Source organism: Candidatus Accumulibacter sp. ACC012 (assembly GCF_907163155.1).
Classification (GTDB): Bacteria; Pseudomonadota; Gammaproteobacteria; order Burkholderiales; family Rhodocyclaceae; genus Accumulibacter; species Accumulibacter delftensis.
The window spans coordinates 57,672-113,530 of record NZ_CAJQUC010000018.1 but is presented as its reverse complement, the minus strand read 5'-3'; the positions used below and the strand labels follow the sequence as shown (position 1 = coordinate 113,530).

57 protein-coding genes and 1 tRNA gene (2 of these 58 cut by a window edge) are annotated in these 55,859 nt (G+C 62.9%); 47 read left to right on the top strand and 11 right to left on the bottom strand.

The window, feature by feature from the left end:
• The 10 genes from urtC to ureG all read left to right on the top strand — a co-directional run.
• Positions 1-1,200: the 3' portion of an urea ABC transporter permease subunit UrtC gene (gene urtC, locus QZ648_RS17700; protein WP_291997829.1), read on the top strand. Its footprint begins 18 nt before the window's first position; only the last 1,200 of its 1,218 coding nucleotides appear in the window; its start codon lies beyond the left edge, outside the window; the stop codon is at positions 1,198-1,200.
• A 110-nt stretch (positions 1,201-1,310) separates the two neighbouring features.
• Entirely contained in the window at positions 1,311-2,078 is a 768-nt protein-coding gene (urtD, locus tag QZ648_RS17695; RefSeq protein ID WP_291997870.1) for an urea ABC transporter ATP-binding protein UrtD, read from the top strand.
• A gap of 6 nt (positions 2,079-2,084) precedes the next feature.
• Entirely contained in the window at positions 2,085-2,795 is a 711-nt protein-coding gene (urtE, locus tag QZ648_RS17690) for an urea ABC transporter ATP-binding subunit UrtE (RefSeq protein WP_291997828.1), read from the top strand.
• Positions 2,792-3,691 carry an urease accessory protein UreD gene (locus QZ648_RS17685; RefSeq protein ID WP_291997827.1) on the top strand — a complete coding sequence of 300 codons (900 nt, stop codon included), beginning with the start codon at positions 2,792-2,794 and terminating at the stop codon, positions 3,689-3,691. Before urtE ends, QZ648_RS17685 begins: the two co-directional genes overlap by 4 nt.
• A gap of 301 nt (positions 3,692-3,992) precedes the next feature.
• Positions 3,993-4,295 (top strand): urease subunit gamma, encoded by a 303-nt coding sequence (locus tag QZ648_RS17680; RefSeq protein WP_291997826.1) that lies wholly within the window; start codon positions 3,993-3,995, stop codon positions 4,293-4,295.
• Positions 4,296-4,304: 9 nt separating this feature from the next.
• Positions 4,305-4,613 carry an urease subunit beta gene (locus QZ648_RS17675; RefSeq protein WP_291997825.1) on the top strand — a complete coding sequence of 103 codons (309 nt, stop codon included), beginning with the start codon at positions 4,305-4,307 and terminating at the stop codon, positions 4,611-4,613.
• Complete coding sequence (gene ureC, locus QZ648_RS17670) at positions 4,610-6,337, top strand: urease subunit alpha (protein WP_291997824.1); 1,728 nt, start codon at positions 4,610-4,612, stop codon at positions 6,335-6,337. The genes QZ648_RS17675 and ureC overlap by 4 nt, the downstream gene beginning before the upstream one ends.
• A gap of 7 nt (positions 6,338-6,344) precedes the next feature.
• A complete protein-coding gene (gene ureE / locus QZ648_RS17665) occupies positions 6,345-6,887 on the top strand; it encodes an urease accessory protein UreE (RefSeq protein ID WP_291997823.1) in 543 nt (180 codons plus the stop codon).
• A 44-nt stretch (positions 6,888-6,931) separates the two neighbouring features.
• On the top strand, positions 6,932-7,603 hold the full coding sequence (locus QZ648_RS17660; protein WP_291997822.1) for an urease accessory protein UreF: 672 nt from the start codon (positions 6,932-6,934) through the stop codon (positions 7,601-7,603).
• Positions 7,604-7,632: 29 nt separating this feature from the next.
• Positions 7,633-8,244, top strand: coding sequence for an urease accessory protein UreG (ureG, locus tag QZ648_RS17655; protein ID WP_291997821.1), 612 nt, complete (start codon positions 7,633-7,635; stop codon positions 8,242-8,244).
• Positions 8,245-8,601: 357 nt separating this feature from the next.
• Here ureG and QZ648_RS17650 read toward each other — a convergent pair whose 3' ends face one another.
• Positions 8,602-9,672 (bottom strand): calcium/sodium antiporter, encoded by a 1,071-nt coding sequence (locus QZ648_RS17650; RefSeq protein ID WP_291997820.1) that lies wholly within the window; start codon positions 9,670-9,672, stop codon positions 8,602-8,604.
• Positions 9,673-9,885: 213 nt separating this feature from the next.
• Here QZ648_RS17650 and QZ648_RS17645 point away from each other — a divergent pair, with 213 nt between their 5' ends.
• The 10 genes from QZ648_RS17645 to QZ648_RS17600 all read left to right on the top strand — a co-directional run bounded on the left by QZ648_RS17645 (position 9,886) and on the right by QZ648_RS17600 (position 18,810).
• Positions 9,886-11,127 carry a DUF1887 family CARF protein gene (locus QZ648_RS17645; RefSeq protein ID WP_291997819.1) on the top strand — a complete coding sequence of 414 codons (1,242 nt, stop codon included), beginning with the start codon at positions 9,886-9,888 and terminating at the stop codon, positions 11,125-11,127.
• Positions 11,128-11,346: 219 nt separating this feature from the next.
• A complete protein-coding gene (thrS, locus tag QZ648_RS17640; protein ID WP_291997818.1) occupies positions 11,347-13,263 on the top strand; it encodes a threonine--tRNA ligase in 1,917 nt (638 codons plus the stop codon).
• A 26-nt stretch (positions 13,264-13,289) separates the two neighbouring features.
• Complete coding sequence (infC, locus tag QZ648_RS17635; RefSeq protein ID WP_169065296.1) at positions 13,290-13,817, top strand: translation initiation factor IF-3; 528 nt, start codon at positions 13,290-13,292, stop codon at positions 13,815-13,817.
• Between the two features lie 116 nt (positions 13,818-13,933).
• Positions 13,934-14,131 (top strand): 50S ribosomal protein L35, encoded by a 198-nt coding sequence (gene rpmI / locus QZ648_RS17630; protein WP_291997817.1) that lies wholly within the window; start codon positions 13,934-13,936, stop codon positions 14,129-14,131.
• 11 nt (positions 14,132-14,142) lie between these two features.
• Positions 14,143-14,502, top strand: a complete 360-nt coding sequence (gene rplT, locus QZ648_RS17625; protein ID WP_042335591.1) for a 50S ribosomal protein L20 — start codon at positions 14,143-14,145, stop codon at positions 14,500-14,502.
• Positions 14,503-14,554: 52 nt separating this feature from the next.
• Positions 14,555-15,601 carry a phenylalanine--tRNA ligase subunit alpha gene (gene pheS, locus QZ648_RS17620; RefSeq protein WP_291997816.1) on the top strand — a complete coding sequence of 349 codons (1,047 nt, stop codon included), beginning with the start codon at positions 14,555-14,557 and terminating at the stop codon, positions 15,599-15,601.
• A gap of 53 nt (positions 15,602-15,654) precedes the next feature.
• On the top strand, positions 15,655-18,030 hold the full coding sequence (gene pheT / locus QZ648_RS17615) for a phenylalanine--tRNA ligase subunit beta (RefSeq protein ID WP_291997815.1): 2,376 nt from the start codon (positions 15,655-15,657) through the stop codon (positions 18,028-18,030).
• A 12-nt stretch (positions 18,031-18,042) separates the two neighbouring features.
• Positions 18,043-18,345 carry an integration host factor subunit alpha gene (locus tag QZ648_RS17610; RefSeq protein WP_291997814.1) on the top strand — a complete coding sequence of 101 codons (303 nt, stop codon included), beginning with the start codon at positions 18,043-18,045 and terminating at the stop codon, positions 18,343-18,345.
• A complete protein-coding gene (locus tag QZ648_RS17605) occupies positions 18,329-18,703 on the top strand; it encodes a MerR family transcriptional regulator (protein ID WP_169065285.1) in 375 nt (124 codons plus the stop codon). The genes QZ648_RS17610 and QZ648_RS17605 overlap by 17 nt, the downstream gene beginning before the upstream one ends.
• Before the next feature lie 30 nt (positions 18,704-18,733).
• Positions 18,734-18,810: transfer RNA gene (locus QZ648_RS17600), tRNA-Pro, on the top strand.
• A gap of 190 nt (positions 18,811-19,000) precedes the next feature.
• Here the strand turns inward: QZ648_RS17600 and QZ648_RS17595 are convergent.
• From QZ648_RS17595 to QZ648_RS17585, 3 genes are read right to left on the bottom strand one after another with little or no spacing between them, the layout of a single operon-like run.
• Positions 19,001-20,320, bottom strand: coding sequence for an ATP-binding protein (locus tag QZ648_RS17595; RefSeq protein WP_169065284.1), 1,320 nt, complete (start codon positions 20,318-20,320; stop codon positions 19,001-19,003).
• Positions 20,321-20,932 carry a chemotaxis protein CheC gene (locus tag QZ648_RS17590; protein WP_169065283.1) on the bottom strand — a complete coding sequence of 204 codons (612 nt, stop codon included), beginning with the start codon at positions 20,930-20,932 and terminating at the stop codon, positions 20,321-20,323.
• Positions 20,929-21,297, bottom strand: coding sequence for a response regulator (locus QZ648_RS17585; RefSeq protein ID WP_169065282.1), 369 nt, complete (start codon positions 21,295-21,297; stop codon positions 20,929-20,931). Before QZ648_RS17585 ends, QZ648_RS17590 begins: the two co-directional genes overlap by 4 nt.
• Positions 21,298-21,397: 100 nt before the next feature.
• Between QZ648_RS17585 and QZ648_RS17580 the strand changes: the two genes are divergently transcribed.
• Positions 21,398-21,538, top strand: a complete 141-nt coding sequence (locus QZ648_RS17580) for a hypothetical protein (protein WP_169065281.1) — start codon at positions 21,398-21,400, stop codon at positions 21,536-21,538.
• On the opposite strand, the gene QZ648_RS17575 is transcribed toward QZ648_RS17580, so the two are convergent.
• Positions 21,523-22,470: a methylated-DNA--[protein]-cysteine S-methyltransferase gene (locus QZ648_RS17575; RefSeq protein WP_291997813.1), complete on the bottom strand. Its 948-nt coding sequence runs from the start codon at positions 22,468-22,470 to the stop codon at positions 21,523-21,525. The genes QZ648_RS17580 and QZ648_RS17575 overlap by 16 nt on opposite strands.
• On the bottom strand, positions 22,467-23,345 hold the full coding sequence (locus QZ648_RS17570; protein WP_211203618.1) for a DMT family transporter: 879 nt from the start codon (positions 23,343-23,345) through the stop codon (positions 22,467-22,469). Before QZ648_RS17570 ends, QZ648_RS17575 begins: the two co-directional genes overlap by 4 nt.
• A 348-nt stretch (positions 23,346-23,693) precedes the next feature.
• Between QZ648_RS17570 and aroC the strand changes: the two genes are divergently transcribed.
• The 21 genes from aroC to QZ648_RS17465 all read left to right on the top strand — a co-directional run bounded on the left by aroC (position 23,694) and on the right by QZ648_RS17465 (position 45,996).
• Positions 23,694-24,809 (top strand): chorismate synthase, encoded by a 1,116-nt coding sequence (gene aroC / locus QZ648_RS17565; protein WP_291997812.1) that lies wholly within the window; start codon positions 23,694-23,696, stop codon positions 24,807-24,809.
• Between the two features lie 79 nt (positions 24,810-24,888).
• Positions 24,889-25,140 (top strand): DUF465 domain-containing protein, encoded by a 252-nt coding sequence (locus QZ648_RS17560; RefSeq protein WP_291997811.1) that lies wholly within the window; start codon positions 24,889-24,891, stop codon positions 25,138-25,140.
• A 102-nt stretch (positions 25,141-25,242) separates the two neighbouring features.
• Positions 25,243-26,451 (top strand): MFS transporter, encoded by a 1,209-nt coding sequence (locus QZ648_RS17555; RefSeq protein WP_291997810.1) that lies wholly within the window; start codon positions 25,243-25,245, stop codon positions 26,449-26,451.
• Entirely contained in the window at positions 26,451-27,290 is an 840-nt protein-coding gene (locus QZ648_RS17550; protein WP_169065276.1) for a M48 family metallopeptidase, read from the top strand. The genes QZ648_RS17555 and QZ648_RS17550 overlap by 1 nt, the downstream gene beginning before the upstream one ends.
• A 132-nt stretch (positions 27,291-27,422) precedes the next feature.
• Positions 27,423-28,829: a 3-isopropylmalate dehydratase large subunit gene (leuC, locus tag QZ648_RS17545; RefSeq protein ID WP_291997809.1), complete on the top strand. Its 1,407-nt coding sequence runs from the start codon at positions 27,423-27,425 to the stop codon at positions 28,827-28,829.
• A 209-nt stretch (positions 28,830-29,038) separates the two neighbouring features.
• Positions 29,039-29,167: an entericidin A/B family lipoprotein gene (locus tag QZ648_RS17540; protein WP_169065274.1), complete on the top strand. Its 129-nt coding sequence runs from the start codon at positions 29,039-29,041 to the stop codon at positions 29,165-29,167.
• Positions 29,168-29,188: 21 nt separating this feature from the next.
• Complete coding sequence (gene leuD, locus QZ648_RS17535; protein ID WP_291997808.1) at positions 29,189-29,827, top strand: 3-isopropylmalate dehydratase small subunit; 639 nt, start codon at positions 29,189-29,191, stop codon at positions 29,825-29,827.
• 10 nt (positions 29,828-29,837) lie between these two features.
• Entirely contained in the window at positions 29,838-30,911 is a 1,074-nt protein-coding gene (gene leuB / locus QZ648_RS17530; protein ID WP_291997807.1) for a 3-isopropylmalate dehydrogenase, read from the top strand.
• Between the two features lie 39 nt (positions 30,912-30,950).
• Entirely contained in the window at positions 30,951-32,081 is a 1,131-nt protein-coding gene (asd, locus tag QZ648_RS17525; RefSeq protein ID WP_169065271.1) for an aspartate-semialdehyde dehydrogenase, read from the top strand.
• 179 nt (positions 32,082-32,260) lie between these two features.
• On the top strand, positions 32,261-35,398 hold the full coding sequence (locus QZ648_RS17520) for a FimV/HubP family polar landmark protein (RefSeq protein ID WP_291997806.1): 3,138 nt from the start codon (positions 32,261-32,263) through the stop codon (positions 35,396-35,398).
• Between the two features lie 281 nt (positions 35,399-35,679).
• Complete coding sequence (locus QZ648_RS17515; RefSeq protein ID WP_169065269.1) at positions 35,680-36,315, top strand: hypothetical protein; 636 nt, start codon at positions 35,680-35,682, stop codon at positions 36,313-36,315.
• A gap of 3 nt (positions 36,316-36,318) precedes the next feature.
• Positions 36,319-37,113, top strand: a complete 795-nt coding sequence (truA, locus tag QZ648_RS17510; RefSeq protein ID WP_291997805.1) for a tRNA pseudouridine(38-40) synthase TruA — start codon at positions 36,319-36,321, stop codon at positions 37,111-37,113.
• 14 nt (positions 37,114-37,127) lie between these two features.
• A complete protein-coding gene (locus tag QZ648_RS17505; RefSeq protein WP_211203617.1) occupies positions 37,128-37,760 on the top strand; it encodes a phosphoribosylanthranilate isomerase in 633 nt (210 codons plus the stop codon).
• Between the two features lie 40 nt (positions 37,761-37,800).
• Positions 37,801-39,006, top strand: coding sequence for a tryptophan synthase subunit beta (gene trpB, locus QZ648_RS17500; RefSeq protein ID WP_291997804.1), 1,206 nt, complete (start codon positions 37,801-37,803; stop codon positions 39,004-39,006).
• A gap of 2 nt (positions 39,007-39,008) precedes the next feature.
• Positions 39,009-39,833: a tryptophan synthase subunit alpha gene (gene trpA, locus QZ648_RS17495; protein ID WP_169065266.1), complete on the top strand. Its 825-nt coding sequence runs from the start codon at positions 39,009-39,011 to the stop codon at positions 39,831-39,833.
• Positions 39,830-40,702, top strand: coding sequence for an acetyl-CoA carboxylase, carboxyltransferase subunit beta (gene accD / locus QZ648_RS17490; RefSeq protein WP_291997803.1), 873 nt, complete (start codon positions 39,830-39,832; stop codon positions 40,700-40,702). The genes trpA and accD overlap by 4 nt, the downstream gene beginning before the upstream one ends.
• 10 nt (positions 40,703-40,712) lie before the next feature.
• Positions 40,713-42,047: a bifunctional tetrahydrofolate synthase/dihydrofolate synthase gene (gene folC / locus QZ648_RS17485; RefSeq protein WP_291997802.1), complete on the top strand. Its 1,335-nt coding sequence runs from the start codon at positions 40,713-40,715 to the stop codon at positions 42,045-42,047.
• Positions 42,048-42,079: 32 nt separating this feature from the next.
• The gene (locus tag QZ648_RS17480) at positions 42,080-42,763 is read left to right on the top strand and encodes an SPOR domain-containing protein (protein ID WP_291997801.1); all 684 of its coding nucleotides are present in this window, start codon (positions 42,080-42,082) and stop codon (positions 42,761-42,763) included.
• Positions 42,760-43,248 carry a CvpA family protein gene (locus QZ648_RS17475; protein ID WP_169065263.1) on the top strand — a complete coding sequence of 163 codons (489 nt, stop codon included), beginning with the start codon at positions 42,760-42,762 and terminating at the stop codon, positions 43,246-43,248. Before QZ648_RS17480 ends, QZ648_RS17475 begins: the two co-directional genes overlap by 4 nt.
• Before the next feature lie 10 nt (positions 43,249-43,258).
• Positions 43,259-44,785 (top strand): amidophosphoribosyltransferase, encoded by a 1,527-nt coding sequence (gene purF / locus QZ648_RS17470; protein ID WP_169065262.1) that lies wholly within the window; start codon positions 43,259-43,261, stop codon positions 44,783-44,785.
• A gap of 20 nt (positions 44,786-44,805) precedes the next feature.
• Positions 44,806-45,996, top strand: a complete 1,191-nt coding sequence (locus tag QZ648_RS17465) for an O-succinylhomoserine sulfhydrylase (protein ID WP_291997800.1) — start codon at positions 44,806-44,808, stop codon at positions 45,994-45,996.
• Here the strand turns inward: QZ648_RS17465 and QZ648_RS17460 are convergent.
• The 4 genes from QZ648_RS17460 to glnK form a co-directional block, all read right to left on the bottom strand.
• Positions 45,993-46,292, bottom strand: coding sequence for a hypothetical protein (locus QZ648_RS17460; RefSeq protein ID WP_248595206.1), 300 nt, complete (start codon positions 46,290-46,292; stop codon positions 45,993-45,995). The two genes, QZ648_RS17465 and QZ648_RS17460, sit on opposite strands and share 4 nt — an antisense overlap.
• Before the next feature lie 243 nt (positions 46,293-46,535).
• A complete protein-coding gene (locus QZ648_RS17455; RefSeq protein WP_291997799.1) occupies positions 46,536-46,976 on the bottom strand; it encodes a bacteriohemerythrin in 441 nt (146 codons plus the stop codon).
• Positions 46,977-47,203: 227 nt separating this feature from the next.
• Positions 47,204-48,697, bottom strand: a complete 1,494-nt coding sequence (gene amt, locus QZ648_RS17450; protein ID WP_291997798.1) for an ammonium transporter — start codon at positions 48,695-48,697, stop codon at positions 47,204-47,206.
• A gap of 10 nt (positions 48,698-48,707) precedes the next feature.
• Positions 48,708-49,046, bottom strand: coding sequence for a P-II family nitrogen regulator (gene glnK, locus QZ648_RS17445; RefSeq protein ID WP_169065260.1), 339 nt, complete (start codon positions 49,044-49,046; stop codon positions 48,708-48,710).
• A gap of 420 nt (positions 49,047-49,466) precedes the next feature.
• Between glnK and QZ648_RS17440 the strand changes: the two genes are divergently transcribed.
• The 3 genes from QZ648_RS17440 (at position 49,467) to QZ648_RS17430 (ending at position 52,727) form a co-directional block, all read left to right on the top strand.
• Positions 49,467-49,712 carry an accessory factor UbiK family protein gene (locus QZ648_RS17440; protein WP_169065259.1) on the top strand — a complete coding sequence of 82 codons (246 nt, stop codon included), beginning with the start codon at positions 49,467-49,469 and terminating at the stop codon, positions 49,710-49,712.
• Positions 49,713-49,804: 92 nt separating this feature from the next.
• On the top strand, positions 49,805-51,304 hold the full coding sequence (locus QZ648_RS17435; protein ID WP_169065258.1) for a YifB family Mg chelatase-like AAA ATPase: 1,500 nt from the start codon (positions 49,805-49,807) through the stop codon (positions 51,302-51,304).
• Between the two features lies 1 nt (position 51,305).
• Positions 51,306-52,727: a multidrug effflux MFS transporter gene (locus QZ648_RS17430; protein ID WP_291997797.1), complete on the top strand. Its 1,422-nt coding sequence runs from the start codon at positions 51,306-51,308 to the stop codon at positions 52,725-52,727.
• Here QZ648_RS17430 and QZ648_RS17425 read toward each other — a convergent pair.
• On the bottom strand, positions 52,669-53,955 hold the full coding sequence (locus QZ648_RS17425; RefSeq protein ID WP_291997796.1) for an MFS transporter: 1,287 nt from the start codon (positions 53,953-53,955) through the stop codon (positions 52,669-52,671). The genes QZ648_RS17430 and QZ648_RS17425 overlap by 59 nt on opposite strands.
• A 228-nt stretch (positions 53,956-54,183) precedes the next feature.
• Here QZ648_RS17425 and bamE point away from each other — a divergent pair, with 228 nt between their 5' ends.
• Positions 54,184-54,672, top strand: a complete 489-nt coding sequence (bamE, locus tag QZ648_RS17420; protein ID WP_169065255.1) for an outer membrane protein assembly factor BamE — start codon at positions 54,184-54,186, stop codon at positions 54,670-54,672.
• A 100-nt stretch (positions 54,673-54,772) separates the two neighbouring features.
• On the top strand, positions 54,773-55,859 hold the 5' portion of the coding sequence (locus QZ648_RS17415; RefSeq protein WP_169065254.1) for a TrpB-like pyridoxal phosphate-dependent enzyme. Its footprint extends 278 nt past the window's final position; 1,087 of the gene's 1,365 nt are visible here — the first part of the coding sequence; the start codon lies at positions 54,773-54,775; its stop codon lies beyond the right edge, outside the window.

The window sequence follows — 55,859 nt, the reverse complement described above, 5'->3', positions numbered from 1 at the left end:
CGCACGCCCTTCATCGTCCGCCTCGGGCGTAGCTTCGACGCGCGCAGCTGGCTGCTGGTCGGGCTGTTCGCCGCCTTCGCGCTGGTCGCGGTGCCGGTCATGCACCTGCTGCTGCCGCCCGAGAATCCGCTGCACCTGTCGACCTACTTCATCACCCTGACCGGGAAGATTCTCTGTTATGCGATTGTCGCCGTGGCCATGGATCTGATCTGGGGTTACGGCGGCATCCTCTCGCTCGGCCATGGCCTCTTCTTCGCGCTCGGCGGCTACACCTTCGGCATGTACCTGATGCGCGAGATCGGTCGCGACGGCAGCTACCAGAGCGACCTGCCCGACTTCATGGTCTTCCTGGACTGGCAAGAGCTGCCCTGGTTCTGGACCGGCAGCGAGCACTTCCTGTGGGCCGTGCTGCTGGTACTGATCGTGCCGGCGCTGATCGCCTTCATCTTCGGCTACTTCGCTTTTCGCTCGCGCATCAAGGGTGTCTATTTCTCGATCATCACGCAGGCCCTGACCTACGCGGCGATGCTCCTCTTCTTCCGCAACGAGACCGGTTTCGGCGGCAACAACGGCTTCACCGACTTCAAGCGCATCCTTGGCTATTCGATCACCGCGCCGGAAACGCGGGTGGTGCTTTTCGGCCTGTCGGCGCTGGCCCTGATCGGCACCCTGTTGCTGGCGCGCTTCCTGGTGACCTCGAAGTTCGGCCGCATCCTGACGGCGATCCGCGATTCCGAATCGCGCGTCATGTTCATCGGCTACAACCCGCTGTGGTACAAGCTTTTCGTGTGGACCCTGTCGGCCATGCTGTGCGCCATCGCCGGGGCGCTCTACGTGCCGCAGGTGGGGATCATCAATCCCTCCGAAATGGCGGTTGCCAACTCCATCGAGATCGCCATCTGGGTCGCCGTCGGCGGACGTGGCACGCTGATCGGCGCGGTCATCGGCGCTTTCATCGTCAACCTCGCCAAGAGCTGGTTCACGGTCAGCTTCCCCGAATACTGGCTGTTCTTCCTGGGTACGCTGTTCATCGTCTCGACGCTGTGGTTGCCGCAGGGTGTCGTTGGCCTCTACCGGCGGCTGCGGGCTGGAACAGGGGGGGCGCAGGATGGTCAGCCGGCCGCGGCGCAGGTGGCATCGCTTGCTGCCGTCGCTCCCGTCGCTGCCGCCGCTGCCGTCAGCAAAGGAGCGGGCGCATGAACGCGACGAATGCGATGAACGCGATGAACGCGACGAACGCGACGAACGCGAGTGAGCTGCCAGTCAGCGACAATCCGGACTGGGACAGCGGTACTGCCGAGCTCGGGCATATGTACAGGCCGGGCGAGCTCGACCTGTCGCACAAGGTCGTTCTCTATCTCGACGAGATCACGGTCAGCTTCGACGGTTTTCGCGCCCTCAACAAATTGTCGCTGACCATCGACGCCGGTGAGCTGCGTTGCATCATTGGGCCGAACGGCGCCGGCAAGACGACGATGATGGACGTCATCACCGGCAAGACGCGGCCTGACGAAGGCCGCGCTTTCTTTGGCCAGACGCTTGATCTGACGCGCCTCTCGGAACCCGAGATCGCGCATCTCGGCATCGGCCGCAAGTTCCAGAAACCGACCATTTTCGAGAACCACACGGTCTTCGAGAACCTCGAGCTGGCGATGAAGACGGACAAGCGCGTCTGGCGCAGCCTGCTGGCGCAGCTCGATTCGGCGGCCGGCGACCGCATTGCCGAAACGCTGCAGACGATCCGCCTCGGTGCTCACGCCGACCGCCTGGCCGGCCTGCTTTCGCACGGCCAGAAGCAATGGCTGGAGATCGGCATGCTGTTGATGCAGGAGCCGAAGCTGCTGCTCCTCGACGAACCGGTGGCCGGCATGACCGACGAGGAAACCGAACGCACCGGCGAACTCTTTCTGACCCTGGCCGGCAAGCATTCGCTGGTCGTCGTCGAGCACGACATGGCTTTCGTCAAGCAGCTCGGCGGCAAGGTCACCGTGCTGCACGAAGGCAGTGTCCTCGCCGAAGGCGCGCTCGAGGAGGTGCAGGCGGATGCGCGGGTCATTGAAGTTTATCTGGGGCGCTGAGAATCCATGAGTGCATTGAACACCACGCTGAACGTCAGGAACCTCAACCAGTACTACGGCGGTAGCCACATCCTGCGCGACCTCAGTTTCACCGCCGAGGCCGGCAAGGTGACCACCATTCTTGGCCGCAACGGGGTCGGCAAGTCGACCCTGCTCAAGTCGCTGATGGGGATGGTGGCGACGAAAGGCGGCAGCATCGAGTTTGCCGGCCGCGATCTGAGTCGCAGCGCTTCGCACCAGCGGGTCAAGGCCGGCATCGGCTACGTGCCGCAGGGGCGCGAGATTTTCCCGCGCCTGACGGTACACGAGAACCTGCTGATGGGGCTCGCCAGTTGTCCGGGCAGTACGCCGATCCCCGAGCGCATCTTCGAGATGTTCCCGGTGCTGCGGCAGATGTTGCGCCGTCGCGGCGGCGATCTTTCCGGTGGCCAGCAGCAACAGCTGGCGATCGGCCGTGCGCTGGCCATGGGCCCCAAGCTGCTGATCCTCGACGAGCCAACCGAAGGCATCCAGCCGTCGATCATCAAGGACATCGAGCGCGCCATCCGGGCCCTGGCGCAAAGCGGCGAAATGGCCATTCTGCTCGTCGAACAGTACTATGATTTCGCGCGTTCCCTTGCCGATCAGTACCTGGTGATGGAACGGGGCGAGATCATCATGCGCGGACGAGGTGAAGACATGGATAAAGACGGGGTTCTCGCAGCCCTTGCCGTTTGATTGCGGCGCCGGCGGCAAGGGACGGTAGCGACGGTAGCGACGGTAGGGACGGGCAGGCCAGCGAGGAAGCGGCGCGCCCCGGCTGGCAGGCGCGGCTGGCGCTGGGTTTCGAGCGCCGCGGCGCGAACAGCGCGCTGGTGCAGCGCGAGCATTTCGGGCCCTTGCGCGTGCAGAAGGCGCTCTACCCGGAAGGTCCGGACGTTTGCCATGCGATTCTGCTGCATCCGCCGGGTGGCATCGCCGGCGGCGACAGCCTGGAGATCGCGGTCAATGTCGGTGCTGGCGCACGCGCGCTGCTGACCACACCGGGCGCCGGCAAGTGGTATCGTGCGGGCGGTCGGCAGGCGAGCCAGTCCTTGAGCGTGCGGGTTGGCGAGGGTGGCGTGGTCGAGTATCTGCCGCAGGAGACGATCGTCTTTGACGGCGCCGAAGCGCAGATGCAGACGCGCATCGAATTGGCTGGCGGTGCGCTGTTCTGCGGCTGGGAAATCCTCTGCCTGGGACGAACGGCGTCTGGCGAGCGCTTCAGTCATGGCCGTCTGGAACTGGCGACGCGGATCGAGAAGCAAGGGCAGCCGCTATGGCTGGAGCGCGGTCGGCTGCTCGGCGGCTCCTCCTGGCTGGCGGCTGCTCCCGGTCTCGCCGGCTTTCCGGTCAGTGCGAGCTTGCTGCTCGCCGGCCGGGCGGTCGAGCGCGACTGGCTGGCAGCCTGCCGCGCCTTGCCAGTGGCCGATGGCCTGCTGACCGGGGTGACCGCCTTGCCCGAGCTGCTCGTTGCGCGCTGTCTGGCGCCCGGTGCCGAGGCGGCGCGGGGATGGCTGCGCGAGGTATGGCAGCAATTGCGCCCGCTGGCGCTCGGCAAAGCGGCCGTCTTGCCGCGTATATGGAATACTTGAACCTTGAACGCCTGTATGCCGGACTGCCGGAATGCGGCAGCTGGATTGCGGCGTCACTCTCGCCCGCAGGTCATTGCGCGGAGGCGCAGCCGACGTGGCAAGCGAGAGGTTTTGCCTTGTGGGTGGTCGATGCGGCAGAAAAAGTGAGAGGATGGCCCTGGATTGCCGCGTCGGCTGCGCCTCCTCGCAATGACGGTGGGGGGCCAAATGTCAGGCACCATAAGCGTTGCGGGCAGTTTGCCGTGTCGCCGAAAGTCTCATCAATGATTCAGTATTACACCAGGAAGCCCGAGGAAGACGAATGGAACTGACGCCGCGAGAGAAAGACAAGCTGCTCCTGTTTACTGCCGCGCTGCTCGCTGAACGGCGCAAGGCGCGTGGGCTGAAGTTGAATTACCCGGAGGCGGTGGCGCTGATCAGCGCGGCGATCGTGGAAGGCGCGCGTGACGGGCGCACGGTCGCCGAACTGATGAGCTTTGGGACGACGATTCTGAACCGCGATGAGGTGATGGACGGCGTGCCCGAGATGATCCACGACATCCAGGTCGAAGCGACGTTTCCGGACGGCACCAAACTGGTCACCGTTCACCACCCGATCATCTGAGGAGGGGCCATGATTCCCGGAGAAATGCAGGTCCAGCCCGGCGAGATCGAACTCAACGCCGGTCGTCAGACGGTGCAACTGACGGTCGCCAACACCGGTGACCGCCCGATTCAGGTCGGTTCGCACTACCACTTCGCCGAAACCAATACCGCGCTGGTTTTCGACCGTGCGGCGGCGCGCGGTTTCCGGCTCGATATCGCCGCCGGAACGGCGGTGCGCTTCGAACCCGGGCAGACGCGCAGCGTGCAGTTGGTGGCGCTGGCCGGCCAGCGACGCATCTATGGTTTCAACGGTCTGGTCATGGGAGGGCTGGAATGAGCGTCAGGATTTCCCGGCAGGCCTACGCCGAGATGTTCGGGCCGACCGTCGGCGACCGCGTGCGCCTGGCCGACACCGAGTTATGGATCGAAGTCGAGGACGACTTCACGGTCTACGGCGACGAGGTCAAGTTCGGTGGCGGCAAGGTCATTCGCGACGGCATGGGGCAGGGCCAGCAAGTGGCGGCTGAAGTTGCCGATACCGTGATCACCAACGCCCTGATCGTCGACCACTGGGGAATCGTCAAGGCCGACATCGGCATCAAGGAGGGCCGCATCAGCGCCATCGGCAAGGCCGGCAATGCGGACATCCAGCCTGGCGTGAGCATCGCCATCGGCGGCAGCACCGAGATCATTGCCGGTGAGGGTATGATCGTCACCGCTGGCGGCATCGACGCGCATATCCATTTCATCTGCCCGCAGCAGATCGACGAAGCGCTGATGTCGGGAATCACGACCATGCTCGGCGGCGGCACCGGCCCGGCCACCGGTACCTACGCGACGACCTGCACGCCGGGGCCGTGGCATATCCAGCGCATGCTCGAGGCCGCCGACGCTTTTCCGATGAATCTCGGTTTCTACGCCAAGGGCAATGTCTCGCTGCCCGAACCGCTGCGCGAGCAGGTGCGTGCCGGCGCCATCGGTCTCAAGCTGCACGAGGACTGGGGAACGACACCGGCGGCGATCGACAACTGCCTGGCGGTGGCCGACGAGATGGACGTGCAGGTGGCGATCCATACCGACACCCTCAACGAATCCGGATTCGTGGAAACGACGCTGGCCGCCTTCAAGGGGCGGACGATCCATACCTTCCACACCGAAGGTGCCGGCGGCGGGCACGCGCCCGACATCCTGCGCGCGATTTCCGAGGCCAACGTCCTGCCGTCGTCGACCAACCCGACGCGGCCGTACACGGTGAATACCGTCGACGAGCATCTCGACATGCTGATGGTCTGTCACCACCTCGATCCGGCGATCGCCGAAGACGTGGCTTTCGCCGAAAGCCGCATCCGCCGCGAAACGATCGCCGCCGAGGACATCCTGCACGACCTCGGCGCGCTGTCGATGATGTCCTCGGACTCGCAGGCGATGGGTCGCGTCGGCGAAGTGATCATCCGCACCTGGCAGACGGCGCACAAGATGAAAGTGCAGCGCGGGCATTTGCCGGCACCGGCGGCCGCGGCCAACACCGGGGACGCGAGCGCCAACGACAACTTCCGCGTCAAGCGCTACCTGGCCAAATACACCATCAACCCGGCCATCACGCACGGCATCGGCCACCTGGTCGGCTCGATCGCGGTCGGCAAGCTTGCCGACCTGATTCTCTGGAAGCCGGCGTTCTTTGGCGTCAAGCCGTCGCTGATCGTCAAGGGCGGCATGATTGCCGCCGCCGCCATGGGTGACGCCAACGCCTCGATCCCGACACCGCAGCCGGTACACTACCGGCCAATGTTCGGCGCCTTCGGGAAGGCGCTGCGCACTTCCGTGACTTTTGTTTCGCAGGCGGCGCTGGATAATCCGGAGCTCGCTGCGCTGCAATTGAGCAAGCCGCTTTTTGCCGTCCGCGACACCCGCCAGGTGCGCAAGGCGGACATGGTGCATAACGGCGCGACGCCGAAGATCGACGTCGATCCTGAAACCTACGCCGTACGCGCCGATGGCGAGCTGCTGGTCTGCGCGCCGGCGAGCGTCCTGCCGATGGCGCAACGCTATTTCCTTTTCTGAGCCGAGCATGCTTTTTGCCGAATCCTTTGCCGATGACCAGACTCCCGCCAGCGATCGCCTGGTGCTGCCTTACGATGTGCGCCGCAAGAGTCGGCAGCGGGTGACGCTGCTCAGCGGCGAGGAACTGGGCTATGTGCTGCCATCCGGCACCGTGCTCAAGCAGGGTGATCGCCTGCTCACCGGCAACGGCCTGGTGATCGAAGTCGAGGCGGCGCCGGAAGTGCTGCTCGAAGTGCGCACCGGCGACAGCCTGCTGCTCGGCCGTGCCGCTTACCACCTCGGCAATCGGCATGTGCCCGTCCAACTCGGCGAGCACTTTCTGCGCTTCCAGCCCGACCACGTACTGGCCGAAATGCTGGTCGGCCTGGGTTGCCCGGTCAGCGAGATCGAAAGTCCATTTGACCCCGAGGGCGGCGCCTACGGCGCACATACGCATGCCCATGCGCGTACGCACGGCTATCGTCCGCTGCCCGGCGCGGATGTCACGGAAGCCCATCATCCCGGCCACGGCCCGCACCGCTCGCCGGCCAAAATTCATGAGTTCAAGTGAGAACGTGTCAACGGGAGTCCTTGAATCCTTGAATCCTTGAGTCCTTGAATCCGTCACTGCCTCGTCTGCTGCAACTCGCCAGCCCGGCGCTGCCGGTCGGCGCCTACACCTATTCGCAAGGTCTCGAGTGGGCGGTCGAAAGCGGCCGGGTGCACGACCAGGGCAGCGCGCTGGCGTGGATTGCCGCTTTGCTGGACGAGGGTATCGGCTGCTTCGAAGCACCGCTCACCGCCCAGTTGCAGCGCGCCTGGGCAGATTCGCAGCATGGCGAAATCGCGCGCCTGAACGCCGACTTTCTGGCCAGTCGCGAGTCCGCCGAATTGCGCGCCGAGACTCTGCAGATGGGTTATTCGCTGCGCCGACTGTTGCATGAACTGGACGACTTTGCCGTGCCACCGGCTTTCGACGCGCTGGCAGAGCTTTCCTTCCCGGTCGGCTGGGCGCTGGCGGCCGAGGTCTGGAAAATACCGGTCGCCGATTCGCTGACCGCGTATCTTTGGTCATGGTGCGAGAATCAGGCCATGGCGGCGCTCAAGGCGGTACCGCTCGGGCAGACTGCCGGGCAGCGCATTCTGTTGGCTCTGGGTAGCCGCCTGCCGGCTGTCGTGGAGCGCGCGCTTGTCCTTCCCGAAGAACGCTGGAGTAACTTTGCTCCTGGCCTGGCGCTGGCCTGCAGCGGCCATGAAACGCAATACACGAGACTCTTCCGCTCATGAAAGAAAGTGTGAAAGAAAGTACCCCCAAGATGAACCCACGTCCCGCGCTGCGCATCGGTATCGGAGGCCCGGTCGGTTCCGGCAAGACGGCACTCACCCTGGCCCTGTGTCTGGCGCTGCGCGACAGGTACAGCCTCGGCGTGGTGACCAACGACATCTATACCGCCGAAGACGCGAAATTCCTCGTCCAGCACGCCGCGCTGCCGCAGGCACGCATTCTCGGTGTCGAAACCGGCGGCTGCCCGCATACCGCCATTCGCGAGGATGCGTCGATCAATCTCGAAGCCGTCGCCCGCCTGACGACTGCCTTTCCGGATATCGAGATCGTCTTCGTCGAGTCCGGCGGCGACAATCTGGCGGCGACCTTCAGCCCCGAACTCTCCGACCTGACGATCTACGTGATCGACGTCGCCGCCGGCGAAAAGATCCCGCGCAAAGGCGGCCCGGGGATCACCAAGTCCGACCTGCTGGTGATCAACAAAACGGACCTGGCGCCGATGGTCGGTGCGTCGCTGGAAGTGATGGACAGCGACAGCCGGCGCATGCGCGGCGCGCGGCCTTTCGTGTTCAGCAACATGAAGACCGGTGAGGGGTTGGCGGAGATCATTGCCTTCATCGAGGCGCGGGGGCTGTTGGGCTAGCGCAGCGTGGCCCTTGCGAGGCCACTTCCGGTGTGCCGGCAAGCAGCACGAAATCCTTGTGGTGCCTGGAATGCACATCTTTCGCACCGCGCCTTTTGTCGCCACCCCCGGCACTTGTTTCCCCGCTCACCGTCATTGCGAGGAGGCGCAGCCGACGCGGCAATCCAGTGCCACCCTCTCGCCAGGCGCTTGCCGGACAAGGACGACCCAGCTTGTCCTTTGAAAGAAATCGCCTTAGTGTGAAAGTCGCGCAAGCGACTCACGAAACTCCCTTCTCCCCTTGCGGGAGAAGGGGCAGGGGAAGAGGGAAAACGGTCATGACTTTCATGATCTGGGGTGTATCGATTGTCATGACCGTTAGCTGCGGACCTTGTGCCAATGACGCCAGGCGAGCAGGATCAAGGTGACGGCGGTGAGCGGCAGGGCGAAGCTGCCTATCACCAGCGAGAAGCCGCTTTGCGCGGCGTGGCCGGCGGCGTTGAGCACCAGGTAGGTGGTGTAGGCCGCATAGTAGACGAGGAACAGCGCCCCTTCCCAGCGCGCGATCAGGTGGCCGGTAAAGAAGATGGGCAGGCAGGCGACGGCAACGACGACCATCACTGGCAGGTCGAAGGCCATCAAGGACGCTGGCACGAGCAGATCGCCCGGGGCGATGCTGGCGGAGATGCCAAGCACGGCGAGGATGTTGAAGATATTGCTGCCAACCACGTTGCCGACGGCGATGTCGCGCTGGCCGCGTACCGCCGCCGTGATCGAGGTCGCGACTTCAGGCAGCGAGGTGCCGATGGCGACGATGGTCAGTCCGACGACCACTTCGCTCATCCCCAGGCGCCGGGCCAGGGTGACCGCGGCTTCGACCAGCCAGTTGGCGCCGAGTACGAGCAGCACAATTCCGGCCGCGACCAACAGGAGCTGCGCCAGCCAGTGAGCGTCCCAGGCGTGGCTGTCGACGGGCGGGAGCTCGGACACGAGCGGCGCGCCGGCACGGCTCTCGCGGCGGCTCTGGCGGATGACCAGGAAAGTGTAGGCGAGCAGCAGGCTGACCAGCAGCAGGCCGTCGCCACGGCTGATACCCCCGTCGCTGGCGAGCAGCCAGAGCAGCAGCGAAAGAGCGACCATCATCGGCACTTCCTGCTGGATCAACTGCCGATGCACCAGCAAGGGCGCGATCAGGGCGGATAGGCCGAGAATGAACAGGACGTTGAAAATATTGCTGCCGACCACGTTGCCGAGCGCGATGTCGACCTGGCCAGACCACGCGGATTGCACCGACACCGCGAGTTCGGGCGCACTGGTCCCGAAGGCGACCACCGTCAGCCCGACCACCAGCGGCGAGATACCGAACGACAAAGCGAGTTTCGAAGCGCCGCGGACCAGCAGTTCGGCGCCGACGATCAGGGCGATGAGACCCGGGATGAACCAGAGCATGTGATGTTTTCCGTGTGTTTGATGGGCGTAGTCGCCGGCCAGCGCGCAGGCCGCCAGCGCTGGCGCCGCCCCTTGACCGCGCGCAAGCCGGCTCCATGGCGGGTGGCGCGGCGATCATCGCACGCCCGTCAGTTCGACTCAAGCGCGCGTCCGCGATGCAAGTGCCGGCAAAAAGTGCACAATGACCGCTTCACTCGCCTTCGGAAACACTACATGTCGTTCCAGCCACGCGTTCTTGTCTGCCTGGCTTCCGAGCAGATCATGCAAAACACTCTGCCGGCACTGCGCTTGCGGCCGGCTCAGGTGGTCATCGCTGCCAGCGATGCCGAGCCGGCATGCCAGGGTGCGTTGCAGGTCAGTCGCGTTCTGCGTGAAGCAGGCTGGGCGGAAGATGCGGTGCGTATCGTTCGCCACACGCCCGACCACGACCTCGGGCGCATCAGCAGCTACGCTCGCGAACTGGCGGCGTCGCTGGGCCGCGAATTCCCTGCTTGGCCGATCGACCTCAATGCCAGTGGCGGGACGAAGGTGATGTCCTTCGGCTTTCTCGGGGCCTTTGCCGGCCTGGGCGATGCCTGGTACTGCGATACTCACCACGATCTGCTCGAGCCTCTGGGTGGCGGCGAGCCGCTGTCCTTGCCGCCGGACATGCTGCGCCTGAGCGACCTCTTGCAGATGCAGGGTTACCGCGTCGTCGCCGATCCCACCTGGGGCGCCGATTTCGCCCTCGCCGCCGCCGCGCGTGCTTTTCTGACCGAGCATCTGGCGTGTTCCGCTGCGCAGCTCGGCGGCTTCTTCGGTTACGTCAACCGGTTGACCCGCGAAGTTCTGCCAAAGACGCGTCCGGATGGCATGGTCATCCGTCCGTTTCAGAGCGAAATCGTCGCCGAACGGCCGCTCTTCGCCAATCACCACCAGCTTGCCTGGGCCTTCGAACAGGCTGGTATCTGGCACTGGGACGGCGACTGTCACTTCGCTTTCGGCAGCGAGACCTTGACCCGCTACGCTGGTGGCGGCTGGCTTGAGGAATGGGTCTGGCTGACGCTCGCTGGCTTGCAGGCCGATGGCTTGATACCCGACGGCCACTGGGGCACCAATGTGCGCATCGACGCCGAGGGCGCACCGGAAGGCACCGGCAACGAACTCGACGCCGCGCTGGTGTGGCGCAACCAGCTCCTGGTACTCGAATGCAAGACCGGCGTGCAGATCACTACCGAGGGCGGTAGTCAGGCCATCCTCAACCGTCTCGACAGCCTGCGTCGGCATGTCGGCGGGGCGATGGGCGAAACCTGGCTGCTCACCGCCAGGCGACTGCATCCCGGCACCGGTTCGGCGGCGCGCGAACGCGCCCGCGCCTACCGTATCCGCCTCATCGAACCCGAGCAACTGGCGGACCTGCGTAGCGATATCGAGCACTGGATGCATCTCGACGAGGCTTCCCCTGCGCGGTCGTGACGCCCGTTGGCGCTCTCTTGTCTAGCGGGCGGCGCCACCCGTGCCTAGCGGCGAGGTGAGGCAGCTGCTGGCGCCGCGCTGGCTTTTCGCAGGCGCTGGGCGCTGTGCTAGAATCCTGCCCTCGCGGATCCGGCTGCTCGGGCCGCGCGATCCCTTCCGCGGCTGTTGCTGCCGCTGGTCGCAGATCCCGCTTTTCCATTTTTGTGCTGGGGTTGCCTTATGCCGGTTGTTACACTGCCTGACGGTTCGCAAAGAGAGTTCGCACAGCCGCTGACGGTTGCCGAAGTCGCGCAGAGTATCGGCGCCGGTCTGGCACGCGCCGCGCTTGCCGGCAAGGTCGACGGGCGTCTGGTTGACACCTCGTTCCTGATTGTCGGCGACGTGCAGCTGGGCATCATCACCGAGAAGGATCCCGAGGGCCTGGAGGTGATTCGCCACTCGGCCGCACATCTGATGGCCTACGCGGTCAAGGAGCTTTTTCCGGAGGCGCAGGTGACCATCGGGCCGGTCATCGAAAACGGTTTCTACTACGACTTTGCCTACCAGCGCCCGTTTACCAACGACGATCTGGCGGCCATCGAAAAGCGCATGGGCGAGCTCGCCAAGCGCGATATCCCGGTCGAGCGGGAGGTCTGGGAGCGCGCAGCGGCGGTGGCTTTCTTCCAGTCCATCGGCGAGCGCTACAAGGCCGAGCTGATCGAGGCCATCCCCGAGGGGCAGGAGGTATCGCTCTATCGCGAAGGCGATTTCGTCGACCTCTGTCGCGGGCCGCACGTGCCGTCCACCGGCAAGCTGAAAGTGTTCAAGCTGATGAAGCTGGCGGGTGCCTACTGGCGCGGTGATCATCGCAACGAACAGCTGCAGCGCATCTACGGTACGGCGTGGGCCAGGAAAGAGGACCAGGAAGCGTATCTGCATATGCTCGAAGAGGCCGAGAAGCGCGACCACCGCAAGCTCGGTCGGCAACTTGACCTGTTTCACCTCCAGGAAGAGTCACCAGGAATGGTTTTCTGGCATCCCAAGGGCTGGACGATCTGGCAGGAAGTTGAGCAGTACATGCGTCGTTTGCTCGGCCGGCACGGCTATTGCGAAGTGAAGACGCCGATGATCATGGATCGCTCCTTATGGGAGCGCTCGGGGCATTGGGACAACTACGCCGAGCACATGTTCACCACCGCTTCCGAAAATCGCGATTACGCGGTCAAGCCGATGAATTGCCCCGGGCATATCCAGATCTTCAATCAGGGCTTGCGCAGCTACCGGGACCTGCCTTTGCGTCTGGCCGAGTTCGGTTCCTGTCACCGCAACGAGCCCTCAGGGGCTTTGCACGGCATCATGCGCGTACGCGCTTTCGTGCAGGATGACGCGCACATTTTTTGTACGGAAGCGCAGGTGCTGCCCGAGACGGAAGCCTTCATCGACCTTTTGGAGAAGGTCTATGCCGATTTCGGGTTCACCGACATCATCGTCAAGCTATCGACGCGTCCAGAAAAGCGGATTGGTTCCGACGCCCAGTGGGACCGCGCCGAGGCCGCCCTTGGCGAAGGGCTGAAGGCCAAGGGTCGGAGCTTCGAGGTGCAGCCGGGCGAGGGCGCTTTCTATGGCCCGAAGATCGAGTTCTCGCTGAAGGATTGCCTTGGTCGTGTCTGGCAGTGCGGCACCCTGCAGCTCGATTTTGCCTTGCCCGAGCGCCTCAATGCGCATTATGTCGGCGAGGACAACGATCGGCATGTCCCGGTGATGCTGCATCGGGCAATCCTCGGTTCGCTGGAACGTTTCATCGGCATTCTCATCGAGAATTATGCTGGTGCAATGCCATTGTGGCTGTCGCCGACGCAGGCGGTGGTGCTCAATATTTCGGAGAAGCAGGGCGCGTACGCTGAACAGGTGGCGGCGACGCTGCGCAATGCCGGCCTGCGCGTCGAGGCGGATTTGCGCAACGAAAAAATTACCTATAAAATACGAGAACATAGCTTGAACAAGCTGCCCTACCAGATCGTCGTTGGCGACAAGGAAATGGCAGCGAACCTGGTGGCCGTGCGCACACGCGGAGGTCGGGATCTCGGACAAATGTCGATCGAGGCTCTGACTGGGCAACTTCTGGATGAAGTGGCCGCGCGAAGTGGTACGGCTTAACTTCTGTAGACACAAGGAGCGGAACCATCGCACTGCAAAAGGCGCAACGCATTAACCAAGAGATCAATGCATTAGAAATCCGGCTCATCGGCGAGGATGGCGAGGCATTGGGGGTCATGAGTTCCAGGGAGGCACTGTCGCTGGCTGAGGAAGCGGGGCTCGATCTGGTCGAGATCGCTCCGATGGCGCGACCGCCGGTTTGCCGGATTGTCGATTTTGGCAAGTTCAAGTACCAGGAGCAGAAGCGCCAGCACGAGCAGCGACAGAAACAGAAGCAGGTGCAGGTCAAAGAGGTCAAGTTTCGCCCCGGTACCGACGAGAACGACTACCAGATCAAGCTGCGTAACATGACGCGCTTCCTGGACGAAGAAGACAAGGTCAAGGTCACTTTGCGCTTCCGCGGTCGAGAAATGGCGCATCAGGATATCGGCATGCGCCAGATCGAGCGTATCAGAGGTGATTTGCAGGAAATGGCGGTGGTCGAGCAGATGCCGAAGATGGAAGGGCGGCAGATGGTCATGGTGCTGACGCCGAGCAAGAAGAAATCGTCGTAGAGGTAGATGTAGAAGCAGGTCCTGATACAAATCCTGGTAGCAAAAACAAGTGCGGTCGGGTCGAAAGTGCTCCCGTCGGGAGACACCTGGCAGCATGTTTATAAACGGAGCATGAAATGCCCAAAATGAAGACCAAGAGTGGAGCAAAAAAACGCTTCACGGTCAGCGCCAGCGGCCGCATCAAGCGCGCGCAGGCGTTCAAGCGTCACATTCTGACCAAGAAAGACACCAAGACCAAGCGCCAGTTGCGCGGGACGACCGAAGTTCATGCAGCTGACAAGGCCATGGTTCGTTCCATGATGCCTTACGCTTGAGGAGATAAGAGATGCCCCGAGTCAAACGCGGTGTAACCGCGCACGCCCGCCACAAGAAAATCCTCGCCCTGGCCAAGGGTTATCGCGGTCGCCGCAAGAACGTCTATCGTGTCGCCAAACAGGCGGTGATGAAGGCCGGTCAGTATGCCTATCGTGACCGTCGCCAGCGCAAGCGTCAGTTTCGCAGCCTCTGGATTGCCCGTATCAACGCCGCGGCCAGAGAACTGGGCATGAAGTACAGTACCTTCATGAATGGCCTCAAAAAGGCGCAGATTGAGGTGGATCGCAAGGTGCTCGCCGATCTGGCTGTTTTCGACAAGCCGGCTTTTGCCGCTCTGGCCGTGCAGGCCAAGGCCCAGCTCGACGCCTGAGCTCGACCCGTGTCAAGAAAGGAGGCGCTAGCCTCCTTTTTTTCGGTGAACCATGCATAACTTCGATCAAATAGTCCAAGCCGCGTCGGCCGCCTTTGCGGCGACCGACGACTCCGACGCCCTCGAGCAAGTCAAAGCCACCTATCTTGGCAAGAGCGGCGAGATTACCGCCTTGCTGAAAGGCTTGGGCAAGCTTCCCGCCGACGAGCGCAAGAGCGTCGGTGCGAGCATCAATCGTGCCAAGGACGCCGTCGAAGCAGCGCTCAACGGGCGCCGCGAAGCGCTGCGCCAGATGGCGCTGGCCGCGCGCCTGTCTGAAGAGGCGCTGGACGTGACCCTGCCGGGTCGAGGACAGTCGCGCGGTGGCCTGCATCCGGTCACGCGGACGCTGGAGCGCATCGAGTCGCTGTTCGCCTCGATCGGTTTCGAGGTTGCCGATGGGCCGGAAATCGAGGCCGACTTTCAGAACTTCACGGCGCTCAATACGCCGGCAGATCACCCCGCCCGTTCGATGCACGATACTTTTTATTTGCAGGACGAGTCCGGGGGCGTTGCCGAGAACGTCTTGTTGCGCACCCATACCAGCCCGATTCAGGTGCGCTACATGCAGGCCCATGTCGCCCGCTTTGCCGGCGCAGAAACGATGCCGGAAATCCGCGTGATCGCGCCAGGGCGTGTCTATCGCGTCGATTCCGATGCCACGCATTCGCCGATGTTCCATCAGGTCGAAGGGCTGTGGGTCGGCGAGCGGGTCAGCTTTGCCGACCTGAAGGGTATTATCGGTGACTTCCTGCGCCGCTTTTTCGAGAGCGACGACCTGCAGGTGCGCTTCCGCCCGTCATTCTTTCCCTTCACCGAGCCGTCGGCAGAAATCGACATGGCCTTCATGAGCGGTCCGCTGAAAGGCCGCTGGCTGGAGATTGCCGGTTGCGGCATGGTCCATCCGAACGTCTTGCGCCACGTCGGCATCGACCCCGAGAAGTACATCGGCTTTGCCTTTGGCATGGGACCGGACCGGCTGACGATGCTGCGTTACGGTGTCAATGACCTGCGCCTGTTCTACGACGGCGATCTGCGCTTTCTGCGCCAGTTCGTCTGACCGTGGCCTGTGATCCTGCCGCCGACCATGCCTTCTCCTGAGTTCTCGCGTTCATGAAATTTTCAGAATCCTGGCTTCGTAGTTTCGTCGACCCGGTTTGTTCGGGTAGCGAATTTTCGCATCTGTTGACCATGGCTGGTCTCGAAGTGGAGGAGGAGGAAGCGGTCGCTCCGGCCTTCGACAAGGTGCTCGTCGCGCAGGTGCTCGCAGTCGAAAAGCATCCTGATGCCGATCGCCTCAATGTCTGCCGTGTCGATATCGGTTCGGGCGAAACGCTGCAGATCGTTTGCGGGGCGCCGAACGCGGCTGCCGGGATCAAGGTGCCGTGCGCGCTTCCCGGTGCCGAACTGCCGGGCGGCTTCACGATCAAGGTCGCCAGGGTGCGTGGCGTGGCCTCGGCAGGCATGCTCTGCTCGGCGAAGGAACTCGGCATCGCCGAAGACGCCGCCGGCTTGCTCTTGCTGAGCAGCGATGCGCCGGTGGGCGAGGATATTCGTCACCATCTCGATCTCGATGACCGCTTGTTGACCCTCAAGCTGACGCCGAATCGGGCCGACTGCCTGTCGCTGGAAGGTGTCGCCCGCGAGGTCGCCGCACTGACCGGAACGCTGGCGCGATTTACGCTGGTCGATGCTGTCGAGGTGTCCATCGCCACTGCACGGGCCATTGTTCTCGATGCCCCGGAAGCTTGCCCACGCTACTGCGGGCGGGTGATCACCGGCGTCGACGCTGCGGCGCCGACCCCGACCTGGATGAGTCGCCGCCTCGAGCGCAGCGGTATTCGGCCGATTTCCGCCGTGGTCGATATCACCAACTACGTGATGCTCGAACTCGGCCAGCCACTGCACGCTTTTGACAACAGCCGCCTGCACGGCGCCATTCACGCGCGCATGGCGCTTGCGGGCGAAAAGATCACCCTGCTCAACGAGCAGACCCTGGAGCTGCAGGACGATGTGCTGCTGATCGCCGATGAGCAGCGGCCGCTGGCGATGGGCGGCGTGATGGGTGGCGAGGAAAGCGGCATCAGCCTGGCCACCAGCGAGTTATTCCTCGAGTCGGCTTTCTTTGCGCCGACGGCGATCGCCGGTCGCGCGCGTCGTTACAGCTTTGTTTCCGACGCCTCACATCGTTTCGAGCGCGGCGTCGATTTCGGCGGCACGCGGCGCGCGCTCGAACGCGCGACGCGTCTGGTCCTCGATATTTGCGGTGGTCAGGCCGGGCCGGTGAGTGAAGCGTTGGCGACCCTGCCCGAGCGCCACGAGGTTCGCCTGCGCCCGGCGCGCGTCGCCAAGGTGCTTGGCGTAGCACTCGACGGCGAACAAATCAGCGCCCTTTTTTCGCGTCTCGCGCTGCCATTTCGCAGGCAAGCCGACGACTTCATCGTCACCCCGCCGAGCTACCGCTTCGACATCGAGATCGAGGAAGACCTGATCGAAGAGCTGGCGCGCCTGCACGGCTATGAGAACATCCCGGCGACATCGCCGACGGGCTTGCTGGCGATGTTGCCACAGACCGAGCAGGCACGACCCCTGGCGCGTGTGCGCCAGATCGTTGCCGATTGTGGCTATCAGGAGGTGGTCAACTTCGCTTTCGTCGAAGAGGCATGGGAGCGTGATTTTGCCGACAACAGCAAACTGATTCGCCTGGCCAACCCGATTGCCAGTCAGCTGAGCGTCATGCGCTCGACCTTGATCGGCGGTCTCGTCGCCAACGTTGCCAGCAACCTCAAGCGGCGACAGGCGCGGGCTCGTTTTTTCGAGACCGGGCGATGTTTTTTCCGCGACGCCCAGGGCGAACCGGTGGCCGGCTTTCGACAGCCGTGGAAACTCACGGCACTGGCTTACGGCAGTGCTTTTCCCGAGCAGTGGGGCTGTGCCGCACGCAAGGTCGATTTCTTCGACATCAAGGGCGATCTTGAGCGCTTGCTCGCACCGCGCATTGCCCACTTCGAGGCGGCGCAGCATCCGGCCCTGCATCCCGGGCGCAGTGCGCGCGTCGTCGTCGATGGCCAGGCCATTGGCTTCGTCGGCGAGTTGCATCCGCAGTGGCAGCAGAAATACGAACTGCCGTTGGCGCCGGTCGTTTTCGAAGTCGATCTGGATGCTATAGTCATGGCCAGCCTGCCGCAATACACGGAGGTCTCGCGGCAACCACCGGTCATACGTGATATGGCTATCGTGGTCGATCAGAAACTGGATTTGCAGCCCTTGATCGACGGCATGATCGCCAGTCGTTCGGAAATTGTTCGTGAAATCAATCTGTTCGACGTCTATGTCGGGCCTGGGGTCGAGGCTGGCAAGAAAAGCCTTGCCTTCCGAATAATGATGCAAGATACTCGAAAAACATTACAGGAAGTCGAAGTCGAGGCCGCCATGCAGCATCTGGTGGGCTATCTGCAAACGACATTCGCGGCGCAGCTTCGGGTCTGAGAAAGGGAGGGTATGACGCTTACCAAAGCAGAGCTGGCCGAATTTCTGTTCGAGAAGGTCGGCCTGAACAAGCGCGAGGCCAAGGACATGGTGGAGGCTTTTTTCGAAGAGATCCGCAATGCGCTGGAACGGGGGGATGGCGTGAAGCTCTCCGGATTCGGCAATTTCCAATTGCGCGACAAACCGCAGCGGCCAGGCCGCAACCCAAAAACTGGCGAAGAAATCCCGATCACTGCGCGACGCGTGGTCACTTTTCATGCCAGCCAGAAACTGAAGGCCGAGGTGGAGCACGCTTATGATGGAAGCCAATCCTAGAGACATCGGCAATGAGCCGTTGCCGGCCATACCGGCCAAGCGTTACTTCACGATCGGCGAGGTGAGCGAGCTGTGTGGCGTCAAACCGCACGTGTTGCGCTATTGGGAGCAGGAGTTTTCGCAACTCAAGCCGGTCAAGCGCCGCGGCAACCGCCGCTACTATCAACACCACGAAGTGCTCTTGGTGCGCCGTATCCGGGAGCTTCTCTACAGTCAGGGTTTCACGATCAGCGGTGCTCGCAATCGGCTCGAAGATGACGAGCCGCAGGCCGCCAGCAGCGATTCGGTGATGAGCAACGAGGTGCTGCGTGCCGAGTTGCTGAGCATTGCAGAAATGCTGCGCCTTGAAGGGCACTGACGACGATTTCGGTTATAATTCGCAGCTTGTCGGGGCGTGGCGCAGCCTGGTAGCGCACTTGCATGGGGTGCAAGGGGTCCCGAGTTCGAATCCCGGCGCCCCGACCAAAAGAATCAAGAAGCTAGAGAAAAGCAAGAAACCGGCCTCGCGCCGGTTTTTTGCGTGCGCCGAGGAGCGTTCAGGTGCTCGCGCTCTTCGCGGCTTCCGGCGCTGCACCGCTTCGCTCGTCCCCTTGCCGGTGTCGCACCTTCTGCGCGCGCTTGGCGCGAGCGACCGCGTTATGGTTGTCGGCCGCATTCAATCGACCATCTTCGCCTGTTTCACCGGCACCCAGACCCTGAACCGCGTGCCTTCGCCCGGTAGCGAGTCAAGCTCGATGCGACCGTGATGCTTCTGGACAATATTGTAGGAAACCGACATTCCGAGCCCCGTTCCCTTGCCCACCGGCTTGGTCGTGAAGAAGGGTTCGAAAAGCCGCTTCTTCGTTTCCGCGCTCATCCCGAGACCGTTGTCCTGAACCTCCACCCACACCCACTCGTCCTGATGACCGGTCGCTAGCGTGATTGTGCCCATGCCCTTGCTTTCGTCCAGTGCCTGCACGGCATTGACGATGAGGTTCAAGAAAACCTGATTGAGCTGTGCAGCGAGGCACTCGACGGCCGGCAAGACGCCGTAGTTCTTGGCGACGGTGGCCTTGTACTTGACTTCGTTCCACACCACGTTGAGTGTCGAGTCCAGGCCGGCATTGAGGTCGGCATACTGCCAGTCGGATTTATTGACGTGCGAGAAATCTTTCAGATCTTCGACGATCTTCTTGATGCGCAGCAGTCCATCCTCGCTTTCCTTGATCAAATCGGGCAGATCCTCCTGCAGGAAATCAATATCCATGGTTTGCGTCAGGGCGCTGATTTTCTCGCGCAACTCGACATCGCCGATCTGTGTCGCGGCGCCCTGATAGGTCATGATCAGCTGCAGCATTTGTTGGCAGTATTTCTTGAGCGTCTGCAGATTTGAATTGACAAAGCCTACCGGGTTATTGATTTCATGTGCGATGCCGGCGGCAAGCTGGCCGATCGAGGCCATCTTCTCTGCTTGCAGGAGCTGGTTCTGCGCCGCTTCCAGCTTTACGATCAATTGCGCCTGGGCGTCCTTCTCCTGGTGCAGGGCGCCGATCGCGTCGTGCAGCTTGTGCTGAGCGATCGCCGTGTCGGTGTAGTCGAAGACCGTGCCGCAAACCAGCGCTACCTCGCCGCCAGCAAAGCGTATCGGCAGGAAAGTGACATTCTGGCGCATCTCGGCAAGGCCGCCGGTGATTGGCCGACTGTTTGCGAAGCGGAACAGATACGGCCGCAGGTTCCACAAGGTGAACGCGTTGTTGCCAAGGATAAAGACACTTTCCAGCTTCTTTTCTAGCCACGCTCGGGGCAGTTCCGGAAACATGGCGAACAGGTTCTGACCCAGCATGGCAGCGCTCGACTTGCCGCTATGGATGGCCATGAAGGTGTTCCAGAGCACGACCGTGGCACTGCGATCGACGGCGAAAATACCCACGTCGATGCGCTCGACCAGCGATTCGAGCAGCGCACGGGTCTCGCCAACCTGAGCGGCCGCTGTCACTCAGAGCTCCTCGATGAAGCGGTCAAGCGCCCGGCGCAGGGCGGCGACTGCGTCGTCCGGCATGAGCATCACCAGATGACTGCAGAAGGTCCGCTGCTCGATCCCGAAGCGCACCTCGACCAGGACTGCGCTGCGCGCGCTGATTTCATCCACCTGCAGGAGCTTGCCGGTGGCCACCTGGTCAGCGAGCAGGGAGGGCGCCGAAAAGCCGATCGCGGTGCGTAGTAGCTGCGCTATGCCGCCGAGGCAGGCGCCGACGAGAACGTTGCTGATGTCGAGCAGCAGCTCGAGGCTGGCCGGGCCGTCCAGGGCGTCATCGTAGCAAAGCAGCTCAGCCAGGTCGCCTGCCGAATGCCCGGAAAAAATGACGATCGCCTCGCCACGGAGTTCGCCAAGGAAGGCCTGGCGGACGGCCGAAGCGACGTCGCCGCCGACGAGCGCGGCCAATGCGGCGGGTATCCCGGCCGCCTCCACGGCGCTGATCCGTGGTACCGACAGCTCGACAAACTCGCCCAGGACCTTGGCAATCGAGGCGCCGGCCTGACCCATGCCGATATTCGCCACTTCCTGCAAAGCCTCGCGCTGCTCTTCGCTGATGCATTCTATGGTCATACCAGGAGCCCATATTCCTTGAGCACCGCCCTGACGCGCTCGGTATCAACCGGCTTTTTGATGAAGGCGATGGCGCCCATCGCGCGGACGCGCGCCTGCGCCGCCTCCTGGATGTCCGCCGAAACGACGATGACCAGACAGTTCAGGTCTTCGCTGCGCAGCGTTGCGAGGACCTGATAGCCGTCCATCTCCGGCATGGTCAGATCCAGGAACATCACATCGACCCCTCCCTGCCGGTAATGCGCCAAGGCGTCGCTGCCATTCGATACCTGCGTGACGGTGATGTCCCAATCGGGCGGCAAGGCTCGAATCAGCATTTTGCGCGCCATCGCCGAATCATCGACGACCAGAACCGAAACCGGCATTTTCGCTCCTCAACTTATTGGGCTGCTTCGTTCTTCGGCTGTTTTATGGGTACCCAGACCCTGATCCGTGTGCCTTGCCCGGGGGGCGAGTCCTTTGCTCATGCTGCGCCTGCTGTCCTTTCCGCGGATCGTGGCACGCAACAAGGACCGGTGCGGCAGCGACGACCGTTCGTCGGAAAATGCAGCGTTGCGCGCGGACGCCGCTCGCTGGTCGGTGGCGAATGATCATACGCGGCTTTGACCGACCCTGCGCGCCGCTTCGACGGCCAAAAGCGCCTGTTTACGGTCGCCGCCCCAGCGATAATTGCCGACATCACCATTCTCGCGAATGACGCGATGGCAGGGAATGAGAACCGCGATACGGTTGCGGGCCAGCGCCGAAGCGACCGCGCGTTGGGCGCGAGGATGCTCGATGCGCGCGGCCAGTTCTCCGTACGAGACCACCTCGCCCGGGGCAATGTCGATCAGCGCTTGCCAGACCTTGAGCTGAAAATTCGTACCACGGAGGAGAAGGTGCAGCGGTCGTTCGTCGCCGACCAGCGAGAAAACGCGTCCGATGCTGCTTGCCAGCGCTGCATCGTCGCGGAGCAGTCGCGCGTGCTGCCAATCGGCCTGCAGTTGCCGTATGGCGCCCGCATCGCCATCGCCATCGCCATCGCCATCGCCATCGCCATCGCCATCGCCATCGCCATCGCCATCGGCGTCGGCGTCGGCGTCGTCGGTGCTGTCATTGGCGTTCACGAACTGCAGATGGCAAAGGCCACGCGCGGTGCTGCCGGCAATGACCCGCCCGAAAGGCGTCGGCGCGAAGCCATAGGTGATCTGTAGCCCCTCGCCGAGGGAGCGCACTTCGCCTGGTGTTGCTGCGTCGCAGGCGACCATCAAGTCGTGCAGACGGCCGGGTCCGGAGAGTCCTGCCGCGTGCGCTGCGGCGAGCACGTCGTACTTGCCACGGAGCAGCGATCGGGCGTGTTCGGTGGTCAGGTATTGCAGAAAGCGCTTCGGCGAAATGCCGACCCAGACGCTGAACAGGCGCTGCAAATGGAAATGGCTCATGCCGACGTGTGCGGCGATCTCCTGCAGGCTGGGCTGGCTGGGGCGGCGCTGTTTGACGAAGCGAATTGCCCGGGCGACCGTTTCATAGGCGCGGCAGCGGGCGGCGAGCTCGTTCATGCCGTTTGCCCGCAGCGCCCGAGCAGGCCGGCGGTCAGTGCGATGCCGGTCAGGATCAGTGCGCCGCCGAGCAGGGTGTGCCAGCCGACAGCTTCGTCGAGGAATAGGGCCCCCCAGAGAACGCCGAAGACCGGGATCAGAAAAGTCACCGAAAGTGCGCGCGTCGGGCCGACATCGTCGATCAGGCGAAAATAGAGCAGATAGGCGGCGCCGGTGCAGACGATCGCCAGCAGCGAGACGGCTGTCCAGTCGCCGACATCGGGCGTCTGCCGCACAGGGGCCAGAAGGAACAGCGGCAGCAACACCAGGGTAGCCATCCACATGCTGCCGTGCGCATTGCCGAAGGGCGTCGCCAGGCCGGGTCGGGCCTTGGTGTAGAGGCTCGCCAGGCTGTATGAGAGCGGCGCGAGCAGCCCGGCGGCGACCGCCGGCCACTCAGCGCTGCCGGCCAGCGCGAGGTTCTGGCCAACGAGCACGCTGACCCCAGCCAGGCCGCAGCCGAGGCCGAGGGCGACGCTGCCGGTCAGCGGTACGCCCAGCCAGAGCGCGCCGATCGCTGCTCCGAAGAGCGGCGAAGTGGCGTTTAGAATCGCCAGCAGCGAGGCCGGCAGCGATTGCGCGGCGTAGGCAAAGAGGAGGAAGGGGAGCGCCGAGTTGAGGACGCCAATGCTCAGAAAGTGCTTCCACAGGCGGCCCATTCCCAGCGACTGTTTCAGGACGCGGGCGACCAGTCCGAGGAATACGGCGGCGATGCCGACGCGAAACATGATCAGCGCCACCGGACCGAAGGCCGGGACGCTGACGCGCATGAACAGAAACGAAGCGCCCCAGATCGCAGCGAGCAAGAACAGTCGGGTGATACTGGCAGCATTCATGCAGGGCTTTCGTAAGGAGGGGATGGGCTTCGATTGTCGTCTCGGCAGCGGCCCCTGGCCACCCGATTCTTGCGCATCGTGACGGCTGCGCTTGGCCGTGGCTGGCTACCTCCCGCCCTTGCTGCCTCCCTTGTCCCAGCCATAGCGAACGCTTCGCTGCCAGCGAGTGTCTGCCTGGCGCAGGGGATTCCCGGGTGGCGGGGAGGGCTGCCGCGCGGCTGCTTTCGCGCTGGGCGTCGGCAGTGGTTTGGCGGAACGGGCAGGCTTGTCGGTCATCGGGCTGGCTGCGGAGCGGCGGCTGAACGCTATGGTAGACTTTGCGCCTATTCTAACGCTCAAGAGAAAACCATGTCCGGCAACACCATTGGCACGCTGTTCACAGTGACTTCGTTTGGCGAGTCACACGGTCCGGCGATCGGCTGCGTGGTCGATGGCTGTCCGCCCGGGCTGGCCATTTCGGAAGCCGACATTCAGTGCCAACTCGACCGCCGTCGGCCGGGGACCTCCCGGCATGTGACGCAGCGCCGCGAGCCCGATCAGGTCGAGATTCTTTCGGGAGTCTTCGCGGGCCGCACGACGGGAACGCCGATCGGCCTGTTGATCCGCAATCAGGATCAGCGCAGCAAGGACTACGGCAATATTGCCGAGACCTTCCGGCCGGGACATGCGGACTACGTCTACACGCAGAAGTACGGTTTTCGCGATCATCGCGGCGGCGGTCGCTCGTCGGCGCGCGAAACGGCGGTGCGTGTCGCCGCCGGGGCAATCGCCCGCAAGTGGTTGGCCGAGCGTTACGGGGTCACGATCAGCGCCTGGATGAGCCAGCTTGGGCCCATCGAAATCCCCTTTCTCGACGCCGCGGCAATTGCCGGCAATCCCTTCTTCGCGCCGAATGCGGCGATTGTTCCGGAACTGGAGGATTACATGGATGGATTGCGCAAGGCGGGCGATTCGGTGGGCGCGAAGATCACCGTCGTCGCCAGCGCCGTGCCGCCCGGTTGGGGCGAACCGGTCTACGACCGCCTCGACGCCGAGATTGCCTACGCGATGATGAGCATCAATGCCGTCAAAGGGGTCGAGATCGGCGCCGGTTTTGCCAGCGTTGCCCAGCGCGGCAGCGAGCATGGCGACGAAATGACGCCGCAGGGTTTCCTCAGCAATCATGCCGGCGGAGTGCTCGGCGGCATCTCTACAGGTCAGGACCTGGTCGTCAGTGTGGCGATCAAACCGACCTCGAGCATTCGTTTGCCGCGCCGTTCCGTAGACTCTGCCGGCAACGCGGCCATGGTCGAAACGCATGGCCGGCACGATCCCTGCGTTGGTATCCGCGCAGCACCAATTGTCGAGGCGATGCTGGCGCTGGTCTTGATCGATCATGCCTTGCGTCATCGCGCCCAGTGTGCTGACGTGCGCTGCGCCACCCCGCGTATTCCTGGCACTGCAATCGATGCCGCGGCGAAGTGACGGCAGCCTGTGGCTCTGGTTATAATCACATGGTCTGGTCGCGCATCGGGCCGGCCGGGATAAGCGAGAGGCTAGGATCATGCAAATTGAGCACCACGACCTGCACCACGAGTTCCCCGAGTACCTGGATTCGATTCACGCCCTGAAAGCTTCGAGCGCGCCGTTTGGCGAGATGTATGACGAATACCATCAACTGACGCGCGAGGTCGAGCGTCTCGAGGAAGAAGACCTGCCGGTCGGCGATTTCATCATCGAAACGATGAAGAAGCAGCGCGTACTGCTCAAGGATCAGATGTACCGGATGTTGGTCGCATTCAAGAACCGCGATTGAGCGATTGAGCGATTGAGCGATTGAGCGGCTGAGCAACCAAGCAATGGAGCCTGCGAGCCGCTAGCCGCCGGTTGCTGCGGCAGCATCCGGTAGAATTGCCGGATGCATGCTCTGCCCTACTGGCGTCTTTCCGGCTACTACTTCTTTTATTTCGCCTTCATCGGCGCGTTCTCACCGTATTTCGGGCTCTATCTTAAGTCGCTGTCGTTTTCGGCCTGGGACATCGGGCTGCTGATGTCCCAGATGCAGTTGATGCGCCTGTTCGCTCCCTATCTGTGGGGTGCGCTGGCCGACCGCCTCGGGCAGCGGGTGGCCATCGTCCGCCTCGCCGGCGTCCTTAGCCTGATCGGTTTTTCGCTCTTCTTTGCCGTGCGCAGCTTCGAGGCAATGCTGCTGGCGATGGCTTTGCTGGCCTTTTTCTGGAGCGCCGCGTTGCCGCTGGTCGAGACGCTGACCTTCGATCATCTGCGCGAGCAGCCGGCACGTTACAGTCGCATTCGGCTGTGGGGTTCGGTCGGTTTCATCGTCGCGGTGATGGGCACCGGAGCGCTACTCGACCGGCTGCCGCTGTCCGCGTTGCTGTGGGTAATCGCGGCAACACTGGCCGGAATTCTGATTTATGCACTGGCGGTTCCCGAGGCGCCGGCGCACGCAGCCAGCGATGCGCAGCTGCCGGTGGGTGAAATCCTTCGCCAGCGGCGCGTCAGGGCGCTTTTTGCCGCCTGCGTCGCGATGTCGGCGGCGCACGGCGCACTTTACGTGTTCTACTCGATTCACCTCGCCGAGCATCACTACAGCAAGTTCCTGGTCGGTTGCCTGTGGTCGCTCGGCGTTCTTGCCGAGATCGTGGTCTTTTTCTTCATGGTCGGCTTGCTGCGTCGCTTTGGCTTACGGACCATTTTGCTGCTCAGCTTTGCGGCCGCTATCGTACGCTTCCTGATGATTGGCTGGGCTGTCGACAGCGTGGCGCTGATCGTCATCGCGCAGTTGCTGCATGGCTTCACTTTCGGCGCCTACCATGCGGCGGCGATTGCCGCTGTCAATCGCTGGTTTCCGGGTCGCTCTCAGGCGCGTGGCCAGGCCTTGTATTCGAGCCTGTCGTTTGGCGCTGGAGGCTTGCTTGGCACTCTGCTCAGCGGTTGGGGCTGGGACGTTTGGGGGGCGGCTTCCACTTTCACCATGAGCGCGGCATTTGCGCTGCTCGGTCTGATCTTCGTCGCCGTCGGAGTCAAGAGAAACGATCTCGACGATCCTGGCGGCGGCCAAGCGGCGTCATTTGCCGCGTTGGCACAAACTTCTGGAGGTAAATGATGAGTATCCGTTCTGGCTGTCGTTACTGGCTTCTCGTGCTCGCAGTGTTCGTCGTCGCCGCTTGCGCAACGACCCGCACGACCAGCGCTGGCCGGGTTGGCGTCGATCGTGAGCAGGTGATGCTGGTTTCGTCGGACGAAGTCGATCGCTCCGCCGCCAAGGCTTACCAGGAGGCGATGCAGGCGGCGCAGAGCAAGAAGCTGCTCAATAGCGATGCGCAGCAGAGCGAGCGGGTGCGGGCGATCGCCAAGCGCTTGATCCCGGTGACCGCGGTTTTTCGCGCCGATGCGCCGGGCTGGCAATGGGAAGTCAATGTCGTCAGCTCCAAAGAACTCAACGCCTGGTGCATGCCGGGCGGCAAGATTGCGGTGTACACCGGCTTGATCGAGCAGTTGCAGCTTGGCGACGACGAACTGGCCGCGGTGATGGGGCATGAGATTGCGCACGCGCTGCGTGAGCATGGGCGTGAGAAAGCTGGCCAGTCGGCCGGCCTGGATGTCGCGGCAGCACTTGGCGGGGCCTTGATCGGTGCCTACTTCGGCGTCGATGCCGGCCTTGGCAAAAGCGTCATCGGCGGTGTCGGCGATCTGGCTTTCATGCGCCCCAACTCGCGCGCATTTGAGCAGGAAGCTGACCGCATCGGCGTCGAACTCGCGGCGCGCGCCGCTTACGATCCGAGTGCAGCGATCTCGCTGTGGGAGAAAATGGGGCGCGTCTCGGAAGGGCAGCCACCACAGTGGCTGTCGACCCACCCCTCGCACGACACACGCATCGCCGATTTGCGTGTTTATGTGCAGCGCGTGCAACCGTTGTACCTGGCGGCGCGCAAGTCGCGCTGAGCGTAGCGAGCAGCGGCGTTAGCCTAGCACTTGCCGGGCGTGCAAGCCAGCACTGACAGCGACCCGCGCGGTGTGACATAATTCTGCCCTCCATGGACCCACCGAGGCCGAACTTCGTCGGATCGTCGACCTATGCCGCAGACCTTGTACGAAAAACTTTGGCAGGACCACGTCGTCAACCAGCAAGCGGACGGAACGGCGCTGATCTATATCGACCGCCACCTGGTGCACGAGGTGACCAGTCCGCAGGCCTTCGAGGGCCTCAAGCTGGCCGGCCGCAAGCCGTGGCGCGTATCTTCGATTGTCGCTACGGCGGACCATAATACGCCCACCGAGCATTGGGATCGCGGCATCGAGGATCCCGTCGCACGCCTGCAGGTCGAGACCCTGGATGCCAATATCCGCGAAGTCGGGGCTCTGGCTTTCTTCCCGTTCAAGGATCCGCGGCAGGGGATCGTGCACGTGGTCGGTCCAGAAAGCGGCGCGACCCTGCCCGGCATGACCGTCGTCTGCGGCGATTCGCATACCAGTACGCACGGCGCTTTCGCGTGCATGGCGCACGGCATCGGTACTTCCGAGGTCGAGCACGTCCTGGCGACGCAGTGCCTGCTGCAGAAGAAGTCAAAAACCCTGCTGCTGCGTGTCGACGGGGTTCTCGGCAAGGGCGTCACGGCCAAGGATGTCGCGCTGGCGATCATTGCCCGTATCGGTACCGCTGGCGGGACCGGCTATGCTCTCGAGTTTGCCGGCAGCGCAATTCGCGGCCTGTCGATGGAAGGGCGGATGACGCTTTGCAATATGGCCATAGAAGCCGGTGCGCGGCTGGGCATGGTGGCCGTCGACGAGGTGACCATCGACTATCTGCGCGGTCGCCCCTTTGCTCCAAAAGCGGAGTTGTGGGAGCGTGCTGTCACCCACTGGCGATCGCTGCGCAGCGACGACGGCGCCGAGTTCGACAGCGTGATCGAGTTCTCTGCCGAGGACATCCAGCCACAGGTGAGCTGGGGCACGTCGCCCGAGATGGTGGTGGCGATCGATGGCAGCGTGCCCGATCCGGCGCAGGAGCCCGATCCCGTCAAGCGCGAAGGGATGCAGCGTGCGCTGGTATACATGGGGCTGGCCGCGAATGTGCCGATCCGGGAGATCCCGCTGGACAAGATCTTCATTGGCTCGTGTACCAATTCACGGATCGAGGATTTGCGTGCCGCTGCGGGCGTTGTCCGCGGCAAGAAAGTGGCCGGCAACATCCGTCTGGCGCTGGTCGTCCCCGGTTCGGGGCTGGTCAAGCGGCAGGCCGAGGAAGAAGGGCTCGACGAGATTTTCCGCGCCGCCGGCTTCGAGTGGCGTGAGCCCGGTTGCTCGATGTGCCTGGCGATGAACGCCGATCGCCTCGAACCCGGCGAACGCTGTGCGTCGACCTCGAATCGTAACTTCGAGGGGCGCCAGGGGGCCGGTGGTCGTACGCATCTGGTCAGCCCGGAGATGGCCGCGGCGGCGGCGATTGCCGGGCATTTCTGTGATGTACGTGAGTGGCTCTGACGGTCATGACAGGTGGAGACACCCAAAATCATCAAAGTCATGACCGTTTCCCTCCACTTGCAGTGCGCATTCCGGCTTGCACGCCGGAATCGTTCGCCGGGCAGGGAGCATGCTCCCTGAACTCCCCGCTTCACCCCCGGCCCTTCTCCCGCAAGGGGAGAAGGGAGGTTCGTGAGTCGCGTACGCGACTTTCACATTAAGGAGAAAGCATGAAACGCTTGATGCTGCTACTGGGGGCACTGGTCGCGACTGTTTTTCTGACCGCCTGCAACACCATGCAGGGCGTTGGCAAGGATATCTCCAAGGGTGGGCAGGCGATTGAAAAGGCCGCCAAATAGGGCCGCCATACAAGGAAGAGCATGGACAAGTTCGTTCGTCTTGAAGGCCTGGTCGCGCCGCTTGACCGGGCCAACGTCGATACCGACGCAATCATTCCCAAGCAGTTCCTGAAGTCGATCAAGCGTTCGGGCTTCGGTCCGAACCTGTTCGACGAATGGCGCTACCTGGACGTTGGTGAGCCTGGCAGGGACAACTCGCAGCGTCCGCTGAAGCCCGATTTCGTTCTCAATCAGCCGCGCTATCAGGGTGCACGGATTCTGCTGACGCGCAAGAACTTCGGTTGTGGAAGTTCGCGCGAGCACGCGCCATGGGCGCTGCTTGACTTCGGCTTCCGGGCGCTGATTGCGGAGAGTTTTGCCGATATTTTTTACAATAACTGCTTCAAGAACGGCATTCTGCCGATCGTCTTGCCGGCGGCCGAGGTCGACGCCCTGTTTGCGCTCGTCGAGTCGACGCCCGGCTGCCGGCTGCTGATCGATCTCGAGCAACAGCAGGTGCTCTGCCCGGACGGCCGCACTTTGTCGTTTGCCGTCGATGGCTTCCGCAAGGAGTGCCTGCTCAACGGCTGGGACGACATCGGCTTGACCTTGCGGCACGCCGAGCTGATCCGGGCCTTTGAAGAGCGGCGCCGAATCGAGCAGCCCTGGCTGTTCGCCTAAGGAAATGAACATGAAGATTTGTATTCTCCCCGGCGACGGGATTGGCCCGGAAATCATGGCCGAAGCGGTGCGCGTCCTGCAGGCCCTCGATCTCGATTGCGAGATGGAAGAAGCGCTGCTCGGTGGTGGCGCGGTCGATGCCACCGGTGATCCCTATCCGGAAGCCACGCAGCGCCTGGCGCAGGCCGCCGACGCGGTGCTGCTCGGTGCCGTCGGTGGCCCGCAATGGGACACTCTGCCGCGTGCGCAGCGTCCGGAACGCGGTCTGCTGGCCATCCGCAAGCAGCTTGGCCTGTTCGCCAACCTGCGCCCGGCGATCCTCTATCCGGAACTGGCCAATGCCTCGACGCTGAAGAACGAAGTCGTCGCCGGCCTCGACATCCTGATCGTCCGCGAGTTGACCGGCGACATCTATTTCGGGCAGCCGCGCGGCATCGAAATGCGCGACGTCGATGGTCGTCAGGAGCGTTTCGGTTTCAACACCATGCACTACAGCGAGAGCGAGATTCGCCGCATTCTGAGGGTGGCTTTCGCGGCGGCGCGCAAGCGCAGCGGCCGACTGTGCTCGGTGGACAAGATGAATGTCCTGGAAACGACGCAGCTATGGCGCGATGTGGCCATCGAGACGGCGGCCGACTATCCCGATGTCGAGCTCAGTCACATGCTGGTGGACAATGCGGCGATGCAGCTGGTACGCAATCCGAAACAGTTCGACGTCATCGTTACCGGCAACATGTTCGGCGACATTCTTTCCGACGAGGCGGCGATGCTCACCGGCTCCATCGGCATGCTGCCTTCGGCGTCTCTGGACGCCAATGACAAGGGGCTGTATGAGCCCTGTCACGGATCGGCGCCTGACATCGCCGGCAAAGGCGTGGCCAATCCGCTGGCCACGATCCTCTCGGCGGCAATGATGTTGCGCTACACTTTTACGCGCCATGACGCCGCCCAGCGCATCGAGAACGCGGTCAAGAAAGTACTTGCCCAAGGCTACAGGACGGCTGACATTCATGAGCCGGGAATGCGGCAGGTCGGTACCCGGGCAATGGGCGATGCGGTCCTGGCCGCGCTGCAGGTCGGGTGAGGGAAGTGATGGCGTGGAAATTTTCTTAGAGGTAGGCAAATGAACAAGGTAGGTTTGGTAGGTTGGCGCGGCATGGTCGGCTCGGTGCTGATGCAACGAATGCTGGAAGAAGGCGATTTCGAACACATCGAGCCGCTCTATTTCTCGACCTCTGCGGTGGGTGGCAAGGCGCCGCTGCTGGCGGGCAAGGACGCGGGCAGCCTGCAGGACGCGATGTCGATCGAAGCCCTCAAGCAGATGGACATTGTCATCACCTGTCAGGGCGGCGATTACACCAGGGAAGTCTTTCCCCGGCTGCGCGCGGCGGGCTGGAACGGTCACTGGATCGACGCCGCGTCGACCCTGCGTATGCAGGATGATGCGGTGATCATCCTCGATCCGGTGAATCGCGAGGTCATCGATGGCGCTTTGGCCAAGGGCGGCAGGAACTGGATCGGCGGCAACTGCACCGTCTCGCTGATGCTGATGGGCCTTGGCGGACTGTTCCGGCATGATCTCGTCGAGTGGGTCAGCGCGATGACTTACCAGGCGGCATCGGGTGCCGGCGCGCAGAATATGCGCGAGCTCCTGTTGCAGATGGGTGCCCTGTACGATGCGGTGAAGGGCGAGTTGGCTGATCCGGCGTCGGCGATTCTCGACATTGACCGCAAGGTGGCTGAAACGATGCGCTCGCCGGACTTTCCGACCCGCAACTTCCGTAATACGGCGCTCGCCGGCAGCGTTATCCCGTGGATCGATGCGGCGGTCGAAGGCGGGCAGTCGAAGGAAGAGTGGAAAGGTGGCGCCGAGGCCAACAAGATCCTTGGCCGCCCGCCGTTCCGTTCGCCAGGCAGTATTCCGGTCGACGGGCTCTGCGTACGTGTCGGCGCAATGCGTTGCCATGCGCAGGCCCTGACCATCAAGCTCAAGCGCGATGTGCCGCTCGACGAGGTCAATGCGATCATTGCGCAGGCGAATCCGTGGGTGCAGGTCGTTCCGAACGAACGCGAAATCAGCGAGTGCAAGCTGACTCCGGCGGCGGTTACCGGCAGCTTGACGGTCCCGGTCGGTCGCTTGCACAAGCTGGCAATGGGGGCGGACTACCTTGGCGCTTTTACGGTCGGCGACCAACTGCTCTGGGGGGCAGCCGAGCCACTTCGGCGCATGCTTCGCATTCTGCTTGACAACTGATTGAAGCGGCACGGAAAAACCGGCTCCCGAAAACCGGTTTTCGCCTTTCGCAGGGCCTCGATTCAGAAGCAAGTTTAGCTTGCATGGCTAACTCCATGATGTTATTTTAATAATCCCGATTTCGACGCTCAGGTGGCGCCGTGGCCAGAAAAATAAGTCAAACAGCAAGGAATCTCAGATTGCGGACATCGGTATGGGCGGTCGCGTCATCGCTGGCGCTGGCCACTCTCCCATTGGCCAGCGAAGCCGCCGGCCTGGGCCAGATGACCGTCTTTTCAGCGCTCGGTCAGCCTTTACGCGCCGAGGTGGAAATCTTTGCGACTCCCGACGAACTTGCGGAAATGCAGGCCAAGCTCGCTTCTCCGGATGAGTTCAAGCGGGCCGGCGTCGACTACTCGTCGACCCTGCTCGGCATCAGTTTTGCGATCACCAAAAACCCCCGCGGCCGCTCGGTCATCAAGCTGCGCTCCGCTCGCCCGATCAACGACCCCTTCGTCGACTTGCTCCTGGAACTCAACTGGGCCACGGGGCGCTTGGTTCGCGACTACACGTTTCTGCTCGATCCTCCCGAGTTTGCCGCCAAAGGAAAGGCCTCTGCAGTCCCCGCCCTGGTTTCCAGGCCGCTGGCGCCAGAGAGATCGACAAGCGAAGCACGTTTGCCCGAGGGCAGAGTGGCGCGACCGGTGTCGCCACCGCCCGTGCTGCAGGCCCAGCCCCTGGCACCGCCTGCGCAAGGGCCAAGCGGCGGCGGCACGCATCGCGTCGAACGCGGTGAAACGCTGAGCAAAATTGCCCGTGAAACCCGTCCTGAGGGAGTGTCACTCGATCAGATGCTGGTCGGTCTGTTCCGTGCCAACGAGGATGCCTTCGATCGCGGCAACATGAATCGCCTGCGGGCCGGCAAGATTCTCTCGATACCAGAGAAGAGCACTCTAGAATCGATCCCGCAGGGAGAAGCCAAGCGCTTGGTGATTGCACAGTCGTCGGACTGGAGTTCCTATCGCCGTAAACTTGCCTCGGCGGCAGCCGCTGCTCCCGCCGCTGAAGAAGAGGCACGGCAGCAAGCGTCCGGTAAGATCACGACCAAAGTCGACGACACTGCGGCGCCACCTGCTGAGCCCATGGATCAGCTGAAAGTCTCGAAGAGCGAACTCGCTGGCGGCAAGCCGGCGACGACCGCCAAGCGCAGCGACGAGGATCTGATCGCCAAGGAACAGGCGCTCAAGGAAGCCAACGAGCGTTTGGCAGCTCTTGAGCGGAACGTGGCCGAGTTGCAGCGGCTGGTCGAGTTGAAAAACCAGAGCCTGGCTGAGCTGGAGAAGCAGTCAGCTGGCCAGCCCGCGCTGGCAGCACCAGTTGCCGCCGCAGTTCCTGCTGCTGCCCCTGCGGTGGCGATGGAAAAGCCCGCAGAGCCACCCGCTCCGCCTGCCGTGAGCCGGCCGAGCGAAGTGCCCGCGCCGGCCGAGCAGAAGGCCGAAGAAGCTCGAGCTGAGAGCAAAGCGGCAGCGCCCAGCCCGGTCGAGCCGCCAAAACAGACAAGCGCGCCGAAAGCCAAGATTGTCTTGCCGCCGCCCGAAGAGCCAAGCTTCGTCGAAGGCTTGCTGACCAGTACGCCAGTCATGGCAGGCGGTGGTGGCATCCTCGCGCTGCTCGCCGCTTACTGGCTTGCCAGACGTCGCCGCCAGAGCGCGGCTGAGAGACCTCTCGATTCACAGACCAGCACGCTTGGAGCGAAGGGCGACAGCCTGATCGCCAACTCGGTATTCCGCAGTACCGGCGGGCAGAGTGTGGATACCTCGCACTCCATGGCGCAGACTGATTTCAGCCAGGTGGGTCCCGGCAGTATCGACACTGACGAAGTTGATCCGGTTGCCGAGGCTGATGTCTATATGGCGTATGGACGCGACGCGCAGGCCGAAGAGATTCTCCTGGAGGCTCGTCAGAAGGATCCAGGGCGGCTTACGATTCACCTGAAACTGCTCGAGATTTACTTTGGCCGCAGGGATGTCAAGCCGTTCGACGCCCTGGCGACGGAGCTGTTCAACGCTACCGGCGGCATCGGCAGCGAGTGGGGGAAAGCGGCCGAGATGGGCCTCCAGCTCGATTCTAGAAACGCCTTGTTTGGTTCGGCTGCGCAGGCGGAGCCCGCGCTGGCGACAATCGACTCCCGGCCGGCGGACGACGATGGCCTTGATCCCGGCGACAAAACTATCGCCATAGAGCGGCCCCTTGAAGAAGCTATGGCCTTCGAGTCGCCGTACGAAAAGACGATGGTCGTCGGGCGCGATGCGCCTGCTGCACACGCTGCAGCGTTCCCCTCGGACGATACGCTTGTCAAGCCGGCCGAGCCCAAGCCGGAGCCGTTGCTGGCGCAATCGCCAAAAGCAGCCGCAGTTGACGTCGAGGCGACGGCAGCAAGCTTGACAGCGATGACCGATCTGGCGGACCTCGATTTTGATCTTGGCAAAGGCGACGGGAAGCCACAGACGCCAGCACTTGCCGACGACGATTTTCTCGAGACGACGCTCTCTTTCCCGAACCCAGCAGCAGGGGATGCGCTTGATTTTGACCTGGCCACCTCCTTGCCGAAAGCGCCGAGATTGCCGGATGCCGAGTTTGACGACGCCGAACCTGATGCTCCGCCAACGCCGGTGGATGAAGTTGGCATGCCCGAGGAGACCATGCTGGTGGGAACCGGTTTTCGGGAGACGTCTTCGCAGCCCAGCGGGGGCTTCGACTTCGAGTTCGATCTGGGTCCCGAGGAGGCGGTCGACCAGCGCGCCGAGAGAAAAGAGTTGCCGCTGGATGAGCGTGAGGAGTTGCTCGATATCGGGACGGCGGGTGCCGACTCGCTGGAGTTCGATGTCATGCTGACCGAGTCGACCGTCCTTGGCGAGGGGATGCAACATCCCTCGTTCGACATGGCGTCAATCAGCCTGGACCTGGATTTGGACGACAATGACGGGAATGGTCGCGCTGGCGCGGCCGCGGCCGAAGCCGGTGATCTGCCAGATTCGACCGACACCGCGGACTCGCTTTTCGAAGCCGACCAGGAGGACACCCTGGTCAACCCGGATTTCTCGACGACGCGGGCCGATAGCACGCTCGATTCCGCCTTTGCCTCGGACATGGACCTGAGCAGCGAAGTCGAAATCAGCTCCAGTGAAGAGGTGGCCACCAAAATCGACCTCGCCAAGGCGTATCAGGAAATGGGCGATCTCGAAGGCGCGCGTGAACTCCTGCAGGAAGTCATCAAGGATGGCGACGCTGCGCAGCGCGAAGCGGCGCTGGCAATCCTCGGCGAGCTGCGCGAGTAAATATCGACCGCTCAAGCGTCTGACCATGCCGGCCGCGGCAACGCCATGACTTGCACGGTCAAGGGCGTTTCGACAGCTCATTACCGTCGCCGACGCGACTTTCACATTAACGGTCATGACAGTCGAGATACCCCGGATGATGAAAGTCATGACCGTCCCCCTCTCACTTGCAGTGCGCATTCCGGCTTGCACGCCGGAATCGTTCGACGGGCTGGGCGCATGCGCCCAGAATTCCCCGTCTCACCCCCGGCCCTTCTCCCGCGAGGGGAGAAGGGAGTTTCGTGAGTCGCATGCGCGACTTTCACATTAAGTGGGGGGCTGCTGTGCATCCAACCACCCGCCTTGTCGTCTGGCTGCTGCTGCTGCCGGCGAGCCAGTGCCTGCGTGGCGAACAACTGCTCGTGGCATTTCTCGTCCTGCCGTTTTTTGGCCTGGCCGCACTGCGACGGGCGGCGCGCCTCGCCTGGCGGACGCGCTGGCTTTTCCTGTCGCTATTCGTCATTGTGGCTTGGGGAGAGGCTGGCGAACCTGCGTGGGCCGGCGCTTCCGCTCCTGCTGGCGAGGGTTTGCTTGCCGCTTGCACGCAAAGCGGGCGTTTGCTGCTGGCCTTGTGGGCGGTGGCGATCCTTCTCGAATGGATGCCTGTGCCTGAACTGCTGCTGGCCACCCATCGCTTGCTGCAGCCGCTGCGACACTGCGGCATCGATCCCGACCGCGGCGTCGTGCGACTACTGCTGGTCATGCGCCACATCGAGACCTTGCCACGTCCGCGCGACTGGCGGATTCTCCTCCAGGCGCCGGCGAATGACGGCGATGAAGTGCTTGAACTTGCCGAGCGGCGTTTTTCGTGGTTCGACCCCTTGCTCATGCTGCTCGTTGCTGGCCTGGTCGCTGCCTTTTGTTTGCGGCAGGTGTAGGGCGTGCGCATCGCCTTGGCCGTCGAGTACGATGGCAGCGGTTTTCGCGGCTGGCAGAAACAGCCCGCTGGCGGCACCGTTCAGGATGCCTTGCAGGAAGCCTTGCAGCAATTTGCCGGGATGGCCGTGCGGGTGATCTGCGCCGGGCGTACCGATGCCGGCGTGCATGCGCTGGGGCAGGTGGTGCACTTCGATACCCCGCTCGATCGGCCGATGCATTCCTGGGTGCGCGGGATCAACACCTTTCTGCCGTCGGCGGTCGCCGTGCGCTGGGCGCAGCCGGTGGCCAACGATTTCCATGCGCGGGCTTCGGCTTATGCCCGGCACTATCGCTATCTGCTGCTCAACCGGGCGCATCGCACGGGGCTCTGGCCAGGCCGGGTGGGCTGGTATCACTATCCGCTCGAGCTGAAGGCGATGCAGGCGGGCGCCCAACTGCTGCTCGGCGAACGCGATTTCTCGGCTTTTCGGGCCGCCGAGTGTCAGGCTAACTCACCGATAAAATTCATGCGCAAAGCGGACATCACACGTGTCGGCGAACTCCTCGTCTTCGATTTCGAGGCCTCTGCCTTCCTGCACCACATGGTGCGCAATCTGGTCGGAAGTTTGATTTATGTCGGTCAGGGCAAGCACCCGCCGGCGTGGATTGGCGAGCTGTTGACGGCCGGCGATCGCCGCCTGGCGGCGCCGACATTCGCCGCCGCCGGGCTCTATCTGGCCGCCGTCAGCTACCCTTCACAGTTTGGCTTGCCAGTTGCTGAAGAGAGCTGGCTGCTACCCGTCGGGCCCGGATCGTGAGTGGCGTGCCGGCCATGGCCACGATTCCGCGCCTCAAGATTTGTGGACTGACTCGCCGCGAGGACCTGCTGTGCGCCGTCGACGCCGGCGCCGATGCGCTGGGCCTGGTTTTCTACCCGCCGAGTCCGCGCTTCGTCGATCTGCCGACGGCGGCCGCGCTGGCTGGCGCCGTGCCGCCCTTCATCAGCATCGTCGGACTCTTCGTCAATGCCGAACCGCTGCAGGTGCGCGCGACGTTGGCCGCGTTGCCGATTCATCTTCTGCAATTTCATGGCGACGAGGACGAAGCCTATTGCCGGCAGTTCGAGCGGCCGTACATCAAGGCGGCGCGCGTCAGGCCGGGGATGGATTTGATACAATACGCGGCTGGCTTCCCGTCGGCGCAGGCCATCCTCCTCGATGCTTTCGTCGACGGTTACGGCGGCGGCGGCAAGGTTTTTGACTGGGCGCTGGTGCCGGACTCCCTGGGCAAGCCACTGATTCTCTCGGGCGGGCTGGATGCGGACAATGTCGCTGCGGCGGTACGCCGGCTACGCCCGGCAGCGGTGGATGTCTCGTCGGGCGTCGAGGCGAGCAAGGGAATCAAGGATGGCGCCAAGATTCGTGCCTTCGCAGCCGCGCTGCGGGCGACGGGAAGGGCCGTTTGATGCTGTGCAGGTGGTGCAAGCCGCCGCAAGGAGATTGTTGATGGCCGTTGATGTTTATGATTTGCCGGACACTGCGGGCCATTTCGGCCAGTACGGGGGTGTCTTCGTCGCTGAAACCCTGATCGGCGCACTCGACGAACTGAAGGAAGCCTACGCCAGCGCGCAGCGCGATCCGCAATTCCTCGCCGAATTCGACTACGAGCTGCGGCACTATGTCGGCCGGCCGAGTCCCGTCTACCACGCCCGGCGTTGGTCAGAACTGCTTGGCGGCGCGCAGATCTATCTCAAGCGTGAAGACCTGAACCACACCGGGGCGCACAAGATCAACAACTGCATTGGCCAGGCGCTGCTCGCCCGGCGCATGCAAAAGCCGCGCGTCATCGCCGAAACCGGCGCCGGTCAGCACGGCGTGGCGACAGCTACCGTGGCTGCGCGCTATGGCATGGAGTGCGTGGTCTATATGGGTGCCGACGACATTCAGCGGCAGATGGCCAATGTCTACCGCATGAAGCTGCTCGGGGCGACGGTGGTGCCGGTCACTAGCGGCTCGCGAACGCTCAAGGACGCGCTCAACGAAGCAATGCGCGACTGGGTGGCACAGGTTTCCGACACTTTCTACATTATCGGCACAGTGGCCGGTCCGCACCCATATCCGATGATGGTGCGCGACTTTCAGTCGATTATCGGTCGTGAATCGATTGCGCAGATGCTGGAGCACTGCGGTCGCCAGCCGGATGCGGTGATTGCCTGTGTCGGTGGCGGCTCCAACGCGATGGGCATTTTCCATCCCTATATCCCGGTGGCCGGGGTGCGTCTGATCGGTGTCGAAGCGGCGGGCGACGGGATCGCGACCGGGAAGCATGCCGCTTCGCTCACCGCTGGTCGCCCCGGCGTGCTGCACGGCAACCGGACCTATCTCCTGCAGGATGAAAACGGCCAGATCATCGAGACGCATTCGATTTCGGCGGGTCTCGATTATCCTGGGGTTGGCCCGGAGCATGCCTGGCTCAAGGATTGCGGCCGCGCCGAGTACGTCAGCATCGACGACGCCGAGGCGCTGCAGGCTTTTCACGACCTCTGCCGTCTCGAAGGCATTATCCCGGCGCTCGAATCGAGCCATGCCCTGGCCTACGCCAGCAAGCTGGCGCCGACTCTGCCCAAAGACAAGATCCTGCTGGTCAACCTTTCCGGTCGTGGTGACAAGGATATGCACACCGTTGCCGATAAATCGGGCATCAAATTCTGACCATGTCGAAAATAGAGGCTGTATTCGAGCGCTTGCGAGCGCAGGGGCGCAAGGCGCTGATCCCGTTCATCACCGCCGGCGACCCGGATCCGGCGCTGACCGTTCCCTTGCTGCATTCGCTGGTGTTGGCCGGCGCCGACATCATCGAACTTGGCGTGCCCTTCTCCGATCCGATGGCTGACGGGCCAACCATCCAGAGGGCCTCCGAACGGGCGCTGGCCAAGGGCGTAAGCTTACGGAAAGTGCTCGGGATGGTGGCCAATTTCCGTGCCGACAACAACGACACGCCGATTGTTCTGATGGGCTATGCCAATCCGATCGAGGCGATGGGAATCGAGGCTTTTGCCGCTGCGTCCTTCGACGCCGGGGTGGACGGCGTCCTGGTGGTCGACTACCCACCAGAGGAGGCGAGCGCCTTTGCGCAGACTTTGCACCGCCACGCGCTCGACCCGATTTTTCTGTTGGCGCCGACTTCCAGCGAGGCGCGCATGGCGCAGGTTGGTGCGCTGGCCAGTGGCTACATCTACTACGTATCGCTGAAAGGTGTCACTGGCTCGGCAGCGCTCGATGTCGCCGCGGTCGCTGCCCGCATCCCGGAGATTCGGGCACGCACCGGAGTGCCGGTAGGCGTCGGTTTCGGGATTCGCGATGCGGCGACCGCCGCGGCGGTGGCCGAACATGCCGATGCCGTGGTGGTCGGTAGCCGAATCATCGAAGAACTCGAGCGCTCGTCACCCGCAGAGGCCTGTGAGAAAGTGCGTGCCCTGGTCGCAGAACTTCGCCAGGGGATCGATACCGCAACGAATGCGTCGCGAGGAATGCCATGAACTGGTTGAGCAAGCTGCTACCACCGAAGATCAAGAGGAACGGCGCAGGTTCGGCGCGCAAGTCGGCGCTACCGGAGGGACTGTGGAGCAAATGCCCGAGCTGTGAGGCCGTGCTCTACGCCACGGACCTGGCCAGCAACTGTCACGTCTGCCCAAAGTGCGCTCACCACATGCGCGTAAACGCGCGCGCGCGAATCGAAATGCTGCTCGATGGCGAGGGGCGTGTCGAGATCGGCGGCGATGTCTTGCCGGTCGATTCGCTGAACTTCAAGGATAGCCGGCGTTATCCGGAGCGCTTGCAGGCGGCGACTACCGACACCGGCGAGACCGAGGCGCTGCTGGTCATGCATGGGACGTTGAAGACTCTGCCGGTAGTCATTGCCGTCTTCGAGTTCAACTTCATGGGCGGTTCGATGGGCTCGGTACTGGGCGAGCGCTTCGTGCGTGGCGTGCAAACCGCTGTCGAGCAGCGCCTGCCCTTCATCTGTGTCGCCTCGTCGGGCGGCGCACGCATGCAGGAAGGTCTTTTCTCGCTGATGCAGATGGCCAAGGTGACGGCCATCTTGACGCTGCTTTCGCAAGCCAAGCTGCCGTTCATCTCGATTCTCAGCGACCCGACAATGGGCGGGGTGTCGGCATCCTTCGCCTTTATCGGCGATGTGGTGATTGCCGAGCCCGGAGCTCTGATCGGCTTTGCCGGCCCGCGGGTGATCGAGCAGACGGTTCGCGAAACTTTGCCGGAGGGTTTTCAGCGCTCCGAATTCCTGCTCGAGAAGGGGGCCATCGACATGATCGTCGACCGCCGCGAGATGAAGGATCGAGTCGCGGCTGTGCTGGCCCTGTTGCTGAGGCTGCCGGCTCTGCAGTGAGGATAGCGGCATGAGCGGGCGGCAGGACAGCACCGCGTCGACAGTTTCTGCTGCCGTCGCGCCCGCCTCTCTGGCGGCATGGCTGGCCCATCTCGAAAGCCTGCACCCCAAGGGAGTGGCGGGAATCGAGCTCGGGCTGGAACGTGTCTTGCTGGTCAAGGAGGCTCTCGGCCAGCAGTTGCACTGCCCGCTGATCACGGTTGCCGGGACCAACGGCAAGGGCTCGACCTGCGCCTACCTGGAAGCCATCTATACTTTTGCCGGCTATCGCGTTGGCTGCTATTCGTCGCCGCATCTGCTCAGCTACAACGAGCGGGTGCGCATCGATGGGCGACCCGTAAGCGACGCGCTGTTGTGCGCGGCCTTCAGCAAAGTCGAGGCGGCGAGAAAGGCTTGCGCTGAGGTCGCGCTCACCCACTTCGAGTTCGGCACCCTGGCGGCACTGGAAGTGTTTGCTGCGCAGGAGGTCGAGGTGCTGATTCTTGAAGTCGGCCTCGGCGGGCGGCTGGATGCGGTCAATGTCTATCCTCCCGATTGCGCGGTGGTGACCAGTATTGCCCTTGATCACACCGAATGGCTGGGCTCGACGCGCGAAGCGATCGGCTTCGAAAAGGCCGGCATCTTTCGTGCCGGCAAGCCGGCGCTCTGCGCCGATCCCGATCCCCCCGCCTCGCTGATCGCACAAGCGCTCGCCGTCGGCGCCGATCTGCAGCTGCTGGGCCGCGACTTCGGTTATTTCGGGGACCAAACCCAGTGGACCTTCTGGGGGCGTGGCGGTTTGCGGCGAGGCGGCCTGGCCAATCCCGGTTTGCGTGGCCGTTGCCAGTTGCGCAACGCCTGCGCCGCGCTCGCCGCCGTCGAAAGCCTAAAGCTGCGGCTGCCGCTGTCAATGAGCGCAGTACGGCGCGGGCTCATCGAGCTGGATTTGCCCGGGCGCTTTCAGGTTCTTCCTGGCCGTCCGGCCATCGTCCTCGACGTTGCCCACAATCCGCAGGCCGTGGGCGAACTGGCCGACAACCTTGCCGGCATGGGCTTCTTCGCCAGGACTCTCGCCGTGGTCGGCATGCTTGCCGACAAGGATCTCGCCGGCTCGCTGGCCCCGCTGGCTGGCAAGGTCGATCATTGGCTGCTGGCCAATCTCGACGTGCCACGCGGTGCCTCGGCGGCCGCTCTGGCGGCGGTGGTGACGGCGTCTGGCCTCGGTGGTGAGATCGAATGTCTGCCCTCACCGGCGCAAGCCTTCGCGCGTTCTGCCAAGCTGGCCGGTGAAAATGATAGAATCGCCGTCTTTGGATCGTTCTACACAGTCGCGGCCGTCATGCGTAGCCTGCAGAACGGTCACTGATTGAAGCGACGGCAGTGGATTCCACGATGCAGATGACTGAATCAACCGACCCACAGTTACACCTCAAGAAGAAGGCACGTCGCCGCCTGGTTGGCGCGGTGGCGATTGCCGGACTGGCCGCGGTGGTCCTGCCGATGGTCATGGACGAAGAGCCGAAGCAAGTGGTGCAGGACATCCAGATCCGCATCCCGGGTCAGGACCAAAAGCTGTTCGATCCAGCCGAACTGGCCGCCCGCGCGTCGCCGTCGGCTGCCGTGGCCGCAGCTGGCGCAGAGCACGACGCCGCGCTGCCAGATGAGGCGGCAGCGGCAGAAGAGCCGATCGCGAAGGCGGTAGAAGAGAGCGCCAAAGCGAAAGCGGCCAAGCCTGTCGAGAAGTCGCCGCCGAAAAAAACCGAGATCCCGGTAGCGCCGCCTGCTCCTCCCATCGTCAAGAAGCCGCAACCCTTGCCGCCGCCGCCACCACCCGCACCGGTGGCGTCAGATGGGCAGTTCGTCATTATGGTCGGCGCATTCGCCGATCCTGAGAACGTCAAGAAGCTGGTTGCCAGCATCAACCGCATTGGCGTCGCCAACTATACTGAAATCCTCAATTCGCCGGCCGGGAAAAGAACGCGTGTGCGTGCCGGCCCCTTTCCCAACCGCGAGGCCGCTGAGAAAGCCCTCGAGAAGTTGAAAACGATCGGTGTTGGCGGAGTCGTCGCCGGCCGCTCATGACCGTTTTCGACTATGTCGTGCTGTTTGTCGTTGCTGTTTCCCTGGTAATCGGTATGTGGCGTGGCGTCGTTGGCGAGATCATCGCCCTGGTGGCGTGGGTGCTCGCCTTTTTTGCCGCGCGCTGGTGGGGCTCTCTGGTCGCCGCGGGCTTTACGTCGATTGCCGATCCGGCGCTGCGACTGGTCGCCGGCTGGGTGACCATCTTCGTCGCCGTGCTGGTGGTAATGGCACTGCTGCGCCTGGCCGTGCGTAGCCTGCTCAAGGCGCTGGGGATGACCTTGACCGATCGCCTGCTGGGAATCATTTTCGGTGCTGCCCGGGGTCTGGTGATCGTCCTGGTCCTGGTGGCCGTTGGCGGCATGACGTCGCTACCCAGCGAGAAGTGGTGGAGTGAGGCGTATTTTTCGGCGCCGCTCGAAACGGCAGTCCTGGCCAGCAAGCCATGGTTGCCATCAGAAGTGACTAAACGAATCAGGTTCGGCTAGGAAAAACACTATGTGCGGGATTCTCGGAGTTGTCGCCACCACACCGGTAAACCAGTTGCTTTATGATGGTTTGATGGTCCTGCAGCATCGCGGCCAGGACGCGGCCGGCATGGCGACAGTCGAGGATGATGCCTTCCACATGCACAAGGGCTCCGGGCTGGTGCGCGACGTCTTTCGCACGCGCAACATGCGCGCGCTACCGGGCAACATGGGAATCGCTCACTGCCGCTACCCGACCGCAGGTTCGGCGTTCGATTCCTCGCTGTCACAGCCTTTTTACGTTAACTCGCCATTCGGGATTGTTCTCGGGCACAACGGCAACCTGACCAACACCGAAGAACTCAAGAAGGAGATGTTCCGCCAGGACCTGCGGCACATCAATACCCATTCCGATTCGGAAGTGCTGCTCAACGCACTGGCGCACGAACTCCAGGCCACTGCCAAGGGCTATCGTCTGGATCTCGATACCATTTTTGGAGCGGTGTCGGCGGTTCATCGTCGCTGCCGAGGAGCCTATGCCGTGGTGGCGATGATCGCCGGTTATGGCATGCTCGCTTTCCGTGACCCCTTTGGCATTCGTCCACTGATCTTCGGCAGCAACGAGACGCCCGCGGGCACCGAGTATCTGTTTGCTTCCGAGTCGGTGGCGCTCGACACCCTGGGATTCAAAGTGCTACGCGACGTCGAGCCGGGCGAGGCCATTTTCATCGACCTCGAACACCGCATCCACCAGCGTCAATGCGCGCCCAATTCAGTGCTTGCGCCGTGTATTTTCGAGTTCGTCTATCTGGCACGCCCGGACTCGGTGATTGACGGCGTCTCGGTCTATGAAGCGCGGCTGCATATGGGCGAGCATCTGGCCGACAAGCTGGTGAAGCATATTCCGGTCGAAGAAATCGACGTGGTCATCCCGATTCCCGACTCCAGTCGCCCGTCGGCGATGCAGCTTGCGCAGCGCATCGACGTCCCCTATCGCGAGGGTTTCGTCAAGAACCGCTACATTGGTCGCACCTTTATCATGCCGGGTCAGGCAACACGCAAACGCTCGGTTCGCCAGAAACTCAATACCGTTGCCCAGGAGTTCAAGGGCAAGCGCGTGCTCCTGGTCGACGATTCGATCGTGCGCGGCACAACCAGCCGCGAGATCGTCGAAATGGCGCGCGCCGCGGGTGCACTGAAGGTCTACTTTGCCTCTGCTTCGCCGCCGGTGCGCTATCCGAACGTTTATGGAATCGACATGCCGACGCGCAGCGAGTTGATCGCCACCGGTCGCAGCGGCGAGGAAATCGCCCGTGAAATTGGTGCCGACGCGCTGGTGTACCAGGATCTCGACGCGCTGAAGGCGTCGATTCGAGAATTGAAGCCTTCGCTGTGCAACTTTGACACCTCGTGCTTTGATGGCGTCTATATTACCGGCGACGTCAGCCCGGCGTATCTGAATGCCATCGAACTGGCGCGCGAAGGTGACGGCGCGCCAGCGCGGGACGAGCGCTGGTCGTCGAATCAATTGCAGTTGAACCTGATGTCAGTAGATTGAAGATAAAGGCAATGCAAGCAATGGAAACAATCGACGCCCCTCGCAGCTATTCCCTGGAGACGCTGGCGGTGCGCGCCGGTCAGGAACGCAGCCAGTTCAACGAGCATAGCGAGGCGCTGTATCTGACCTCGAGTTTTGTCTTCGACAGCGCCGCTCAGGCAGCCGCTCGCTTTTCGGGTGAGGAAGAAGGGAACGTCTACTCGCGTTTTACGAATCCGACGGTGACGGCATTTCAGGACCGTCTCGCGGCGCTCGAAGGCGCCGAGGCTTGTGTGGCCACGGCATCGGGAATGTCGGCAATTCTCTCGCTGGTGATGGCGCTGTGCAGCAGCGGCGACCATATCGTCGCTTCGACGGGCTTGTTTGGCGCGACGCAACAGATGCTCGGCACTCTCATGCCACGCTTCGGGATTCAGACCAGCTTTGTCTCGCAGACCGATATCGCGGCCTGGGAAGCAGCGCTGCGGCCAGAAACCAGGCTCCTGTTTCTCGAAACGCCGTCGAATCCGCTGACCGCCATCGCCGATATCGCCGCGCTGGTCGCCATCGCGCACGCGCGCGGCATTCTGGTGGTCGTCGATAATTGCTTCTGCACACCGATTCTGCAGCGGCCGCTCGATCTCGGTGCCGATCTGGTGCTGCATTCGGCGACCAAATACCTCGACGGCCAGGGCCGGGTACTCGGTGGCGCCGTCGCCGGGCCGAAAAGACTGACCGACGAGGTGTTCAGGTTTCTGCGCACCGCTGGCCCGACGCTCTCCGCGTTCAACGCCTGGGTACTTCTGAAAGGCATGGAGACGCTACAGATTCGCATGCACGCACAGTCGGCGAAGGCGCTGCAACTCGCGCAGTGGCTAGAGCAGCACCCCCGGGTGGCGCGTGTCTACTATCCTGGCCTGCCTTCGCATCCGCAGTTCGACCTGGCTTGTCGGCAGCAGAAAAGCGGTGGGGCGATCGTTTCCTTCACCGTCAAGGGGGCGCGTCAGGAAGCCTGGAAGGTGGTCGATAGCTGTCGTTTGCTGTCGATTACCGCCAATCTCGGCGATACCAAAACGACGCTCACTCATCCCGCCTCAACGACACACGGTCGTCTCACACCGGAGCAGCGTGCTGCGGCGGGCGTCAGCGAGGATCTGCTGCGCATTGCCGTCGGTCTCGAAGCCGTCGTCGACCTGCAGAACGACCTCGAAAGCGGTTTGGCGTCGATCTAGCGGCCGACGCTGCCAGGTTCCCGGCGCTTCGGTCGGGCGAGATCCTCACGCTCACCGGCGGCCTTCATCAGCGCTTCCTTGGCGTCTCTGGGCATCATCAGATAGGTCATCAGACTCGAGCCAATGCACACCAGCCAGAAGAGCAGAAAACCCGTCGAGTAGGTCGCGGTTAACGACCATTCGACACGCTGTCCGAAAAGGTATAACTGCTCTGGATCGATCATCGTAAAGAAGATCGTTTCGGCGATTCCGGCGGCGATAAACGCCGGCCAGAACACCCAAATCACGTATTTCATGGTCTCTCCCTGTTCCTGCTGTGCTTGATCGTGCTTGTTTCGACGCGGTTCAGACGGTATGTCAGCGGATCGAATAGACGTGCACTAGACCGCGAATGTCGCACAGACGGCGCTCCGGTTCAAGGAGTAAACCGCGCCGAGAAATGCCTGGCTACGGTAGAAGCAGGCGGTTGCGCTGGCGCTGGTCGTGCGCCAGCGTAGCGGTGAAGGGCCGGCTCAGTCTGCTGCGCTCGTCGCCGGGCTCTACGCCGGAGGACTGTCCTGTTTGCTGGCCAGCATCGCTTTCGTCCTTTGCGCCAAGTAGTCGCTAAACGCCAGGTCATGCTTGAGGATATGTTCGACCAACCACGCGCGAAGGAAGCGATGCGTGTCCATGTCGATCCGCAACGAGCCGGCGGCCAGTTCTTCGGAGAGACGAAAAAGCGTCATATAGAGTGCCTCGTGCAGCGCGCAATGTTCGGCATGAAGCGGATACTCGCTTTCCAGCATGGTCTCCTCCTCGTGGCGAAAATGTTCTTCCGAGTATTGAACCAGACGGTTGAAGACCTGTTCCATCGCCCTGCGATCGGCGCCGCCACGGTACTCGTTATGGAACTCGTTGATGAGATCGAAAAGAAAGCGATGCTCCTGGTCGATGTGCTCAACCCCGACGCGATACTGGTCTCGCCAGCTCAGAAAAGCCATTGTTTCTCCCGCTCAAGTGATCCCGGGCTCGGCCGGGGGCAGTGCGTGAAGGTGCTGCACGACTGCTTAGAGTACGTGATCCTGCGTCAGGAATCGAGGGTCTCCTGCTGGGACACACTGGCGACTCGTTCCCGGTCGCCAGCTGATTGTCCTCTATCCACCCCCCCCAAAAAAAAGCGGGCGCCACGTGGGCGCCCGAAGGGGAGAGTTCATTAAGGCCGAAGGGTTCAGTAGTGGTAGGCCGACTCGCCGTGTGCGGTGATGTCAAGGCCTTCGCGTTCCTCGTCTTCCGGTACGCGCAAACCGATCACCAGGTCGACCACTTTGAAGGCCACGACCGACACGATGCCCGACCAGACGATTACCGTGCCCACGCCCCACAACTGGCTGATCACCTGCGCGGTCATGTCGTACTCGCCGACGGCGTTGGCGACATAGTCATAGACGCCGGTGCCGCCAAGCGAGGGCGAGGCGAAGACGCCGGTCAGGATGGCACCGAGGATGCCGCCGACACCATGGACGCCGAAAACGTCGAGGGAATCATCGGCGCCGAGAATATGCTTCAAACCATTGACGCCCCACAGGCAGACCACGCCGGCCAGCAGGCCAATGGCGATGGCGCCCATTACTCCGACGAAACCTGCTGCCGGGGTGATGGCCACCAGCCCGGCAACTGCTCCGGAAGCGGCGCCAAGCATCGAAGGTTTTCCCTTGATCATCCATTCGGCGAGCATCCAGGAGAGTGTTGCACAAGCCGTTGCCAACCAGGTATTGACCATCGCCAGAGCCGAGCCACCGCTGGCCTCCAGTGCCGAGCCGGCGTTGAATCCGAACCAGCCAAACCACAGCAGCGAGGCACCGATCATGGTGAAGGTCAGGCTGTGCGGCGCCATCGATTCGCGGCCGTAACCAATCCGCTTGCCGATCATGAAGGCGCCGACCAGTCCGGCGATAGCGGCGTTGATGTGCACCACGGTGCCGCCGGCAAAGTCGAGAGCGCCTTTCTGGAACAGGAAGCCGGCGGTCTTGCCGGCGGCTTCGCCGGCAGCGGCGTCGATATAGGCATCCGGACCCGCCCAGTACCACACCATGTGCGCCATGGGGGCGTAGGAGAGCGTGAACCAGATGATCATGAACACCAGGATTGCGGCAAACTTTGCGCGTTCGGCGAAAGCGCCGACGATCAGGCAGCAGGTGATCGCTGCGAAAGCGCCCTGGAAGATGACAAAGGTCAGCTCGGAGATGAACACGCCCTTGGAGAAGGTGGCGCCAAGCGAGTCGGCGGTAATTCCTTTCAGGAAGGCCTTATCGAGCACCCCGAAGAAACTGCCACCTTCAGTGAACGCCAGCGAGTAACCATAGACCACCCACAGCACGCTGATCAGCGAGAAGGTCACAAAGACCTGCATCAGCACCGAGAGCATGTTCTTGGTGCGCACCAGCCCCCCATAGAAGAGGGCCAGCCCGGGCAGCGACATCAGGATGACCAGCGCGGCGCAGACCATGATCCAGCCGTTGTCGGCCTTGCTGAGCTGCGGCGCTGCTTCGACTGCAGCGACGGCGCTGGCGGTGGCTGCGACTTCTGCAGCCGCTGCCGGAGCCTGCGCCAAGGTCATCGCGTGGCTCACCGCGCTGACCCCGGCCGGCGTCTCGTCAGCCCATGCCGGGGCGCCGATAGCGACGGCTCCGACCAGGGCGAGAATGGTAAAAAGGTGCTTCATGGCAGGCTCCTCAGAGGGCTTCCTCACCGGTTTCACCGGTGCGGATGCGAATGACTTCTTCAACGGTGGTGACGAAGATCTTGCCGTCGCCGATCTTGCCGGTGCTCGCCGACTTTTCGATGGCCTCGATCACCTGCTCGAGGATGTCGTCGCGGATCGCCGCTTCGATTTTTACTTTCGGGAGAAAATCGACGACGTACTCGGCACCGCGGTACAACTCGGTGTGCCCTTTCTGACGTCCGAAGCCTTTGACTTCGGTGACCGTGATCCCTTGCACGCCGATCGCCGACAGCGCTTCTCGTACTTCGTCAAGCTTGAACGGCTTGATGATGGCAGTAACCAGTTTCATGTTGCACTCCATGTCAGGTGAGGGCGAAGCCTCTCCGATTGAACCAAAAAATTGTCCAGACGCTACGCTTCAAAGGCTGTGCGGCGTCTTCCGTTGAGGAAGGGCCTGTGGTCTGCGTGGCGGCCACAGTGCGGCGGTGAACGGCGCGGCAAGAGCACTATTTTTCATGCGTGAGCCCTCCAACAAAGCGAACGACGAAAGAAAAGAATTGCTACCCAGTTATTAGCAGGTTTCGTGCCAGGTTTGTTTTGCTTGAGTAATCAGTGCTCTGCGCAATCTGTGCGGCGCAGACGGCTGCTTGTTGCACTGCCATAGAGCAGCGCCTATAGGCGCATGCACCAGTCTGGTGCGCGCCTGCTTGCGCGCCGTGCCTGTGCTAAACTCGACGCACTCAGAAACCAGAACCCGTCGGTGATTCACATGCTCGACCCCAGAATTCTCGAAGAACTTGGCGCTCGACTGGGCGGCCTCATCGCTGCCAGCCCTGCTGCGGATATCGACAAGAACGCACGTGCGCTGCTCGCCAGTTTCTTCAGCAAACTCGATCTGGTCAGCCGCGAGGAGTTCGATATCCAGACCCAGGTTCTACAACGCACCCGGGAAAAATTGAAGGCCCTCGAACTGCGCCTGGAGCAGCTGGAAAGCCCACCCGACCCGTCGGCCTGAGCAGGGGGCTTCGGCGCCGAGGCCAGAACGCTTTTCCCGCTTGCTGGCCGCCCCCTTCCAGCCCCTGGCCTGTGCATTGACCATCAACCCCGATGTCGCTTGCCATTGTTCATAGCCGCGGACTGGACGGACTTTCTGCCCCGGAGGTCGCCGTCGAGGTGCATCTCGCGGGTGGTCTGCCGAGCGTCACGCTGGTTGGCTTGCCGGATACCGAGGTCAAGGAAGCGCGCGATCGGGTCAGGGCTGCGCTGCAGAACTCGGGCTTTGCTTTTCCCAGCAAACGGATCACGGTCAACCTCGCGCCGGCCGATCTGCCCAAGGAGTCGGGCCGTTTCGACTTGCCGATTGCGCTCGGTATCCTGGCGGCTTCAGGCCAGATTCCCGACGCCGCGCTGGCCGACCATGAATTCGCGGGCGAACTGTCGCTCTCGGGCGAACTGCGGCCGATCCGTGGCGCTTTGGCGATGGTCCTCGCCGCCGGTGGTCAGGGGCGAAGCTTTGTCCTGCCAACGAGCAGTGCGCGTGAGGCTGCGCTGGCCGGCCAGGTGCGGGTGCTCGCCGCCAATACCTTGCTTGAGGTTTGTGCCCACCTGACGGGGCAGGGGGTCCTGGCCGAATGTCTGCCGGCAGACGAAAGCATCGCTGTCGGCAGCGACTATCCCGATCTGGCTGACGTGCGCGGGCAGGCACAGGCTAAACGCGCGCTCGAAATTGCTGCCGCTGGTGCGCATTCGATTTTGCTTGCCGGCCCGCCGGGTACTGGCAAATCGATGCTCGCCAGCCGTTTGCCGGGCTTGCTGCCACCAATGACCCTGGCCGCCGCGCTCGAGTCAGCGGCAGTGCTGTCCTTGGCCGGGCAGTTTCGCCCCGAGTTTTTCCGCCGCTACCCCTACCGGGCGCCGCACCACACGGCGTCGTCGGCAGCGCTGGTCGGTGGCGGCAGCGTGCCTCGTCCCGGTGAAATCTCGCTGGCGCATCACGGGGTCCTGTTCCTCGACGAGATTCCCGAGTTCGATCGGCGAGTGCTCGAGGCGCTGCGCGAGCCCCTCGACAGCGGTCGCATCCATATTTCGCGCGCCGCCCGCCAGGCCGAGTTTCCGGCCCAGTTTCAGTTGGTCGCGGCGATGAATCCCTGCCCCTGCGGCTATCATGGCGACTCAACTGGCCGCTGCCGCTGCACCGCCGAGCAAGTGCGGCGTTATCGGAGTCGGCTCTCTGGTCCGCTGCTCGACCGCATCGATCTGCAGATCGAAGTTCCCGCCTTGCCGGCCGAAGCGCTGCAAAAACCGGCGGATGGCGAAGCGTCGGCGGTCGTTCGTGGCCGCGTCGCGCTGGCGCGGGAGGTGCAGATAAAGCGCCAGGGGAAAGCCAACGCACATTTGACGACCCGGGAAATCGACCAGTTTTGCCCGCTCGAAGCGGCCGCTGCCGGCCTGCTGGAACACGCCATCAGGCACTTTGACCTTTCTGCTCGCGCTTACCATCGTGTACTAAAGCTGGCCCGCACAATTGCCGATATAACAGCTGTTGGTACGATCGAGGCGCAGCATGTTGCTGAGGCCGTGCAGTACCGCCGGATAGCGAAAGATTGACGTGCTTGATTCTGAAACTTTGCCCGCTCAACGCGGCATCGGATCGGTCCTGGCCGCTCTGGCCACGCTTGGTCCCTTCTCGATCGACACCTACCTGCCGTCGTTCGGGGACATTTCCCGGTCGCTGCTGGCGACGCCGCAGGAAGTCCAGCAGACCCTGGTGGCTTTCTTGCTGCCCTTTGCACTAATGACCCTGTGGCATGGCCCGATCTCTGATGCGCACGGCCGTCGCCGGGTAATTCTTGTGGCTGTGGCACTTTTTGCGCTGGCCTCGCTGGGCTGCATTTTCGCCACACGCATTGAACAGCTGTGGCTGCTGCGCGTCGTGCAGGGGATGACCGCTGGTGTCGGCATGGTCGTCAGTCGGGCGATCGTGGGGGATCTCTACCACGGCGCGCGCGCGCAGCGACTGATTGCGCAGATCATGATCATGTTTGCGGCGGCGTCGGTGATCGCACCGGTGCTCGGCGGTTGGCTACAAACCTGGTTTGGCTGGCGTGCGGTGTTTGCGCTGCTGGTCTTGCTTAGCGTTGCCCTATGGCTGGCCTGCTGGAAGTTCCTCCCGGAAACGCTGCCCGTGCACCGGCGCCAGTCGCTGCACGTCGACTATCTGGCAAAGGCCTACTGTGGCGTGCTCGGCTCACCATCCTTTCTGCTGATCTGCGGCGCGCTGGCCTTCAACTTCGCCGCTTTCTTCATCTACGTGTTGTCGGCACCGGTTTTCCTGGTCCGCCACCTGGGGGTTTCGGAGACCGGTTTCCTGTGGCTTTTCGGGCCGGCGATGGGCGGTCTGGTGCTTGGCGCGTGCTTGTCCCGCGCGCTCGCCAAGCGCTGTTCTCGCGCCCGGACGATTATCGCCGGCTACCTGATAATGGGGGTTGCGGCGACCCTTAACCTGGGCTTGAATCTGGGCAGCGTAGTGGCGCTGCCGTGGAGTGTTTTGCCGCTGTTCATTTTCACCCTTGGCATGTCATTGCAAATCCCCAGCCTGACCCTGCTCGCCTTGGACATGTTTCCGGACCAGCGCGGCCTTGCCGCCTCCTGCCAGGCATTCGTGCAGGCCGCGGTCAATGTGCTCGCTGCCGCGCTGATTGTGCCTGTGCTGTGCGAATCGACGCTGAGCCTGGCGCTCGGCATGGCGGGCCTGAGCTTGCTCGGCGCTGCGGCCACTGCCACCCATTATTGGCCAAGCATCGGCGAGGCCTTAGGCGATTTCTATAAAACAACCTACCATCTTGCTTGTCTTTTCGCCCGTCTTCGGTGTTGCGACAACAGTTACATAGTTCGACTATGCGCCTGTTGTCGCGCCTTGAAGACGACCGAAAATCCGGCGCAATCGGGTACGTTCTTTTCCGGCAATCGCCTTATTTGCTCTGTTGGCAAGCGGTTTCCTTGGCAAACGGGATCAGGCAGAGTGAAATGACCAGGCAGCCGGCCATCAGGCTGAATCCGGCCTGATAAGCGGTGGCGTCGTAAAGGCGGACGCCAGCTGCCGTGGCACCCAGCCAGTTGTCGTCGAGTACCCAGCCGACGGCCGGTTGCAGCAACATGCCGCCGAGTAGTGGTCCCATGTTGCAGATTCCCGAAGCGGTGCCCATCAGGCGGGCCGGCACCGATTCCTTGGCGAAAGCGAAGCCGATGATCAGGTTGCCAGAGACCAGGCCGGTGAACAGCAAGGTGACGATCAGCAACCAGATTGGTAGCGGCGCGAAAATGACCACCAGCCAGCCGGTGAGCGCCGCGGCGGTGGTCCAGACATAGAGCGGTCGCCGGCGGCCCATGCGTTGGGAGAGGGTACCGAGGACGGGTCCGCCGACCGCCCAGGCGATCAACAGGAGCGAGGTGATCGCTGCGGCGCTGTGGGTGTCGAGGCCGTGCACCTGGCGCAGATAGGGCACACCCCACAGGCCGGCAAAGGTAAGTACCGATCCGGCAATGCCGATCGGGGTGACCAGCAGAATCCAGGTGTTGCGGTAGGAGAGGACTTCGGCCATGCCGCGCAGGATCGAGCCGCGGTGCCCGCTGCCGTGCGCGGAATGCGCATGGCTGTCAAAAGCGCAGTCGACGGGGTCGTCGCGCACGCGCAGCCAGATGGCGACTGCCAGCAGCGCGGTCAGCGCTGCCGTGACACCCATCACCGAGCGCCAGCCCCAGGCTTCGATCAGCATGCGCAGAGGGACGCCGGCGATCACCCCGCCGACGACGCCAAAAACCAGAGCCAGTCCGGAGGCAAGGGCAAATTGCTGCGGTGCAAACCAGTGGCTGGCGAGCTTGAGCATCGAGACGAAGGCGACGGCGACCGAGGCGCCGATCAGCAGACGTCCACTATTTGCCCACCACAGATCAGGGGCGCTGGCGAACAGCGCGCTGCCGATGGCCGCGACCAGCGCGCCCGCGGTCAGCAGACGGCGCGGTCCCCAACGATCAGCGATGATCCCGGTCGGGATCTGCATCACCACATAGGAGTAGAAATAGAAGGCCGAGAGATTGCCAAGTTCGGTGGCCCCGATCGAGAAGTCGATCATCAGCTGGTCGGTCATTACCGCCGGCGCGACGCGCTGGTAGAAACCGATCAGATAGAGCAGAGCGCCCAGCCCCCAGACACTCCAGGCGAGGGAGGCGGGTGGGTAGCCACGCGGGGCGGTGTTCAAGGTCGCTCCTGGCGACGGCTCACGGCGCGGGCGCCGGCGCAGGCCGAGCGAGGCTGCCGCCCGCTTCCCAGCCGGGCCCAGGGCCAGCCCGGCGGGGGCGGCTGCGGTGCAGTGGCTTGCTTACTCGCGGCTTCGCTCGGGCTCAACAGTCTTCCATGCACTGGTGTCGTCTATACTCGTGGCTTCGTGGCACCGATTCTAGCCGCAGTGAGTGGAGCGCGGTAAAACATGTCGATCAGACGCTTGCTAGGTGTTTTTCTTTCCGGACTGGTCGCTCTTGCGTTCTCGGCATGCGACGCCGACAAGCTGAGCAAGCTCAAGCCCGGCATCACCAGCGCCGATGAAGTGCGCCAACTGATGGGCGAGCCAAGCCTGGAGTGGGTGGAAACCGACGGTGCGCGGGTCTGGGAGTATCCGCGTACGCCCCAGGGCATCGTCAACTACATGCTGGTCATCGGTCCGGACAAGGTCTTGCGCGAAGTGCGGCAGGTGCTGACCGAGGAGAACTTCGCCAAGGTCCGGCCGGGCATGAGCAGCGACGAGGTGCGTTACCTGCTCGGCCGACCGGCGCACGAGCTCTATTTTTCACTCAAACAAGAAAAAGTATGGGACTGGAAAACCAAGGTCGAAGGGGGAATGACCTGGTATTTCAACGTCCATTTCAACAATGATGGAGTGGTTACCAGGACCAGTACCAACTTCACGCCCGGCCCTTGACGCCGCGCTTGTGTCCACGCCCGTCGCTGAAGCGGATGGCCAGGGTATCCCGGGGTATACTTCGCGGATTCGCTGAACAAGAAAAATAAGGGGAAGTTTCGTGGACGCGCTGCACATTACTCTCGATCAGTCCGAAATTCCGACGCACTGGTATAACGTGGTCGCCGACCTGCCGACACCGCCGCTGCCGCCGCTTGCCGCGGACGGCCAGCCGGTTTCACCGGAGCAGATGGGGGCGATCTTTCCGGCGGCGATCATCGAGCAGGAAATGTCGAGCGAGCGCTGGATTCCGATTCCCGAGCCGGTCCGCGAAATTTACCGCCTGTGGCGTCCGTCGCCCTTGATTCGCGCTCGTCGACTCGAAGAAGTACTCGGCACACCGGCCCGGATTTACTACAAGTACGAGGGGGTTTCCCCGGCCGGTTCGCACAAGCCCAATACCGCCGTACCGCAGGCCTTCTACAACCAGCAGGCAGGCATCAAACGGATCACCACCGAGACCGGTGCCGGCCAATGGGGTTGCTCGATGGCCTTCGCCGGCCAGATGTTTGGCCTTGACGTGCGGGTCTACATGGTCAAGATCAGCTACCAGCAAAAACCCTTCCGGCGTTCGATGATGCAGACCTGGGGCGCCGAGGTGTTTGCCAGCCCTTCGCCGATGACGCAGAGCGGGCGCGATCTGCTGGCCAGAGATCCCGACAGCCAGGGTTCGCTCGGAATTGCCATTTCCGAGGCCGTCGAAGAGGCGGCTGGGCGCGCGGATACCAGTTATGCGCTCGGCTCGGTCCTCAATCACGTGGCGCTTCATCAGACGATCATCGGTCAGGAAGCCAAGAAGCAGTTCGCTAAGGTCGGTGATTGGCCGGACGTCATTTTTGCGCCTTGTGGGGGCGGATCATCGTTTGCCGGCGTCGCCTTTCCGTTCATCGCCGACAACGCCGCCGGTGGCCGAAACGGTCGCCCGACACGGCTGGTGGCCGTCGAGCCGACTTCCTGCCCGAGCTTGACGCGCGGTGCCTACGCCTACGACTTTGGCGATGCCTCCGGCTTCACGCCGTTGATGAAAATGTACACCCTCGGGCATGACTTCATGCCCCCAGGAATCCATGCCGGCGGATTGCGTTACCATGGTGATTCGCCGCTGGTTTCGCAGCTCTATCACGAAGGCTTGATCGAGGCAGTTGCGG

Excerpts from the sequence above, each read along its gene's own strand:
- urtD (WP_291997870.1), top strand. The coding sequence starts at position 1,311 with ATGTACAGGCCGGGCGAGCTCGACCTGTCGCACAAGGTCGTTCTCTAT.
- urtE (WP_291997828.1), top strand. The coding sequence starts at position 2,085 with ATGAGTGCATTGAACACCACGCTGAACGTCAGGAACCTCAACCAGTAC.
- QZ648_RS17680 (WP_291997826.1), top strand. The coding sequence starts at position 3,993 with ATGGAACTGACGCCGCGAGAGAAAGACAAGCTGCTCCTGTTTACTGCC.
- QZ648_RS17675 (WP_291997825.1), top strand. The coding sequence starts at position 4,305 with ATGATTCCCGGAGAAATGCAGGTCCAGCCCGGCGAGATCGAACTCAAC.
- ureC (WP_291997824.1), top strand. The coding sequence starts at position 4,610 with ATGAGCGTCAGGATTTCCCGGCAGGCCTACGCCGAGATGTTCGGGCCG.
- ureE (WP_291997823.1), top strand. The coding sequence starts at position 6,345 with ATGCTTTTTGCCGAATCCTTTGCCGATGACCAGACTCCCGCCAGCGAT.
- ureG (WP_291997821.1), top strand. The coding sequence starts at position 7,633 with ATGAACCCACGTCCCGCGCTGCGCATCGGTATCGGAGGCCCGGTCGGT.
- QZ648_RS17650 (WP_291997820.1), bottom strand. The coding sequence starts at position 9,672 with ATGCTCTGGTTCATCCCGGGTCTCATCGCCCTGATCGTCGGCGCCGAA.
- QZ648_RS17645 (WP_291997819.1), top strand. The coding sequence starts at position 9,886 with ATGTCGTTCCAGCCACGCGTTCTTGTCTGCCTGGCTTCCGAGCAGATC.
- thrS (WP_291997818.1), top strand. The coding sequence starts at position 11,347 with ATGCCGGTTGTTACACTGCCTGACGGTTCGCAAAGAGAGTTCGCACAG.
- rpmI (WP_291997817.1), top strand. The coding sequence starts at position 13,934 with ATGCCCAAAATGAAGACCAAGAGTGGAGCAAAAAAACGCTTCACGGTC.
- rplT (WP_042335591.1), top strand. The coding sequence starts at position 14,143 with ATGCCCCGAGTCAAACGCGGTGTAACCGCGCACGCCCGCCACAAGAAA.
- pheS (WP_291997816.1), top strand. The coding sequence starts at position 14,555 with ATGCATAACTTCGATCAAATAGTCCAAGCCGCGTCGGCCGCCTTTGCG.
- pheT (WP_291997815.1), top strand. The coding sequence starts at position 15,655 with ATGAAATTTTCAGAATCCTGGCTTCGTAGTTTCGTCGACCCGGTTTGT.
- QZ648_RS17610 (WP_291997814.1), top strand. The coding sequence starts at position 18,043 with ATGACGCTTACCAAAGCAGAGCTGGCCGAATTTCTGTTCGAGAAGGTC.
- QZ648_RS17605 (WP_169065285.1), top strand. The coding sequence starts at position 18,329 with ATGGAAGCCAATCCTAGAGACATCGGCAATGAGCCGTTGCCGGCCATA.
- QZ648_RS17590 (WP_169065283.1), bottom strand. The coding sequence starts at position 20,932 with ATGACCATAGAATGCATCAGCGAAGAGCAGCGCGAGGCTTTGCAGGAA.
- QZ648_RS17585 (WP_169065282.1), bottom strand. The coding sequence starts at position 21,297 with ATGCCGGTTTCGGTTCTGGTCGTCGATGATTCGGCGATGGCGCGCAAA.
- QZ648_RS17580 (WP_169065281.1), top strand. The coding sequence starts at position 21,398 with ATGCTGCGCCTGCTGTCCTTTCCGCGGATCGTGGCACGCAACAAGGAC.
- QZ648_RS17575 (WP_291997813.1), bottom strand. The coding sequence starts at position 22,470 with ATGAACGAGCTCGCCGCCCGCTGCCGCGCCTATGAAACGGTCGCCCGG.
- QZ648_RS17570 (WP_211203618.1), bottom strand. The coding sequence starts at position 23,345 with ATGAATGCTGCCAGTATCACCCGACTGTTCTTGCTCGCTGCGATCTGG.
- aroC (WP_291997812.1), top strand. The coding sequence starts at position 23,694 with ATGTCCGGCAACACCATTGGCACGCTGTTCACAGTGACTTCGTTTGGC.
- QZ648_RS17560 (WP_291997811.1), top strand. The coding sequence starts at position 24,889 with ATGCAAATTGAGCACCACGACCTGCACCACGAGTTCCCCGAGTACCTG.
- QZ648_RS17555 (WP_291997810.1), top strand. The coding sequence starts at position 25,243 with ATGCATGCTCTGCCCTACTGGCGTCTTTCCGGCTACTACTTCTTTTAT.
- QZ648_RS17550 (WP_169065276.1), top strand. The coding sequence starts at position 26,451 with ATGAGTATCCGTTCTGGCTGTCGTTACTGGCTTCTCGTGCTCGCAGTG.
- leuC (WP_291997809.1), top strand. The coding sequence starts at position 27,423 with ATGCCGCAGACCTTGTACGAAAAACTTTGGCAGGACCACGTCGTCAAC.
- QZ648_RS17540 (WP_169065274.1), top strand. The coding sequence starts at position 29,039 with ATGAAACGCTTGATGCTGCTACTGGGGGCACTGGTCGCGACTGTTTTT.
- leuD (WP_291997808.1), top strand. The coding sequence starts at position 29,189 with ATGGACAAGTTCGTTCGTCTTGAAGGCCTGGTCGCGCCGCTTGACCGG.
- leuB (WP_291997807.1), top strand. The coding sequence starts at position 29,838 with ATGAAGATTTGTATTCTCCCCGGCGACGGGATTGGCCCGGAAATCATG.
- asd (WP_169065271.1), top strand. The coding sequence starts at position 30,951 with ATGAACAAGGTAGGTTTGGTAGGTTGGCGCGGCATGGTCGGCTCGGTG.
- QZ648_RS17505 (WP_211203617.1), top strand. The coding sequence starts at position 37,128 with ATGGCCACGATTCCGCGCCTCAAGATTTGTGGACTGACTCGCCGCGAG.
- trpB (WP_291997804.1), top strand. The coding sequence starts at position 37,801 with ATGGCCGTTGATGTTTATGATTTGCCGGACACTGCGGGCCATTTCGGC.
- trpA (WP_169065266.1), top strand. The coding sequence starts at position 39,009 with ATGTCGAAAATAGAGGCTGTATTCGAGCGCTTGCGAGCGCAGGGGCGC.
- accD (WP_291997803.1), top strand. The coding sequence starts at position 39,830 with ATGAACTGGTTGAGCAAGCTGCTACCACCGAAGATCAAGAGGAACGGC.
- folC (WP_291997802.1), top strand. The coding sequence starts at position 40,713 with ATGAGCGGGCGGCAGGACAGCACCGCGTCGACAGTTTCTGCTGCCGTC.
- QZ648_RS17480 (WP_291997801.1), top strand. The coding sequence starts at position 42,080 with ATGACTGAATCAACCGACCCACAGTTACACCTCAAGAAGAAGGCACGT.
- QZ648_RS17475 (WP_169065263.1), top strand. The coding sequence starts at position 42,760 with ATGACCGTTTTCGACTATGTCGTGCTGTTTGTCGTTGCTGTTTCCCTG.
- purF (WP_169065262.1), top strand. The coding sequence starts at position 43,259 with ATGTGCGGGATTCTCGGAGTTGTCGCCACCACACCGGTAAACCAGTTG.
- QZ648_RS17465 (WP_291997800.1), top strand. The coding sequence starts at position 44,806 with ATGGAAACAATCGACGCCCCTCGCAGCTATTCCCTGGAGACGCTGGCG.
- QZ648_RS17460 (WP_248595206.1), bottom strand. The coding sequence starts at position 46,292 with ATGAAATACGTGATTTGGGTGTTCTGGCCGGCGTTTATCGCCGCCGGA.
- QZ648_RS17455 (WP_291997799.1), bottom strand. The coding sequence starts at position 46,976 with ATGGCTTTTCTGAGCTGGCGAGACCAGTATCGCGTCGGGGTTGAGCAC.
- amt (WP_291997798.1), bottom strand. The coding sequence starts at position 48,697 with ATGAAGCACCTTTTTACCATTCTCGCCCTGGTCGGAGCCGTCGCTATC.
- glnK (WP_169065260.1), bottom strand. The coding sequence starts at position 49,046 with ATGAAACTGGTTACTGCCATCATCAAGCCGTTCAAGCTTGACGAAGTA.
- QZ648_RS17440 (WP_169065259.1), top strand. The coding sequence starts at position 49,467 with ATGCTCGACCCCAGAATTCTCGAAGAACTTGGCGCTCGACTGGGCGGC.
- QZ648_RS17435 (WP_169065258.1), top strand. The coding sequence starts at position 49,805 with ATGTCGCTTGCCATTGTTCATAGCCGCGGACTGGACGGACTTTCTGCC.
- bamE (WP_169065255.1), top strand. The coding sequence starts at position 54,184 with ATGTCGATCAGACGCTTGCTAGGTGTTTTTCTTTCCGGACTGGTCGCT.